44 protein-coding genes and 4 tRNA genes (1 of these 48 running past the window's edge) are annotated in these 57,671 nt (G+C 33.5%); 10 read left to right on the top strand and 38 right to left on the bottom strand.

The genetic code is table 11. The features are described 5' to 3' along the window. The 16 genes from rpoB to B4J88_RS01785 form a co-directional block, all read right to left on the bottom strand. Nucleotides 1–3,410: the 5' portion of a DNA-directed RNA polymerase subunit beta gene (gene rpoB / locus B4J88_RS01860; RefSeq protein ID WP_125349434.1), read on the bottom strand. Its footprint begins 433 nt before the window's first position; only the first 3,410 of its 3,843 coding nucleotides appear in the window; it begins with the start codon at nucleotides 3,408–3,410; its stop codon lies off the left edge, out of view. A gap of 102 nt (nucleotides 3,411–3,512) precedes the next feature. Then, the gene (gene rplL / locus B4J88_RS01855) at nucleotides 3,513–3,881 is read right to left on the bottom strand and encodes a 50S ribosomal protein L7/L12 (RefSeq protein WP_019974307.1); all 369 of its coding nucleotides are present in this window, start codon (nucleotides 3,879–3,881) and stop codon (nucleotides 3,513–3,515) included. Between the two features lie 46 nt (nucleotides 3,882–3,927). After that, nucleotides 3,928–4,440, bottom strand: a complete 513-nt coding sequence (rplJ, locus tag B4J88_RS01850) for a 50S ribosomal protein L10 (RefSeq protein WP_115001950.1) — start codon at nucleotides 4,438–4,440, stop codon at nucleotides 3,928–3,930. Between the two features lie 18 nt (nucleotides 4,441–4,458). Further along, nucleotides 4,459–5,154, bottom strand: a complete 696-nt coding sequence (gene rplA, locus B4J88_RS01845) for a 50S ribosomal protein L1 (RefSeq protein WP_038331070.1) — start codon at nucleotides 5,152–5,154, stop codon at nucleotides 4,459–4,461. A gap of 17 nt (nucleotides 5,155–5,171) precedes the next feature. After that, a complete protein-coding gene (rplK, locus tag B4J88_RS01840) occupies nucleotides 5,172–5,612 on the bottom strand; it encodes a 50S ribosomal protein L11 (protein ID WP_038331069.1) in 441 nt (146 codons plus the stop codon). A 73-nt stretch (nucleotides 5,613–5,685) separates the two neighbouring features. Continuing rightward, on the bottom strand, nucleotides 5,686–6,234 hold the full coding sequence (gene nusG / locus B4J88_RS01835) for a transcription termination/antitermination protein NusG (protein WP_038331068.1): 549 nt from the start codon (nucleotides 6,232–6,234) through the stop codon (nucleotides 5,686–5,688). A 32-nt stretch (nucleotides 6,235–6,266) separates the two neighbouring features. Then, nucleotides 6,267–6,455, bottom strand: a complete 189-nt coding sequence (gene secE, locus B4J88_RS01830) for a preprotein translocase subunit SecE (protein ID WP_038331172.1) — start codon at nucleotides 6,453–6,455, stop codon at nucleotides 6,267–6,269. Nucleotides 6,456–6,470: 15 nt separating this feature from the next. Then, nucleotides 6,471–6,541: transfer RNA gene (locus B4J88_RS01825), tRNA-Trp, on the bottom strand. A 60-nt stretch (nucleotides 6,542–6,601) separates the two neighbouring features. Beyond that, nucleotides 6,602–7,789 (bottom strand): elongation factor Tu, encoded by a 1,188-nt coding sequence (gene tuf, locus B4J88_RS01820; RefSeq protein ID WP_038331067.1) that lies wholly within the window; start codon nucleotides 7,787–7,789, stop codon nucleotides 6,602–6,604. A 185-nt stretch (nucleotides 7,790–7,974) separates the two neighbouring features. Continuing rightward, nucleotides 7,975–8,047, bottom strand: a tRNA-Gly gene (locus B4J88_RS01815). A gap of 73 nt (nucleotides 8,048–8,120) precedes the next feature. Then, nucleotides 8,121–8,201 (bottom strand) — tRNA-Tyr (locus B4J88_RS01810). Nucleotides 8,202–8,235: 34 nt separating this feature from the next. Next, nucleotides 8,236–8,309, bottom strand: a tRNA-Thr gene (locus B4J88_RS01805). A gap of 130 nt (nucleotides 8,310–8,439) precedes the next feature. Beyond that, a complete protein-coding gene (gene hpf / locus B4J88_RS01800) occupies nucleotides 8,440–8,739 on the bottom strand; it encodes a ribosome hibernation-promoting factor, HPF/YfiA family (protein WP_038331066.1) in 300 nt (99 codons plus the stop codon). 2 nt (nucleotides 8,740–8,741) lie between these two features. Next, on the bottom strand, nucleotides 8,742–9,641 hold the full coding sequence (locus tag B4J88_RS01795) for a tyrosine-type recombinase/integrase (RefSeq protein ID WP_291066059.1): 900 nt from the start codon (nucleotides 9,639–9,641) through the stop codon (nucleotides 8,742–8,744). A gap of 82 nt (nucleotides 9,642–9,723) precedes the next feature. Further along, entirely contained in the window at nucleotides 9,724–9,918 is a 195-nt protein-coding gene (gene rpsU, locus B4J88_RS01790) for a 30S ribosomal protein S21 (RefSeq protein WP_038331168.1), read from the bottom strand. Between the two features lie 68 nt (nucleotides 9,919–9,986). Next, nucleotides 9,987–11,129, bottom strand: coding sequence for an acyl-CoA dehydrogenase family protein (locus tag B4J88_RS01785; protein WP_038331167.1), 1,143 nt, complete (start codon nucleotides 11,127–11,129; stop codon nucleotides 9,987–9,989). A gap of 240 nt (nucleotides 11,130–11,369) precedes the next feature. On the opposite strand from B4J88_RS01785, the gene B4J88_RS01780 reads away from it, so the two are divergent. Further along, the gene (locus B4J88_RS01780; protein ID WP_291066057.1) at nucleotides 11,370–12,014 is read left to right on the top strand and encodes an OmpW/AlkL family protein; all 645 of its coding nucleotides are present in this window, start codon (nucleotides 11,370–11,372) and stop codon (nucleotides 12,012–12,014) included. Nucleotides 12,015–12,109: 95 nt separating this feature from the next. On the opposite strand, the gene B4J88_RS01775 is transcribed toward B4J88_RS01780, so the two are convergent. The 5 genes from B4J88_RS01775 to B4J88_RS01755 form a co-directional block, all read right to left on the bottom strand. Further along, complete coding sequence (locus B4J88_RS01775; RefSeq protein ID WP_114998851.1) at nucleotides 12,110–13,039, bottom strand: cation diffusion facilitator family transporter; 930 nt, start codon at nucleotides 13,037–13,039, stop codon at nucleotides 12,110–12,112. Between the two features lie 58 nt (nucleotides 13,040–13,097). After that, entirely contained in the window at nucleotides 13,098–14,726 is a 1,629-nt protein-coding gene (pruA, locus tag B4J88_RS01770) for an L-glutamate gamma-semialdehyde dehydrogenase (protein ID WP_114998849.1), read from the bottom strand. 113 nt (nucleotides 14,727–14,839) lie between these two features. Beyond that, nucleotides 14,840–15,559 (bottom strand): DUF1003 domain-containing protein, encoded by a 720-nt coding sequence (locus B4J88_RS01765; RefSeq protein ID WP_114998848.1) that lies wholly within the window; start codon nucleotides 15,557–15,559, stop codon nucleotides 14,840–14,842. A 66-nt stretch (nucleotides 15,560–15,625) separates the two neighbouring features. Beyond that, nucleotides 15,626–18,190 (bottom strand): hypothetical protein, encoded by a 2,565-nt coding sequence (locus B4J88_RS01760; RefSeq protein ID WP_291066054.1) that lies wholly within the window; start codon nucleotides 18,188–18,190, stop codon nucleotides 15,626–15,628. Then, a complete protein-coding gene (locus tag B4J88_RS01755; RefSeq protein WP_280045498.1) occupies nucleotides 18,187–19,176 on the bottom strand; it encodes a hypothetical protein in 990 nt (329 codons plus the stop codon). The genes B4J88_RS01760 and B4J88_RS01755 overlap by 4 nt, the downstream gene beginning before the upstream one ends. A 100-nt stretch (nucleotides 19,177–19,276) precedes the next feature. Between B4J88_RS01755 and B4J88_RS01750 the strand changes: the two genes are divergently transcribed. Further along, nucleotides 19,277–19,636, top strand: a complete 360-nt coding sequence (locus B4J88_RS01750; protein ID WP_280045497.1) for a DUF2200 domain-containing protein — start codon at nucleotides 19,277–19,279, stop codon at nucleotides 19,634–19,636. 5 nt (nucleotides 19,637–19,641) lie between these two features. Here the strand turns inward: B4J88_RS01750 and B4J88_RS01745 are convergent, their stop codons facing one another. Both B4J88_RS01745 and B4J88_RS01740 read right to left on the bottom strand, forming a co-directional pair. After that, nucleotides 19,642–20,898: a type IX secretion system plug protein domain-containing protein gene (locus tag B4J88_RS01745; protein WP_286495085.1), complete on the bottom strand. Its 1,257-nt coding sequence runs from the start codon at nucleotides 20,896–20,898 to the stop codon at nucleotides 19,642–19,644. A gap of 84 nt (nucleotides 20,899–20,982) precedes the next feature. Continuing rightward, nucleotides 20,983–23,397, bottom strand: a complete 2,415-nt coding sequence (locus B4J88_RS01740; protein ID WP_291047720.1) for an alpha-ketoacid dehydrogenase subunit alpha/beta — start codon at nucleotides 23,395–23,397, stop codon at nucleotides 20,983–20,985. 120 nt (nucleotides 23,398–23,517) lie between these two features. Here B4J88_RS01740 and B4J88_RS01735 point away from each other — a divergent pair, with 120 nt between their 5' ends. Further along, entirely contained in the window at nucleotides 23,518–26,259 is a 2,742-nt protein-coding gene (locus B4J88_RS01735) for a M16 family metallopeptidase (protein ID WP_291066052.1), read from the top strand. A gap of 218 nt (nucleotides 26,260–26,477) precedes the next feature. Then, nucleotides 26,478–27,494: a hypothetical protein gene (locus tag B4J88_RS01730; protein ID WP_291066050.1), complete on the top strand. Its 1,017-nt coding sequence runs from the start codon at nucleotides 26,478–26,480 to the stop codon at nucleotides 27,492–27,494. Nucleotides 27,495–27,568: 74 nt separating this feature from the next. Here B4J88_RS01730 and B4J88_RS01725 read toward each other — a convergent pair whose 3' ends face one another. The 10 genes from B4J88_RS01725 to B4J88_RS01680 all read right to left on the bottom strand — a co-directional run bounded on the left by B4J88_RS01725 (nucleotide 27,569) and on the right by B4J88_RS01680 (nucleotide 43,414). Then, nucleotides 27,569–29,170, bottom strand: coding sequence for a class I SAM-dependent methyltransferase (locus tag B4J88_RS01725; protein WP_291066048.1), 1,602 nt, complete (start codon nucleotides 29,168–29,170; stop codon nucleotides 27,569–27,571). A gap of 129 nt (nucleotides 29,171–29,299) precedes the next feature. Continuing rightward, complete coding sequence (locus B4J88_RS01720; RefSeq protein ID WP_280035334.1) at nucleotides 29,300–29,911, bottom strand: PepSY-like domain-containing protein; 612 nt, start codon at nucleotides 29,909–29,911, stop codon at nucleotides 29,300–29,302. A gap of 79 nt (nucleotides 29,912–29,990) precedes the next feature. Then, nucleotides 29,991–31,379, bottom strand: coding sequence for an alpha-amylase family glycosyl hydrolase (locus B4J88_RS01715; RefSeq protein WP_221853991.1), 1,389 nt, complete (start codon nucleotides 31,377–31,379; stop codon nucleotides 29,991–29,993). A gap of 25 nt (nucleotides 31,380–31,404) precedes the next feature. Continuing rightward, nucleotides 31,405–33,060 (bottom strand): alpha-amylase family glycosyl hydrolase, encoded by a 1,656-nt coding sequence (locus B4J88_RS01710; protein WP_291066045.1) that lies wholly within the window; start codon nucleotides 33,058–33,060, stop codon nucleotides 31,405–31,407. Nucleotides 33,061–33,138: 78 nt separating this feature from the next. Beyond that, the gene (locus B4J88_RS01705) at nucleotides 33,139–35,316 is read right to left on the bottom strand and encodes a glycoside hydrolase family 97 protein (protein ID WP_291066043.1); all 2,178 of its coding nucleotides are present in this window, start codon (nucleotides 35,314–35,316) and stop codon (nucleotides 33,139–33,141) included. A 352-nt stretch (nucleotides 35,317–35,668) separates the two neighbouring features. Continuing rightward, nucleotides 35,669–37,522: a glycoside hydrolase family 13 protein gene (locus B4J88_RS01700; RefSeq protein ID WP_115001942.1), complete on the bottom strand. Its 1,854-nt coding sequence runs from the start codon at nucleotides 37,520–37,522 to the stop codon at nucleotides 35,669–35,671. A 376-nt stretch (nucleotides 37,523–37,898) separates the two neighbouring features. Then, the gene (locus B4J88_RS01695; RefSeq protein WP_291066041.1) at nucleotides 37,899–40,196 is read right to left on the bottom strand and encodes a glycoside hydrolase family 65 protein; all 2,298 of its coding nucleotides are present in this window, start codon (nucleotides 40,194–40,196) and stop codon (nucleotides 37,899–37,901) included. Nucleotides 40,197–40,223: 27 nt separating this feature from the next. Then, nucleotides 40,224–40,880, bottom strand: a complete 657-nt coding sequence (gene pgmB, locus B4J88_RS01690; protein WP_280035343.1) for a beta-phosphoglucomutase — start codon at nucleotides 40,878–40,880, stop codon at nucleotides 40,224–40,226. A 5-nt stretch (nucleotides 40,881–40,885) separates the two neighbouring features. Continuing rightward, a complete protein-coding gene (locus B4J88_RS01685; RefSeq protein WP_114998827.1) occupies nucleotides 40,886–42,232 on the bottom strand; it encodes an MFS transporter in 1,347 nt (448 codons plus the stop codon). Between the two features lie 162 nt (nucleotides 42,233–42,394). Beyond that, a complete protein-coding gene (locus B4J88_RS01680; protein WP_280045491.1) occupies nucleotides 42,395–43,414 on the bottom strand; it encodes a LacI family DNA-binding transcriptional regulator in 1,020 nt (339 codons plus the stop codon). A 224-nt stretch (nucleotides 43,415–43,638) separates the two neighbouring features. Between B4J88_RS01680 and B4J88_RS01675 the strand changes: the two genes are divergently transcribed. From B4J88_RS01675 to B4J88_RS01660, 4 genes are all read left to right on the top strand, one after another. After that, nucleotides 43,639–46,557 carry a SusC/RagA family TonB-linked outer membrane protein gene (locus tag B4J88_RS01675; protein ID WP_291066038.1) on the top strand — a complete coding sequence of 973 codons (2,919 nt, stop codon included), beginning with the start codon at nucleotides 43,639–43,641 and terminating at the stop codon, nucleotides 46,555–46,557. 10 nt (nucleotides 46,558–46,567) lie between these two features. After that, nucleotides 46,568–48,193 carry a RagB/SusD family nutrient uptake outer membrane protein gene (locus B4J88_RS01670; RefSeq protein WP_181816273.1) on the top strand — a complete coding sequence of 542 codons (1,626 nt, stop codon included), beginning with the start codon at nucleotides 46,568–46,570 and terminating at the stop codon, nucleotides 48,191–48,193. A gap of 1 nt (nucleotide 48,194) precedes the next feature. Next, a complete protein-coding gene (locus B4J88_RS01665; protein WP_114998819.1) occupies nucleotides 48,195–49,241 on the top strand; it encodes a SusE domain-containing protein in 1,047 nt (348 codons plus the stop codon). An 89-nt stretch (nucleotides 49,242–49,330) separates the two neighbouring features. Beyond that, entirely contained in the window at nucleotides 49,331–52,138 is a 2,808-nt protein-coding gene (locus B4J88_RS01660) for an alpha-amylase family glycosyl hydrolase (RefSeq protein WP_291066035.1), read from the top strand. Nucleotides 52,139–52,193: 55 nt separating this feature from the next. Here B4J88_RS01660 and B4J88_RS01655 read toward each other — a convergent pair whose 3' ends face one another. The 4 genes from B4J88_RS01655 to B4J88_RS01640 form a co-directional block, all read right to left on the bottom strand. Next, on the bottom strand, nucleotides 52,194–52,910 hold the full coding sequence (locus B4J88_RS01655) for a TIGR00730 family Rossman fold protein (RefSeq protein WP_286479198.1): 717 nt from the start codon (nucleotides 52,908–52,910) through the stop codon (nucleotides 52,194–52,196). A gap of 70 nt (nucleotides 52,911–52,980) precedes the next feature. Next, complete coding sequence (locus tag B4J88_RS01650) at nucleotides 52,981–53,685, bottom strand: Bax inhibitor-1/YccA family protein (RefSeq protein ID WP_052217477.1); 705 nt, start codon at nucleotides 53,683–53,685, stop codon at nucleotides 52,981–52,983. Nucleotides 53,686–53,752: 67 nt separating this feature from the next. Continuing rightward, nucleotides 53,753–54,436, bottom strand: coding sequence for a nicotinamide riboside transporter PnuC (gene pnuC, locus B4J88_RS01645; RefSeq protein WP_280061782.1), 684 nt, complete (start codon nucleotides 54,434–54,436; stop codon nucleotides 53,753–53,755). A gap of 76 nt (nucleotides 54,437–54,512) precedes the next feature. After that, nucleotides 54,513–55,142: a 4'-phosphopantetheinyl transferase family protein gene (locus B4J88_RS01640; protein WP_291066032.1), complete on the bottom strand. Its 630-nt coding sequence runs from the start codon at nucleotides 55,140–55,142 to the stop codon at nucleotides 54,513–54,515. Nucleotides 55,143–55,216: 74 nt separating this feature from the next. Here B4J88_RS01640 and ahcY point away from each other — a divergent pair, with 74 nt between their 5' ends. Then, nucleotides 55,217–56,530 carry an adenosylhomocysteinase gene (gene ahcY / locus B4J88_RS01635; RefSeq protein WP_038331025.1) on the top strand — a complete coding sequence of 438 codons (1,314 nt, stop codon included), beginning with the start codon at nucleotides 55,217–55,219 and terminating at the stop codon, nucleotides 56,528–56,530. Between the two features lie 176 nt (nucleotides 56,531–56,706). Beyond that, nucleotides 56,707–57,282, top strand: coding sequence for a hypothetical protein (locus tag B4J88_RS01630; RefSeq protein ID WP_280045485.1), 576 nt, complete (start codon nucleotides 56,707–56,709; stop codon nucleotides 57,280–57,282). A 21-nt stretch (nucleotides 57,283–57,303) separates the two neighbouring features. On the opposite strand, the gene B4J88_RS01625 is transcribed toward B4J88_RS01630, so the two are convergent. Further along, nucleotides 57,304–57,671: hypothetical protein (locus B4J88_RS01625; RefSeq protein WP_291066029.1), on the bottom strand; the 368-nt coding region annotated here is incomplete at its 5' end.

Below are 57,671 nucleotides of genomic sequence, written 5' to 3'. Positions count from 1 at the left end.
ATGCGATCGATATCAGCGATTTCAGCACCATCGAAGATAGGTGTAGCAAATTTTTGACCCATTTTAAGTCCAGCCCATCCTAATACCGTTTCATAAATCTGACCGATATTCATACGAGATGGTACCCCAAGTGGATTAAGTACGATATTTACTGGCGTTCCGTCTTCTAAGAAAGGCATATCTTCGTCGCGAACGATACGTGCAACAATACCTTTGTTACCGTGACGTCCTGCCATTTTATCCCCTACTCTTAGTTTACGTTTTTTCGCAATGTAGATTTTTGCTAATTTAACGATACCTGCAGGTAACTCGTCTCCAACAGAGATTGTAAATCTTTCGCGGTTAAGTGCTCCTTGTAAATCATTGTACTTAATTTTGTAATTATGTAACAATTCTTTTACTAATTCGTTCTTATCCTCGTCTGTTGTCCAAAGAGATTCTGCTCCAGTTAAATTTAAGAAATCTTCAACATTAGATAAGATTTTTTGTGTGTATTTTACACCTTTCTTGATTACTTCTTCGTTCAAGTCGTTGTAAATACCTTGAGAAGTTTTTCCGTTTAATAAAACGTATAATTTCTCTAATAAAATCTCTCTTAATTCGTTGAATTTAACGTCGTACTCAGCTTCTACACTATCAATAATAGCTTTGTCTTGAGAACGTTTACGTTTATCCTTAATACTACGTGAGAATAATTTTTTGTCGATAACAACACCACGTAATGATGGAGAGGCTTTAAGAGAAGCATCTTTTACATCACCTGCTTTGTCACCAAAGATCGCACGTAATAATTTTTCTTCTGGAGTTGGATCAGATTCTCCTTTTGGAGTAATCTTACCAATCAAGATATCACCAGGTTTTACTTCTGCTCCAATACGGATCATACCGTTTTCGTCTAAGTCTTTTGTAGCCTCTTCTGAAACGTTAGGAATGTCTGAAGTTAATTCTTCCATACCTAATTTTGTATCACGTACATCTAATGAATACTCATCGATGTGGATAGATGTAAACCAGTCTTCGCGAACAGCTTTTTCAGAGATTACAATAGCATCCTCGAAGTTGTACCCCTGCCAAGGCATAAAGGCAACAACCATGTTACGACCAATTGCTAATTCTCCTCCTTCTGTTGCATAACCTTCAGATAAAACTTGTCCTTTCTCTACACGATCACCAACTTTTACAATTGGTTTCAACGTAATTGTAGTTCCTTGATTCGTCTTTCTGAATTTTGTTAAATTATATGTTTTCTCAGCAGTATCGAAGCTTACTAATTCTTCGTCTTCTGAACGATCATATTTAATTGTTATAATGTCAGCATCAACATAAGTTACTGTACCTTCACGTTCTGCATTTACTAAGATTCTTGAATCTTTTGCAACTTGTTTTTCTAATCCAGTACCTACAATTGGTGCTTGAGGTTTTAATAATGGAACTGCCTGACGCATCATGTTCGATCCCATTAACGCACGGTTGGCGTCATCATGCTCCAAGAAAGGAATTAATGATGCTGAGATAGATGCAATCTGGTTAGGTGCAACGTCAATTAAATCAACTTCTGCTGGCGTTACAACAGGGAAATCCCCATCTTCACGAGCAGTTACACGTTCAGTAGCAATAGTACCATCGTCTGTCATGTCGATATTGGCTTGAGCAATTACTTTTGATTCCTCCTCTTCCGCAGTTAAATAGATTGGTGCTGATTCGACGTCCACTTTTCCATCTTCTACTTTTCTGTACGGTGTTTCGATGAACCCTAAGTTATTAACTTTAGCGAATACACATAATGACGAAATCAAACCAATGTTTGGTCCCTCAGGAGTTTCAATTGGACATAAACGTCCGTAATGAGTGTGGTGTACGTCACGTACCTCGAATCCCGCTCTTTCTCTTGATAAACCTCCAGGTCCTAATGCTGATAAACGACGTTTGTGTGTAATCTCTGATAATGGATTTGTTTGGTCCATGAACTGAGATAACTGGTTCGTTCCGAAGAATGAGTTGATAACAGATGATAATGTTTTAGCATTAATCAAATCGATTGGTGTAAACACCTCGTTGTCACGAACATTCATTCTTTCACGGATAGTTCTAGCCATACGAGCTAAACCTACTCCGAATTGGCTAGCCATTTGCTCACCTACCGTTCTTACACGACGGTTAGATAAGTGGTCGATATCATCCACCTCTGCTTTAGAGTTGATTAATTCGATTAAGTATTTAATAATCGAAATGATATCTTCACGAGTCAATACTTGTACGTCCTCGCTAATGCTTAAGCCTAATTTTTTATTTAATCTGTAACGACCTACTTCACCTAATGAATAACGTTGATCAGAGAAGAATAATTTGTCAATAATTCCTCTTGCTGTTTCCTCATCTGGTGGCTCAGCGTTACGTAATTGTCTATAGATGTACTCTACTGCCTCTTTTTCAGTGTTAGTAGGGTCTTTTTGTAAAGTATTATGGATAATTCCATAATCAGCAGAATTGATATCTTCTTTGTGTAATAAGATCGTCTTAACACCAGAATCTACGATTTGATCGATGTGATCTTTCTCTAAGATTGTTTCACGGTCTAAAATAATTTCATTACGCTCGATAGATACAACTTCTCCTGTATCTTCATCTACGAAATCCTCGTGCCATGTATTTAATACACGCGCAGCAAGTTTACGACCTACAACTTTCTTTAAATTAGCTTTATTAACTTTTACTTCTTCAGCTAAGTCGAAAATTTCTAAGATATCTTTATCTCTTTCGTATCCGATAGCACGTAATAAAGTAGTTAATGGTAACTTTTTCTTACGATCGATGTAAGCGTACATTACGCTGTTGATGTCTGTTGCGAACTCAATCCAAGATCCTTTGAAAGGAATGATACGAGATGAGTACAATTTTGTACCATTCGCGTGGAAAGATTGTCCGAAGAATACCCCAGGAGAACGGTGTAATTGAGATACAATAACACGCTCTGCACCATTAATAATGAATGATCCTGAAGGAGACATGTAAGGAATTGTTCCTAAGTATACGTCTTGCACTACAGTTTCGAAATCTTCGTGTTCTTCGTCCGTACAGTACAATTTAAGACGAGCTTTCAATGGTACGCTGTACGTTAATCCTCTTTCGATACACTCATCAATTGTGTAACGTGGTGGATCTACGAAATAATCTAAGAATTCTAAAACAAACTGATTGCGAGTATCCGTAATTGGAAAATTCTCAGCAAATGTTCGGTAAAGACCTTCATTTTTTCGTTGGTCAGGTCTTGTTTCCAACTGGAAAAAATCTTCAAACGATTTGATCTGAATGTCAAGGAAATCTGGGAACTGAGCGACTGCTTTTGCAGAAGAGAAGTTCAATCTTTCTTTTTTCTCAGTCGAGTTGCTTAATGTTGCTTTAGTGGCCAATTTCGAATGAATTTTGGTTTATATAATGACTTTATGCGTAAAAAGGTTTAGACCTAACACGTCCTGTGTTAGGTCCAAACCTATATTTTTGAGTAATAAAAATTACTTCAATTCTACTACTGCACCAGCTTCTTCTAGCTGTTTCTTTAAAGCTTCAGCTTCGTCTTTAGAAACTGCTTCTTTAACTGTTGCTGGAGTTGAATCTACTAAATCTTTAGCTTCTTTTAATCCTTTACCAGTTAATTCTTTAACTAATTTAACAACTGCTAATTTAGATGCACCTGCTTCTTTTAAGATTACGTCGAATTCTGATTGCTCTTCAGCAGCTTCACCTGCTCCACCTGCAGCAACAACTACAGCAGCAGCAGCTGGTTCGATTCCGTACTCATCTTTTAAGATTGTAGATAATTCATTAACTTCTAAAACTGTTAAGTTTACTAACTCTTCAGCTAATTTTTTTAAATCTGCCATTTTAATGCTTTTTGTTTTTTAAACTTTTATTTGATATGAGTGTGTCTTATTCTTCTGAAGCTCCTTCTTCTGCTTTTGCAGCCTCTTTGTTCTCTAATTGAGAAACAACAGTTTTGATTGGAGATTGAAGTAACATGATGATGTCTGCGATTAATTCTTCGCGAGATTTCAATGCTACTAATTGTGGTAATTTGTCATCACCTACGAATGTATTATCTTCAATCCAAGCTCCTTTTAAAATAGGTTTTTCAGATTTTTTTCTGAAAGTATCGATTACTTTAGCTGGTGCATTACCAACTTCAGCAGTCATTAATGCTGTATTTCCTTTTAAAGATCCGTAAAGCTCTTCGAAGTTTTTGTCTTCGATTTGCTCCATAGCTTTCTTTAATAAAGTGTTTTTTACTACGCGTAAAGATACATTGCTTTTGTAGCAAGCTCTTCTTAATTCAGTAGTATTAACAGCGTTTAATCCGTCGATATCTGCTAAGTAGATGATTTTTGCTTCTGCTAATACAGCTTGCAATTCATCTATCATATTTGCTTTATCTTGTTTTGTCATTGCCATAATCTACTAATTTTAAGCGTTTACACTTTTTGGATCTACTGATACACCTACAGATTGAGTTGTAGAAAGCGTGATGCTTTTTACATATGTTCCTTTAGCAGCTGTTGGTTTTAATTTAATTAAAGTTTGAATTAATTCATTCGCATTTTCTTTAATTTTATCAGCATCGAAAGATACTTTACCAACTGCAGCGTGGATGATTCCGTAACGGTCTACTTTGAAGTCGATTTTACCTGCTTTTACTTCAGAAACGGCTTTACCAACTTCTAAAGTTACAGTACCTGATTTTGGGTTAGGCATTAATCCACGAGGTCCTAAAACACGTCCTAATGGTCCTAATTTACCCATAACTGCTGGCATAGTAACGATAACGTCAACATCTGTCCAACCTTCTTTAATTTTTTGTAAGTATTCGTCTAATCCTACATAGTCTGCACCTGCTGCTTTAGCTTCTGCTTCTTTGTCTGGAGTAACTAATGCTAATACTTTTACATCTTTACCTGTTCCGTGTGGTAATGAAACTACACCACGAACCATTTGGTTAGCTTTCTTAGGATCTACACCTAAACGAACTGCTATATCTACAGAAGCATCAAACTTAGCGTAGTTAACTTCCTTTACTAATGATGATGCTTCATCAATAGAGTAAAGTTTGTTTTTTTCTACTTTAGCTAATACCTCTTTTTGTCTTTTTGTTAACTTTGCCATTTCCTAAAATGTTTTAATTATTCTGGAGCTTGCCCACCTTTTACAGTTATACCCATAGAACGTGCAGTTCCAGCAACCATTTTCATAGCAGATTCAACAGTAAAACAGTTCATGTCCGCTAATTTGTCTTCAGCAATAGCTCTAACTTGATCCCAAGTAACAGTACCAACTTTTTGACGGTTTGGTACACCTGATGCTTTTTTCAATTTCGCAGCTTCCATTAACTGAATAGCAGCTGGTGGAGTTTTAATTACGAAATCGAATGATTTGTCTTGATACACAGTAATAACAACTGGTAACACTGCACCTTGTTTTTCTTGTGTACGTCCATTAAATTGTTTACAAAACTCCATGATGTTAACACCTGCAGCACCTAAAGCTGGCCCTACTGGTGGCGAAGGATTTGCTTGTCCTCCTTTAACTTGAAGTTTTACAACTTTTTCAATTTTTTTTGCCATTTTTTTAATTCTTAAAATTAAGCGTTATGTGGAAGCAGCCTAAATTTCTACTTTTAATTTGTTGATAGATTGATTATGCAATCTTTTCAACTTGATTAAAACTTAACTCTAGTGGTGTTTTACGTCCGAAGATTAAAACCATCACTTCAAGTTTACGTTTGTCTTCAATGATTTTCTCAACTGTTCCGTTGAAGCCATTGAATGGTCCATCGATTACTTTTACAGTTTCTCCTACGATGTAAGATATTCCTAAGTTTGTATCGATGTTTTCTGCTAATTCGTCAACTTTACCTAACATTCGGTTAACTTCCGATTGTCTCATTGGTACAGGATCACCTCCTTTCGTTGCACTCAAAAAGCTAATTACACCTGATGTATTCTTTACCATGTGAGGAATCTCCCCTACAAGTTCAGCTTCTATCATGATGTAACCAGGAAAGTGTACTTTTTCCTTTTGATATTTTTTACCGTTACGGATTTGAATCACTTTTTCCATAGGAACAACAATTTGTCCTACATAATCATTCAAATTTTGGTACTGAATTTCTCTTTCAATATAATCCTTAACTTTTAGCTCTTGTCCAGCTACAGTCTTGATTACATACCATTTCTTTTCACTCATGATTCTAATTACTAAACGGGATATTTTACAAACTAAAAAGCGCCGTAGATAAAGTTAAGCACTTGTGTGAATAATGTATCTACCGCATATAAAAATATAGCTAACAAAACTGTAGCTATTGCAACAATAATTGTGTCTCTTTGTAGATCTGAGAATGATGGCCATGTAACATGATCTTTAAATTCTACAAAGGAATCTTTAAAATATTGTACGACTTTCATATCGTTTTCATTTAGCACGGGCACAAGGATTCGAACCCTGATCAACGGTTTTGGAGACCGCTATTCTACCATTGAACTATGCCCGTAGATAAAAAGAGTGGTAATCATGGAAGATTACCACATCTTCTATATTATATTTTGACTAATTAGTCTAAAATTTCAGTTACCTGACCAGCACCAACTGTACGTCCACCTTCACGGATTGCGAAACGTAAACCTTCGTTTAATGCGATTGGTTGTAATAATTCAACTGTAATAGTTAAGTTATCTCCTGGTAAAACCATCTCAACTCCTTCTGGTAAGTTGATTTCCCCTGTTACGTCAGTTGTACGTACGTAGAACTGTGGACGGTAACGGTTGTGGAATGGAGTGTGACGACCACCTTCTTCTTTAGTTAAGATATAAACCTCAGCTTTGAATTTTTTGTGTGGTTTAACAGATCCTTGTTTCGCGATAACCATACCACGACGGATGTCAGTTTTATCAACACCACGTAATAATAAACCTACGTTATCACCAGCTTCCCCTCTATCTAAGATTTTACGGAACATTTCAACACCTGTTACAGTAGAAGTTAATTTTTCTTCTCCCATACCAACGATGTCAACTGGATCCCCAGAGTTGATTACACCAGCCTCGATACGTCCTGTAGCAACAGTACCACGACCTGTAATAGAGAATACATCCTCTACTGGCATTAAGAATGGTTTATCTTGATCACGAACTGGTTGCTCGATCCACTCATCAACATTGTTCATTAAGTTCAATACAGTTTCAACCCATTGAGGCTCACCGTTTAATGCACCTAAAGCAGATCCTTGGATAACTGGAGTGTTATCTCCGTCATATTCGTAAGAAGATAATAAATCTCTTACTTCCATTTCTACTAACTCTAATAACTCAGCATCGTCAACCATATCAACTTTGTTTAAGAAAACAACGATACGAGGAACGTTTACTTGGCGACATAATAAGATGTGCTCACGAGTTTGAGGCATTGGACCATCAGTAGCAGCTACTACTAAGATACCACCATCCATTTGAGCAGCTCCTGTAACCATGTTTTTTACGTAATCCGCGTGACCTGGACAGTCAACGTGTGCGTAGTGACGGTTAGCAGTTTCATACTCTACGTGAGATGTATTAATTGTAATACCACGCTCTTTTTCTTCTGGAGCATTATCGATTTGATCGAAAGCTTTTGCTTCTGAATAACCAGCATCAGCTAATACTTTAGTAATCGCTGCAGTCAAAGTTGTTTTACCGTGGTCAACGTGACCAATAGTACCAATATTTAAGTGCGGCTTATTACGGTTGAAAGTTTCCTTTGCCATTTTACTTTTTATTAATTTCTATTGTTATACTTAAATTAAAAAAATAACTTTAAATTATTTTCAAGTGTAAAAATACACTTTTTGATTTATATAAAGATATTAATTTTTGACTCGCGTTAACCTTGGTTTAAATGAGTTTCAACAACTACTTAAAAGATTAACTATACTGGACGAACCAGAATTTGAGCGGGAAACGGGACTCGAACCCGCAACATTCAGCTTGGAAGGCTGACGCTCTACCAATTGAGCTATTCCCGCATTCACTTCTAAAAAGCTTTGCAAATTTAAAGATTAAATCCTAAACCACAAAAAATTTTAAAAATTAAGTTTGTGGGGAGAGCAGGATTCGAACCTGCGAAGGTTACCCAACGGATTTACAGTCCGTCCTCGTTGGCCGCTTGAGTATCTCCCCGCCTTACTTTTTTTTTGTTCTTCTAAAAACTTTGAGCCGATAGAGGGACTCGAACCCACGACCTGCTGATTACAAATCAGCTGCTCTAGCCAGCTGAGCTACATCGGCATTTTTGTTTTTAAAATCGTTATTTAAAAGAACAGTCCGTTAAATATGTTTGTTTAACGGACTGCAAATTTACGTTGTTTTTTGAATTAACCAAATTTTTAGGTTCTTTTTTTAGTCAATTCGTTATTTTTTATCTTTCGCTAATTTTTTCTTTTTTTCTGATAATTAATTTTTTTAATGTATCTACCGCCAAATCAATACATTCCTCAAAAGACTGCCCTGTTTTACTCACAACAATGTCATCTCCTGGTACTTCTAACTTAATATCAACTGTCTTATTATTTTTTTCTGCAGTATTCTCTAACTTAAAAGAAACATTCGCTGCAATGATTTTGTCTGACAAAGTTTCTAATTTTTCTAATTTTTTCTCTAAATACTCCTCTAAACCTGGTTTAGTATTGAAGTTTACTGCTTGAAAGTTAATTGTCATAATTACTCATTTTTGTTCTCACGCGGGTGAGCTTTGTTAAACACTTTTTTTAAATTTTCTATACTCCCATGTGTATAAATTTGAGTCGATGACAAACTTGAATGCCCTAAGATATCTTTTACCGCATTCAGATCTGCTCCGGAATCTAACATATGGGTCGCGAATGAATGCCTCAACATATGAGGACTTTTTTTATGTTTTACACTTATAAGACTAAGATAGTATTTTACTTTCGAATAAACAAGATTATCGTACAAAGGTTTTCCTTTTTCTGTTACAAAAACATTTGTACATTGTAAGGTAATTTCGTTATGTTTTCTGGTATTATAATTCACCAAATCCTCTAACAGAAAGGTCGAAATAGGAATTATGCGTTCTTTATTTCTTTTTCCAAGAACTTTTATAGAAAGTGTATTCGGATCGATATCATTTTCTTTTAAACCAATTAATTCGGCACGTCGAATTCCTGTTTGATACATTACATCAATCATTAATCGATCACGTAAACCTTCGAATGTGTCAGGGAAAAATTCATCATTATTCAACAAATCATTCAATTCTGCTTCTGTAAAAGGTACTAAAACTTGTTTATTTTGTTTAAGTGAATGAATTTGCTCGATTGGATTAATGGAAAGATGATTTTCTTTGACCAAATATTTATAAAACGTTCGTAAAGCGCTTAATTTGCGATTAACTGTTTTCTCAGACTTTTCTAATTCTGATAAATGCATCACAAATGCACGAATATGATTTTTTGTTGCAAGTTGTATTTCTGACGAATTTTCTTCTTGTTGATAGAACTCAACAAAATCGTCCAAATCTCTTTTGTAGCTAGTAATTGTTAGCGTAGAATAGTTTTTCTCGAGCGCTAAATAATCTAAGAATAGTTGAATAAATTCCATAAAAAAACCTATTCATCAAAGTTACAACTTTAACAAATAGGTCAACAGAAATTAATTTCTTTATATCGTTTAAAACGGCAATTTATGCTTCCTCCTTTTCGATTAAGGCTTGTTTGTAGATTGCTCTACTCATCTTAATTCTATTTGTAACAGAAGGTTTTGTAAATTGTTGACGTGCTCTTAACTGACGTACAACACCTGTTTTATCAAATTTTCTTTTGTATTTTTTTAGAGCTCTTTCGATTGACTCTCCGTCTTTTACTGGTATAATCAACATAATTTTATCTATTTCTTTTTGAGATGGCAAATATACAACTCTTTAGTAATTAAACAAATCGTTTTGTATTAATCTTTCAAAATATTTCTTCCAATCACTAATTTTTGGATCTCAGTTGTTCCTTCACCGATTGTACACAACTTAGAATCACGGTAGAATTTCTCTACTGGAAAATCTTTTGTATATCCGTATCCACCAAATATTTGAACTGCTTCATTCGAGATTTTAACACACGCTTCCGATGCATAATATTTTGCCATTGCACCTTCTGTCGTCATTGGTTTTTTATGATTTTTTAAATAAGATGCTTTACGAATTAATAATTCTGAAGCTTCGATTTCTGTAATCATTTCAGCCAATTTAAAGTTAATTGCTTGGAAATTTGCAATTGCAGTTCCAAATTGATGACGCTCTTGTGCATATTTCAATGCTGCTTTGTATGCTCCTTTCGCAATTCCTAAAGATAAAGCTGCAATCGAGATACGACCACCATCTAAAATCTTAAGCGCTTGCTTGAAACCATCACCTACGTTCCCTAAACGATTTGCATCCGAAACACGTACATTATCGAAGATTAACTCTGCCGTTTCCGAAGCACGCATTCCTAATTTATTTTCTTTTTTACCCGATGTAAAACCTGGCGTTCCTTTTTCGATTACAAAAGCCGTCGCGTTATTTTTCGCTCCTTTCTCTCCTGTTCTTGTCATTACAACCGCAACATCACCAGAAATTGCATGTGTAATAAAATTTTTTGCTCCGTTAATTACCCATTCGTCACCATCTTTTACAGCTGTTGTAGACATTCCTCCTGCATCAGAACCAGTGTTGTGCTCTGTTAATCCCCAAGCACCAATCCATTCTGCTGTTGCTAATTTTGGTAACCAACGTTGTTTTTGCTCTTCGTTTCCGAATTCTAAAATATGATTTGTACAAAGTGAATTATGTGCTGCTACAGATAAACCGATAGAAGGATCAACTTGTGAAATTTCGTCTACAATTGATACATATTCGTCATAAGACAAACCACTTCCTCCGTATTCTTCTGGAACAACAATTCCCATGAATCCCATTTTTCCAAGTTCTTTGAAAACTTCAACTGGAAAAGTTTGAGCTTCATCCCACTCCATAATATTCGGCTGAATGTATTGTTTTGCGAAATCTCTTGCCGATTGCGCGATTAATGATAAATTTTCATTTTCTAAGAAATCCATTTTTTTGAGTTTTTTTGTTTTTTTATGACTTTCCTCCAAAAGTAATAAATTTCTATTAAGTGAAAAGTTTTTCTTTTACGATTATTTTTACTCATTAAAAATAATTGACTATCAGCGTTTTTAAGTTAATAATATCCTAAAAAAAAACAAATGTTTAAAGTCATTTTCGGAAATGATATTTGACATTTTAATTCGGATAAATTAATCCGAGTTTTGTTCTCAGAAATAAAATAAAACATTATGAGAAAAGGACTATTAATAGTAGGAGCAATTTTAGCATCGATAAATTCATTTGGACAAGAAGCAGGTGAATTGCATATGCGTGTAAGAGCAACTGGTGTAGTTCCTATGGAAGATGCTAAAATAGAAGCAATAGGTGGAAATGTCGCAGTGACGAATAACCTTATTCCAGAAATCGACTTTACCTATTATATTACAAAAAATATCGCAGCCGAATTAATTTTAGGGACATCTAAACATGAAGTTGTTGCGGTAAATACTGCATTAGGAAATTTGGATTTGGGACGCGTGATGTTGTTGCCTCCAACTCTTAATGTACAATATCATTTGTATCCAACAAAAAACCTAAAACCTTATGTTGGCGCAGGAATTAATTATACAATCTTCTACGATCAAGGGCAAGGAAAAGGTAGAAACGAAGCTGTAACAAGTGTAGATTACAAAAACAATGTTGGTTTCGGATTTCAATTCGGATTTGATTACAAAATCAACGATAAATTATATTGGAACGTAGATGTCAAAAAATTATACTTGAATACAGATGTTACAGTTGGTGCCGCTTTGGATCAACAAGTTTATGTACCAGCAGATGTAGATCTTAATCCTTGGTTAATCAGTACAGGTATTGGTTTCAAACTATTCTAACTCGACCTTTTATTATATATTATGATTTTTAAACGAAGGGAAAAATCAAAAAGAGAAGCAATTGCTTCTCTTTTTTTATTTAAATTGATTTATTTTTACTCTTCCACTCTCTTATCTTCAATGTGATTTGTTCGAAAATATTCTCGAACCGAAACAAAAGTAGGCTCTATATGCACTAATACATCTTTTACTTGTGGCATTTTAGCTTGTACAGCATCTTTCAGATCATGACTAATTTTATGTCCTTCCACCACCGAAATCGTTCCATCGACTATTGCATGCAAATCCACATAATAATTCATTCCATTTTTGCGCACATTACATTTTTCAGTCGCCATAACACCAGGAACATGTGAAGCGATTTCTCTAATTTGCTCAATTTCATTTTCGTACAATTGCTCATCCATAATTTCTCCTAACGCAGGTCGAAGGATTTTGTACGCATTGTATAAAATAAAACTTGAAGCAAAAAGCGCCGCAACATCATCTGCTGCCTCCCAACCTGGTCCCATTACCAACGAAATCGAAATTCCGATAAACGCCATTAATGATGTAATTGCATCTGAACGATGATGCCAAGCATCTGCTTTTAGAGAAGAACTGTTAGTCTCAACACTTTTTCTCATTACATACTGAAACGATAATTCTTTGAATAAAATAATTCCTCCAAGAACTAATAAGGTAAATGGTTTGGGTTGATGATGCGGTGTAATAATATTGGTAATACTTTCTTTTGCAATGATAATCGCAGAAACAATAAGGAAAGTAACCACTAAAAATGTGATTAACGCTTCTGCTTTTCCATGTCCGTAAGGATGATTTTCATCTGCAGGTTTTGCAGAATACTTTAGTCCAAAGAAAACAAATATAGAAGAAAAAACATCTGCCGAAGACTCGATAGCATCTGCAATAAGCGCGTAAGAATTCCCAAAATAACCAGCCAAAAACTTAATTCCAGCCAAAGATGCGTTTCCTACAATACTAAAAATCGAAGCTTTGATTGCTTTTTCCGAATTATCATTCATACCAAAAAAATAAGCCCTACAAATGTAAGGCTTATTCTAATTTTATATCTCGAAAATATTATTTTTCTAAGAATGGGTATTTATAATCTTTTGCAGGAACAAATGTTTCTTTGATTGTTTGAACAGAAGTCCAACGTAACAAGTTCATTGCAGAACCTGCTTTATCATTTGTACCAGAAGCACGCGCTCCACCAAATGGTTGTTGTCCTACAACTGCACCTGTTGGTTTGTCGTTGATGTAGAAATTTCCACAAGCATTTTTCAATGCTTTAGCAGCTAATTCTACAGCAGCACGCTCTTTCGCGAAAATTGATCCTGTTAATGCGTAAGCAGAAGTTTCGTCAACTAATTTTAAAGTTGCTTCGAATTCATTTTCATCATAAACATAAACTGATAATACAGGCCCGAAGATTTCTTCTACCATTGATTCATATTTAGGATTCGTTGCTTTGATAACTGTTGGTTGAACAAAATATCCAACTGAATCATCATAAGTACCACCAATTACAACTTCAGCTTCAGAAGATGCTTGTGCACGATCGATATATGCTTTAGATTTTTCGAAAGAGTTTTTATCAATAACCGCTGTCATGAAATTAGAGAAATCCTCTGGAGATCCTAATGTAACAGTTGCTAACATTTCTTTCATTTGTTTCTCAACTTCGTTCCATAAGTTAGATGGAATGTAAGCACGAGAAGCAGCAGAACATTTTTGTCCTTGGTATTCGAATGCTCCACGAACTAATCCTACAGCAACTTCTGTTGGACAAGCTGATTTGTGAACCATTACGAAATCTTTTCCTCCTGTTTCTCCAACGATACGTGGATAAGTTCTGTAATTGTTGATGTTATCTCCAATTTGTTTCCATAAAGTATTGAAAACTTTTGTAGAACCTGTGAAGTGTAAACCTGCAAAATCTTTGTGTTCTAAAACTGTTTTTGCAGTTTCTGCTCCATCAGTTAAGATCATGTTGATTACACCATCTGGTAAACCAGCTTTTTTGAACACTTCCATTGTTACTTTAGCAGCTAAAGTTTGTTTATCAGAAGGTTTCCAAACTACAACGTTCCCCATCAAAGCCATACAAGATGGTAAATTACCAGCGATTGCAGTAAAGTTGAATGGAGTAATTGCGAAAGTAAATCCTTCTAATGGACGATAATCTACACGATTCCAAATCCCTGGAGAAGAAATTGGTTGATCTGCATAAATTTCTGTCATGTATTGTACATTGAAACGTAAAAAGTCAATTAACTCACAAGCTGAATCAATTTCTGCTTGCATTGCATTTTTAGATTGACCAATCATTGTTGCAGCATTCATTTTTGCACGGTAAGGACCAGCAATCAAATCTGCAGCTTTTAAGAAAATTGCCGCTCTATCTTCCCAAGGCATTGCAACCCAAGCTTCTTTCGCTGCCAAAGCTGTATCAATAGCTTTTACAACATCTGCTTGCGTACCTTCGTGGAAATAACCAACAACTTTTTGGTGGTCATGTGGAGGACGAATTTCTTTTTTATTTCCTGAAAAAATTTCTTCAGAACCAATGTATTGAGGAACTTCAGTTACCTCGTTAAACATTTTTTTGTATGCGTCTAATAATTGCGCACGCTCTGGCGTTCCAGGAGCATATGATTTTACCTCTTCGTTAACAGCGTGAGGAATTTGAGCAAATGATTTTGACATTTTGATTATTTTGTTTGTTTATACTTTTCAAAGTTCAAATTTAAGAAAAATAAATGGAAATGTTTCAGTTCAGATAATTAAGTCTTTTATCACTTTAAACATAAAATCATCCATTATTCTTCCTTTTTATTTTCTTTTTTATCTTTTGTATGAAGAATTTGATTTTCGATATTTTCTAAATATTGAATCTGCATTTCCTGTATTTCTAATAATTTCTTATTCTGATGAACCAATAAATGATCTATTTTTTCGCTTAATAATTTTATTTCCAGTTCGGCTTTCAAATTAATTTTATAATCATGTTCGGCTCTATCACGGTCTTTATCTTCTTGACGATTTTGACTCATCATAATAATTGGAGCTTGTATTGCTGCTAAACAAGACAAAATCAAATTGAGTAAAATAAATGGATAGGGATCAAAACCTTTGTTGTGCAACATCCAGAAATTAAGAAACATCCAAGCCAATAAGAAAATAAAAAACGAAATAATAAATGTCCAACTTCCTCCGAAAGACGCTACTTTATCTGCAATTCTATCGCCTGTTGTCAATGGCTTTGATGTATTTTCTTTTATATTTTCGGAAAGAATAGAATTATCACGAATTGCTTCTACTACATCTTGATCCAATTTTTCCATTTCACCTTTTTCTTGCGAAATCAAATTTGCAAAAAATTGACGACGATATTTGTTCAATATTTTTATCGAAACATAATCTTCTTCGGTAATTGCTGGATAATCTTGCTCAATCAATTTAAAAATCTCTTGCTGAATTTCTTTTCCTTTTACAGCTTCGTAGCGATTAATTGGTTCTTGAGTTACAAAACATTTCATAATAATCTATTTTAGTCAAAAATCACATTACAAAAAACGCTCCTAAAATTAGAAGCGTTTTAATTATTAAAAGTTATTTGTGTAATAATCGAAATATTTACAATTTGATTTTATTTCTTGATATGTTTTCGTGTCCGAATATTGTTTCAAATTTTTAAAATTAGAACGATAATTTGCCACTTTAAACCCTAAAATTTTATCTTCGTTATCATATTGATTTTCGTACAAACGTTTCAACACAGGGTCTTTTGCATTATAAAATCTTCCTTGTTCATTCTTCGACAATGCAAACAATATTTGCGCTTTCATTTCTTTGTCTTTTGTCGAATCAAATGCTTTTTTCAAATAATTTTCTGAAGGCGTAAAATTATCTACGTAATTTCCACCCCAACCAAAACTTTTGTAAAAGAAGTTGCTTGTTGCTTCATACTGATCGCCATAATTATTAAATTTTGGTCCATTATCATTGTTTCGATCAAATGTCAACAAATAACGATAATAGCCCAAAGTCGTCGTATTATAAAAGAAATTTCCCAACAAATAATTTGCTTTCGCAGCTTCTTCGGTATTTTTCTTTGCTATTTTATTCAATTCAATCATCGCATTTGTCAATTCTAATTTTGACATTTTTGGTTTGATAAATTTGAATTCATTCAAATATGGTGTTGCGATCACTTGATTTTCGTCACAATTAAAACATTCGATTTTATTGTAACCAAAAATTTTATTCGGAATATTATGATAGCCATCAAACTGATTTTCTACCCAAGTTTTGCTCTCTTTTTCTGTTGTATAATCGTAATCATAAACAAAATAAGCACTTTCTGACGTATGATATTTTTGATCAATCTTTTCAAATTCTTTCTTCGCCAAATCAAATTTCATTTCACCTAAATACAATGTTCCTTTGAAATCGGCTAAATAATCAGATAATTTAAACTGAATATCTGTCGATTTTTCTGTTCTCCAATCCCATGAACTCGATTTTACTTTTGCATTAATCAAATATTTTTCGAAAGCTGTTTTATTCGATTTTTTATCCAATTTATCCAAATCATTGATAATCGCCCAATCCGGATTTGAACCTAATTGTGTAATTTCATTATGAATCAAAAATGCTTTTCCTTTATCACCTTGCAGAAAATATCGATTTCCCAAAACATCTAAAATCACATTTTTCAAGTTCATTTTTTGATCATCTTCATCTGAATAATCATAAACATCTTCTGGTAATTTTGGATATTCATAATTTAAAATCGACGCATATTTTTGCATCAATTGATTCTCGAAACTATCTGAAATTTTCTTTTGTTCGAAAATCTCTAATAAAATTTCAATCACTTTTTTCTGTTGTTGAAATTCTTTCGATGTTGAATTTACTTTTGCTAAATACGTTTTTGTTTCCGAAAAATTTTTGTTCAATAAATTAAGATATGCCACCGATAAATTCCAATATTCTTTGTTATTAGCTTTTGTTGCTTGCGATTTTGCCAAAGAAATTAATTCATTAATCTGAATTTCATCTTTCGAATTTTCATCAGAACTTCCATAATAATTGTTATTCGTTTTTACAGGTAAATATAAATCCGTATACTTTTTTCGCTCTTGAGACGAATCCCAATAATAATCTTCAGGATTTTGTTGCAAATATTCGCGCTCAATTAAATTGATAGAACGTGCAAATAATATTCTCGCTTGTGGAGCATTCACATCATTCGCAATAATTTTTTTTGCAGGCGCCAACGGATTCGAAAAATCGTTGTAACCTATTAACAAATACAAATCATTTTTTTCTTGAATCGTTTTGGCATTGGCTAACATTTTCTCATAATTCAAATCTTCTGTCACGCGCATCGATTGATAAGCACTCATTTTTCGATCATTTGAATGAGAAAAAACTTCGAAAAAGTCATAATTCGCCTGAATATAATTTCCAAGTGCACGTTCTGCTCCACCTTTTTGATCTAATGCATAATAGTACATCGAATTTTTAAGTCCTTGCGACGCCACATACATGTTAAAATAATTGATGGCATCTTTATATTCATGGAAATAATGGGCAAAACGCACCAATTGATAACCATAACGAGTTTTTAATTCTTTGTCCGTTTCCGCATTCCAACTTTTCTTTAGAACCTCAAGAACTTTTTTATAATTTAGATTATTGACATTTTTCTCTGGACGATCGACATACGACCATTCTCCATTATCGATGTAATAAAAAGCCATGTAAGGTTCTAGGTACTTAGCATACGACAGATAAAGTAAACTTTGTTTATTCTTTTTTACCCAATCTGTTGTCGCAAAATTATAGTTCGCATTGGATGATTTTCCATTCTTTATCATCAAATCAATTTCTTGTTTCGATGCTTTAAAAACCAACTCAAATGCTTGCTGATAGTTAATTCCTAACGTTTTTTGCCAATCCAAAATATTTTCATTCTTTTGATTTGCATCCATCGTATAATATGGATTATCCAACGTCATCAAAAATGGCTGATATTGCGGTGCTTCGCTTAATGTTTGCGAAAAAAGATTGTAGTAATAATAATCTTCTCCACCTCCATCAGCACACGCAAATGCTTTGGTCAAACCAAAAGTTAGGCATAAAGTAAGTACTATTTTTTTCATAATTGTGTTGGTATTGTTTTCAAAAATTTTGAGTCTAAATGATAATAAATCAAGCGATAATTGTAAGATAATTTTGTATCGATAAATGATTTTGTTTCAACTAATAATTCGGGAAAAATCGTTTCAACTTTTATTGTAAAACCTTTGCTCACATAAAAATTTCGAACAAAAAAATCATCTTCCACTTCATAAAATCCATTTCTGATTTTCTTTACAGGTTTTCCTATCAAATCTTGCTCCGAAAAGGAATTGATTAATTTTATTCTTCCTTGATGATTTGTCAAAATTGCCCATGAATAAATTGGCAAAGCAACATCTAATTTGATTGGATAATCGTTTAAATTCTTCAAATAATCTTTCGCTATTTTCAAATCTAAAATCGAATTATTTTCAGATTGATCGGTTGGATTTTCGGTTGCATAACACATCAAAACCATTTTATCCAAAGGCGGAATACCTTCTTGATCTTTAAATTTAACTTGATGCAAACGCAAAGTTGCCGAAAGTTTTTTGCCCGAAATATGTTTCAATTCTGACAAAAACGTAAAATAATTTTCGCGAGTAGATTTCGTCCAATCACAATCTATCTGAATTTCATTGAAGTTTTTCATATTTCCTCTTTCAGCCGTTTCACTCAAAAAATTATACACATCTTTTGCTAAAATTTTGACTTGATCTTTGGATGTATTCAGAAAAGTTTGATTGGTAATAAAAATCGTCGGAATATAATTAACATTGAGTTTTGTTGCATCAAAATTCTGAATAATTCCAACCGGAGAAATTTTATTCAGTTTTTTATCTACATCAAAAAATCGAACGTAAACATTTTCCACTTTCAACGAATCAACCGCTTTTTTTTCTGTTTCGTTCACCAAATAATTACTTCGCCAATAATAAAAATCAATCGGCGACTTTTTGGTTTTGGAAGTACATCCAACCAAACTAATTATCGTAAATAGTATTAAAAATCTGAATAAAAATTTCATACTCAAATTTAACTCAAAATCTACAAAGCACAATCGATGAAAATAGTGAGATTTTATCAAATTAATTGTCGAAATTTATCCTTCATAATATTCTTGAAAAATGAATGATAAAAATTTTCAGCGTGTAATCGAAATGTCTTTTGCGAGTGTTTATCCACACTATATAACTAAAGCAGAAAAGAAAAACCGAACAAAAACGGAAGTTGACGAAATTATTTTTTGGTTGACGGGTTATACTGAAAAAGATTTGGAAGAAATTTTAACGAATAAAACCAACTTTCAAGATTTTTTTGAAAATGCACCAAATTTTAATCCAAATGCAACTAAAATAAAAGGTGTGATTTGCGGTTATCGTGTGGAAGAAATTGAAAATCCATTGATGCAAAAAATTCGATATTTAGATAAATTAATCGATGAATTAGCCAAAGGAAAAACGATGGAAAAGATTTTGAGAAGTTAAGCTACTTATCTCCTCGAATTTCCAGTTCCATATCCCATCAACACATCGTATCGTTGTCCCCAAGGGCGATAGTAAAACAATGCTTGATATTGATTTTCGGTTTGCCAAAAACTTCCGCTCACATAACTTGGATCGATTTTGCCTGTTTTGGTATTTTTTACGACATATTGATAATTGTAATAACCTTGTTTCAAGAATAATTCGGTTACCCAAAATCCTGCATCGTCTTTTTCTAATTTCGAATTTTCATCAATTTCCCAATTATTAAAAGCACCTACAACATACGGAACGTATAATCCATTTTGATCTTCGAAAGCATCTAAGGCAAAATAAACCCATGAATAATCTGCTTCAGAATTTGCTGCATATTCGTTTCCATAACGGTTATTTCGGATATAAAAATTACCATTAATGTCTGGATAATCATCATAAGGTAAATTATATTTCGGAATATCTGCACGCAAAACAGTGTGATAAACACTATCTTTTCTGAATGTTTTTTCTGTTGTTAAACTCGGAACTTCTAAATTTTTGTTATCAAACCAATTGTATTCTGCACCACCGTCAAACAAAATATTAGTATCATTATATGTTAATTGATTTGGACGAGAAAAAGATGGTCGATTGACAAAATAACCTTCGTTCCAATTGTTATTTTTCATCAAAAATAATCTTGCACCATCAGGAACTTCAGTTAAATTTTGTGTTCCACTCGAAACTTGAACTTGCAAACGCTGATTCAATTCTTTTACGGTTGGATTATTGTAACGAGAAACCATCACTCCAACATCCGCAATTGGTTGATAAACGGCAAAACGTTTCGTGAAAATTGGGTTTGAATCATTTTCTAAATACACTTTTAACACATAATTTCCAGGTAATTTTACATTCATTTGATCATTCGGAAATTGAATTTGATAATTGGTATATTTTTGATACGTATTGAATGAATTCTTATATGTTCGCGCATAATCAGCATTAACACCATTTAAAAATTCGGTTTGAAAAATATTCGATTCTGACCAATCTGCATTTCTGTGTTCAATAGAATATTGATAACGCTTATAACCTGCACTGATATCATCAAAAAGAAAAATTAATCTTTCGCTAGAACCTAACTTGATAACGGGTGTATTATCGTTTGTTTGCGGATTAAAAACTTGAACCGTCTTGATATTCTTTGGAGGAATTACATCTTGAAATTGCCCAAAAAGAATTGAAGTCAATAGACAAAGTATAATCGAATAGAATTTCATTTTCATTATAATTTTGATTGTTAAAAATACAAAAAAAGCGCATGCCTTTTTGAAAAAGACATACGCTTATATAACTCTAAAATTTATTTTTTAGTACAAAGCAGGAAACTCGTTTGGTTTCGCTTCGCGCATTAGTTCATAGACTTGTTCTGTAATATCATCAACAGAAGGTTTTGAAAAATAATCTCCATCAGTCGCATACGCAGGACGGTGAGCTTTCGCTGTAATCGTCAATGGTGCGCTATCTAATGTAAAATATCCACCTTGTTTCTCGATAATTTCTTGTAACAAGAATGCACTTGCTCCACCTGGAACATCTTCGTCAACAATAACTAAACGATTCGTTTTGTTCAAACTTTTTGCAACATCTGCATTGATATCGAAAGGCAATAAAGATTGTGCATCAATTACTTCAACAGAAATACCTAGTTGCTCCAATTCTTTCGCAGCATCCATCACAATTCTCCAAGTAGAACCGTATGTTAATAACGTTACATCTTTTCCTTCTTTTGTAATTTCTACTTCACCTATTGGCGTTGTAAATTCTCCAATATTAGTTGGTGCAGGTTCTTTCAAACGATAACCATTCAAACTTTCTACAACAATTGCAGGCTCATCTGCTTGCATCAATGTATTGTAAAAACCTGCGGCTTTTGTTAAATCACGTGGAACTAAAACATTCACGCCACGAACCAAATTCAAAATTCCTCCCATTGGCGAACCTGAATGCCAAACACCTTCTAAACGGTGACCACGCGTTCTGATAATCACAGGCGCTTTTTGACCTCCATTCGAACGATAAAGCACAGTTGCCAAATCATCAGAAATTCCTTGTAAACAATAAAGGATATAATCTAAATATTGAATTTCTGCAATTGGACGTAAACCACGCATCGCTAATCCAATTCCTTGACCAAGAATTGTTGCTTCGCGAATACCTGTATCCGAAATACGATCGATACCATATTTTGCTTGAAGACCTTCTAAACCTTGGTTTACATCACCAATATTTCCAGCATCTTCACCAAAAACTAATGCCTTTGGATATTTTTCGAAAATTTTATCAAAGTTATCACGAACAATTACACGACCATCTTCTAACGCTGGATTTTCTCCAAACTCAGGTTTTACTTGTGGTACTTGAGTTGCCGTTCCTGAAACTAATTTAGTCGAATAGATTTCTTCTTCGCGCTTCATTTTGGCATCTAACCAAGAAATTAATTCAGCTTTTGTAACTAAATTTTCTGAACGTATTAAACGAATTACTTTACGAACAGCTCCATAAACATCACGTTTGAAAGGACTTTTCTTTGATTTTAGATTACTAATTTCAATGTTGATAAAAGCACCGTTTGCACTTTCTAAAGCAATTTTCGTTAATAATTCTAACGCTTCATTTTTCAAATCCAAAATTGGATTCAAATAATCGTCCCAACATTGTTTTTGAGAAGCTTTTACTTCAGCTTTTACTTCAGCTTCTAATTGATCCAACTCTTCCGCAGAAATAATTGCTTCTGAATGATCTGCAAATGCTAAAATATATTCACGGAATTTTGAGATTCCATCAAAATCTTTTTCCCATGTCAAACGCTCCTCTGATTTATAACGCTCGTGCGAACCAGAAGTCGAGTGACCTTGTGGTTGCGTACATTCTTGCACGTGTACAATACACGGAATGTGATGCTCACGCGCAAATCTTTCTGCACGTGTATACGCTTCAATCAAAGCAGGATAATCCCACGCTTTTACAGTAATAATTTCGTAACCTCTTTCCTCTTCCGTTCTTCCGAAACCTGATAATAATTCAGAAAGATTCGATTTTGTGCGTTGAAATTTAGCTGGTACAGAAATTCCGTAACCATCGTCCCAAATAGAAACAACCATTGGCACTTGCAAAACTCCACCTGCATTTATCGTTTCCCAAAAATGACCTTCAGAAGTACTTGCGTCACCAATTGTTCCGAAAGCAATTTCATTTCCGTTTACAGAAAATTGTTGATCTTCGTCTGATTGAGGAACATTTCTAAAATATTTTGAAGCTTGTGCTAAGCCTAACAAACGTGGCATTTGACCAGCTGTTGGCGAAATATCAGCACTCGAATTTTTTTGTTCTGTTAATTTTTTCCAAGAACCATCTTCATTTAAAGAACGTGTTCCGAAATGAGATGTCATTTGACGACCTCCTGATGAAGGTTCTTTCTCTAAATCTGTTAAAGCGTATAATTGTGCAAAAAATTGTTCAACAGTTAATTGACCAATTGCGAACATAAATGTTTGATCGCGATAGTATCCAGAACGGAAATCTCCATTTTTGAATACTTTTGCCATTGCAATTTGTGGTAATTCTTTTCCATCACCAAAAATCCCAAATTTTGCTTTCCCAGTAAGTACTTCTCTTCTTCCTAAAAGACTTGCTTCACGAGACATAAAAGCCGTCTTGTAATCATTAATGATTTGACTTTTAAACTCTTCGAAAGTAATTTTATTTACCTCTTTTGTTTCCATTTCTTTTGTTTGTTGCATCACAAATTTAACAAAAGATTTGTAACTTACACCATACAATTTGCGTCTAACGAATAGATTATAGAATTGTATCATCCAATTAATAACTATAAAAATAAATACATGAAAAAAACTTTACTGAGTATATGTCTGGTTTTTGCCTTTGCAAATTCACCATACTTAATGGCTCAAACGAAATCTGGAAACGCAACTTTTGTGACGCAAGTAGAAGGAATTAAGGAATACAAACTACCAAATGGATTACAAGTTTTATTAGTCTCTGATCAATCGCAAAGTAATGTTGTAGTAAATATTGTTTACAATGTTGGTTCTAAACACGAAGGTTACGGTGAAAAAGGAATGGCGCATTTGTTAGAACATATGTTGTTTAAATCAACAAAAAACTTAGGTGATATCAAGAAAATGTTATCTGACAAAGGTGGACGTGCAAATGGAACGACATATTATGATCGTACAAATTATTACGAAGTTTTCCCATCAAGCGACGAAAATTTACGTTGGAGTTTGGAAATGGAAGCTGATCGTATGATTAATGCAACCATTAAACAAGAAGATTTGGACAAAGAATTTTCGGTTGTACGTAATGAATTTGAAATTGGTGAAAATGATCCGTCAAGTGTTTTAATGGAACGCGTTATTTCTGCTGGCTATTTATGGCACAATTACGGAAAATCTACAATTGGATCTAAAGAAGATATTGAGCGTGTAAAAACACCACAGTTGCGCAAATTCTACGAAAAATATTATCAACCAGATAATGCAACCTTAATTATTGCTGGAAAATTTGACGAGAAAAAAACGATGGAATATGTGAATCAGTATTTTGCTTCGATTCCAAAACCAACTCGTGTTTTAGACGAAATTTTAACAGTTGAGCCAGCGCAAGATGGTGAAAAATTTGTTGAAGTAAAACGTGCAGGAGATTCCCAATCTGTTGGTGTAATGTATCACGTTGCAGCATATAGCGATAAAGATTATGCAGCAATTGATGTTTTAAATAATATTTTAACTTCAGATCCTTCGGGATATTTGTACAAATCTTTAGTTGACACACACAAAATTGCTTCAATTTGGGCGTATAGTCCAGAAGTTCGCGATGCGAGTTTCTTCTACATCGGAACTGAAATTCCAAAAGAGAAAAATATCGAGCAAACTAAAAATGATATTCGTTCAGAATTAGACAAAGTTGCTACAATTAATTATACTGATCAAGATGTGCAACGTGCGAAAGCAAGTATTGTGAAAAACATCGAAAATCAAAAAAATAATACGATTAATTATGCCATTGGTTTAACAGAAATTGTTGGTGCTGGTGATTATCGTTTAGGTTTCTTGTACCGCGATAATATCGAGAAAGTAACCAAAGAAGATGTAAAACGTGTTGCTGAAAAATATTTTAGAGCGAATAATAGAACAGTTGGAACTTTTATTCCGACGAAAGATGAAATTCGTGTAAAACCGACTGAATTAACGAATAAACAAATCTCAGATTTAGTTTCGAACTACAAAGGTCGTGCAGTTGAGAAAGAAGCAAAACCATTTGAAGCTTCGATCAAAAATTTGAAAGCTCATTATGCAGAAGGAAAATTGAACAATGGTCTAAAATACGGAATCATCGATAAAGAAATTAAAGGTGAAAAAGTAATTCTTTCGTTTAATTTGCCAGTTTCTAATGAAAAAGATTTGGCAAATAAAGGAATGATTGGTCAACTAACAGCTGAATTGTTAATGTCTGGAACGAAGAATCTAACAAAAGAACAAATCAAAGATCAATTAGATGCTTTAAAATCTTCGGTTGGATTTAGATTTAGTGGACAAAATTTATCTGTAACAATCAATACGTACAAAAATTCATTAGACAAAACTATGGATATCGTACGTCAAATCATTACAGAACCTACTTTCCCAGATGCTGAATTAGCGAAATCTGTAAATGAATATGTAACATATTTGGATGCAAATACAAACGATCCGCAAGCATTAGCCTTCAACGAAATTAGTCGTTTAACATCTAATTATCCTAAATCTTCTATTTTCTACACAGCTTCTTTTGCTGAAACGAAAGATGATTTGAAGAAAATCAAACAAGCTGATTTAGTTGATTTTTATAAAAATATTTTAGGTGCGCAAAATGGTGTTGTTTCTATTGTTGGAACAAATGACAAAGCAAAAGTTGAAAAATTATTGAATGATACTTTTGGTAAATGGAACAGCAAATCGAAGTACGAAAAGGCGTATCCAACTTTTACAGCAACGAAGAAAGAGGATAAACTTTACAACATTCCAGACAAAGAAAATGCTGCTGCAGTTGGATCAATTAACTTCAAAATGAATCGTGAAAGTGCTGATTACGCCGCAATGGTTATGGCAAATGAAATGATTGGAAGTGGAGGATTTTTATCTGCTCGTATTCCAATGCGATTAAGAGAAAAAGAAGGAATCAGCTACGGTGCAGGTTCATTTGTTTCGATTCCAAGCGATCCTAAAAACGATGTTTCTTCTTGGGGATATTATGCATTCTTGAATCCAACAAAACGTGAAGCGGTAGAAAAAGCATTGAAAGAAGAAGTTGCAAAAGCATTGAAAGATGGTTTCACAGCGGACGAATTGAAAACAAATATTGTAAGTTGGAAAAACGGTCGTACGACTTCTTTGGGAACTGACGGAACTTTATTAGGTTTATCGAATGGTTATTTATTGAACGGAATTACGTTTGATGAATTTGATAATTTAGAGAAAAAGGTAGATGCATTGAATATAAACCAAGTAAACGAGGTTTTCAAAAAGTACATTTCTTTGGATAAATTGACTTCTGTTTACACAGGAACTTTTGATAAAAAGTAAATACAATTCATCAAAATAGAAAGAAAGCTTCAGATTATTCTGGAGCTTTTTTTATGATTTATTTAGAATAAAATTCTGTATGATTATTCATTTTCGGTCTAAAATGTGAAAAAATTTGTTAAAAAACCCTCATTTTAACATCATCATAAGTTTTTGGCATCATAATTTCTTAACACTAGAAACAATAAAAAAACAATTAACCTTAAATAATAATTCATATGCAAGGATTAGAAGAAAACAATCAACCAACAAACAAAGGAAAAAACGGTTTAGTAGTTCCTTTGGCATTAGTCGGAATCTTATTAGCAGGAAGTGTAGGATATAATATTTATCAAGCAAACCAAATCGGGAATCTTGAAAAAAATGAATCTTTAAATTCTCAAATCCTTAAAAACGAAACGGGTCAAAAAGATCAAATTCGTAAACAATATGATTCGATTTTAAACGACTATACACAATATAAAGCTCGCATCGAAGATCGTAACAATTTATTGGGCGATAAAGAAAATATGATTCAGTTAAAGAATCAAGATATTCAAGAAATTCTAGATAAAGACAATCCTACTGCAGAAGAAATGAATCGTGCTCGTAAAATGATCAACGATTTAGAAGGAAGTGTAAAAAATTACAAATCTGAAGTTGCGCGTTTACAAAAAGAAAATGCAATTCTTGTACGTAGTGTTGACGAATTAAATAATAAAAATTCTGCTTTAACAACAGATAACAACAATTTAAGAGAAAACAATAAAGAGTTAACATATAACTACGAAACAGAAAAAAGTGTTCGTCAAAAAGACAATGCAATTTCGAAAGGAAAGATTAATGAATTAAGTTCAACTTTATCTGTTTCTAGTCAACAAATCAAAGGAATTCGTGTAAGAAATAGCGGAAAAGAAGTTGAAAAAACACGTGCAAAACGTATTGATAAAATTCGTGTTTCTTTTGATGTAGATCGTAATTCGAGAACAGAATCTGGAGAGAAAAAATTATATGTTGCTATCTATAATCCTGATGGAACTTTAGGAAGATATGGAAATGCACAAGGTGGACAAATTGAATTGAGATCTGGAGATACAGTTAATTTCTCTGATGCAATCAACTTTAATTACACAAACGGACAAACAAAAAATATTACGTTTGATTGGGAAAACGAGGAATTCCAAAAAGGAGTTTATACGTTCAATGTTTACGAAAATGGATTTAAGATTAGTCAAGCAAAAATAACCCTAAACTAATTATTGATACAAGACTAACCAAGAAAGCTCAGCAATTGCTGAGCTTTTTTTTGATTTAATATATTTTTTAAATATTATCGTTTCAAAAGATTAATACTAACAGTTGCCAATTCGTTGTTTGGATATTTTTTGAACAATGTTTTATCTGGAACCAAACCAGTTTCTTGACAAATACGATGAAAAACATCTACTTCCACAATATATTGATCCGAGAATCCATGCGTCGCATCATACGCTGTTGCAGGCGTATTTCCTAAATTCTTCGCCGTTAAATCTGGAGAAATCGTATGTAATTCGATCAACAACAATCCAAATTTATCTACATAAGGCGCCCATTTTTTAAGATGGTTCAATAAGTTTTGTTCCACATCATTGTTTGATAATCGTTTTCCTCTAAACGCAAAAGCTCCTGTAGAAGCACTAATTCGATTTGTTTTGACATCTTTTACATCTTCCCAAATTCGATTATGATCTAAAAATGTTCGGATATTTAATAAATCACTCAACTCTATTGAATAATCATTTTTCAAATCTGTTGCCAAACGATCTGGATCGCCAATGTCACCCCAAATCACTTTTGCCCAAATATCATTTTTAATTAAATTGGCACGCGTTACTTTCAATGCTGCTTGATTATAATCTGCACCAACCAAGAAAAGTGGATATTCGTCTAGATGTTTTCCGCGTAAGGTTTGACGTTCTATGACATCATACAAATGTTGCAAAAGCGCTCCATTTCCACATCCCATATCCAAAATTCCTTTCGGTTGCTCTTCTATTGGACGATTAAAAATATCAACAATAAACTCATCAATCACTTTGAAATAAGTAGAATGCGCTCCTCCACTACCCCAAACATTCATTTCGCGATTTACGTGTTGCTCATCTTCACCTTCGGTAATTTCGCGTAATTTTGTTGGCGAACCGAAAAGTAAATCATTCAACTTTGCAAACATTGGCAAATAAGAAACTGTAACGCCATACGATGTTGCACGACGCGCAAAAAACAACCCTATTTCGGTGAATTTATAGTTTTTTTCGTGTTTTGTAAACCAACCTAATTCGGTTAATCGTTCCAAAATTTTCTCGAAAGTTTGTGGATTTTTGTGAAATTCATCTGGATTGAAAGAAGCTTCCATAAAGTATTTATGAAACAAACCGCTCATTCCCATTCGCACAATAATTGGTCCAACTAAAACGCCTTCGATATGTTTGGTAATTTGATAATGCAAAGGTTTTTCAAGAAACTCTTCGTCGTCAGCAGTCATCAAATAAGTTTTATATTTATCAAATAATTTAATCCATTTTTTACAAAATTCATCCGAAAAATCATGTTGATTAATTACTTCATTTTCTGCCAAAAAAACAGCTAAATCATGGTAAATATCAACATTAGTAAATGCGCGATCTGAATATTTATTGGTTTGAATCTCGACGCTATTTTCTGCATTATTCACTGAATATTCTAACATATTCTGCGAAGCCAACACACGCAAAGCAACATTTAGATAACCTTCGTTTGCCTGAAATTCGTTTGTCAATTCTTCTAACTGTATAGTTTTACGCTCGACGATATAATGCAAAGCTCCTTTTTTAGCCAAAGCACTTAATACCGGAGCCGTTACCAAACCATCGAGATGTCTAAAAATTAACGATCTCAAATATTTTTTATCCATTTTGGGCGATTTTTTCTACTATAAATATATTGAAAATTGCGAAAAGTTGATGTGAAGGTTATTGTAAAATTTTAAAAATTAGAAATTAAAAAAAACCTCATCTATTGACAAGGTTTTTGATGTATTTGATTAATCAATTTTGATAAAATTACCATTCAAATCAAATTTCAAATCGACATTATTTTGTAACAATTCTACTTTTATTTCTTTGTCTTTTGTATCCATTTCAATTGATTTCGCATCGATTTTAGGATATTTTGATTGAAGATATTTTTGAATATTATCTGGGAAAAATTTAATCGGAATCGCTTTTCCTAAACCATTTTTCACCTCCTTCCAATCACCATTATCTGTAAATTCTATTTTTGTTCCGTCTTTCAACTGAATATTATATGTTGTGATATTGCGTTCAACTTCTTTTATCGCATTCACAAACTCCATATTACCAAAGTTTTTCGAAACAAAATTTTGTGCATTAACAGGTAAACTATTTGCTGAAATCACCGTTTCATTCGGATCAATATTTACCGTTTTTTGTTGACCATTATCTTGTAAAACCACATAAGTATTTTGTGAAGTCAATGACTCTGGATGATTCGCAATATCACTTTCCGAAACAATTGGTTGTTCTGCAACTTCAGATTTACTTGTGATAACTTCTGAGTTTTCTGTTTTCTTCGATTCGCACGAAGAGAAAACTAAGCTTAAAATGACGGCTGTTGATAAAATTACTTTTCTCATGATTTGGATTTTAAACGTTTATCAACAAGCATTATACCATAAAAAAAGCTGATTAAAAATTTAACCAGCTTTTAAGAGTTTATTTTTTCTTCTGAACTAAAATCAGGTATTCCCAAGGTTTTAATTTCAGTTTTGTTGTAGCATCAAATGTCACATCTTCGTTGTTCATAAAATTTTTGTACACACCATTAATTGGAACTGTAATTTCTTTATTTGCTTTCGTAAAATTCGCAATAAAATAAGCTTCTGTCGTATTTTTTTGACGTTTGAACGCTAAGATAGATTTATCATCAGATGTTTTCAAACGTTCGTAAGAAGCCGCTTTTTTCGCTCCATTAAACGCTTCATTTGTGATTTTTAATTCTCCTAACTTTTCGTAAACGCCACGCATTTTTGCTGTTGAATTACGATCAATAGAATCTTTGACAAAGAATTTTAAACGACGATTAAAATCTTCTTCTTGTCCATTATAAATCAAAGGAATTCCTGGTAAAGTATACGTTAATGCAGCAAATGTTTCGACCGCATCACCCATTCTTTCGTACTCAGTTCCAGCCCAAGAATTTTCGTCATGATTTGATGTGAATAATAATTTATAATCATCCGCTTGCCATTTTTTCGGAATCGAATCCATGTACGCATCAATCGCAGAAACATTCTTTTTACCTTTTGCAATGTCATTCATGATATGATGAATTTCCCAACCATAAGCGGCATCGAACGCATTATTTGCTAATAAATCTGGCTTCTCTGTTTCACCTAACATAAAAATTTCGCGACCTTTTGCCAATTGTGGTTTTGCTTCGTTCCAAAAATCTGTTGGAACTTCGTGCGCCATATCACAACGGAAACCATCAATTTTGAAATCATCTAACCAATATTTCATATCGGCAATCATCTGTTTGCGCATTTCTTTGTTATCGAAATTTAATGCCACAACATCCGACCAATCGTAAGGAGAATGCATTTTTCCGTTCTTATCTTGTTCGTACCAATCGGGATGTTGTTTTACCCAAGGATGATCCCAAGCCGTGTGATTCGCAACCCAATCCAAAATCACATAGATTCCGTTTTTGTGCGCTTCATCAACTAATTTCTTAAAATCTTCGGCATTTCCAAATTCTGGATTGATTCCTCTATAATCTTTGATCGAATAATACGAACCTAAACCTTCTTTTCGATTTTCTTCTCCAATTGGATAAATAGGCATAATCCAAAGGATTTTAACACCTAATTTTTTGATATTCGAAATCTCATTTGTTACCGCAGCAAAAGTTCCTTCTGGCGAAAATTGACGAACATTCACTTCATAAATCACAGAAGTTTCCGCCATATCAGCCGTAAAAGGCAAAATACTTTGTTCTTTCCTTTCTTTTTTAACGTCTTCTGACTTTGTTTCCTTTTTGCTTTCACAACTTGTCAAAAACAAAGTTGTTATCAAGGTTAAACCAACTATTTTTTTTATCATTTTTCTTCTATTACTTCTCAAAAAATTAATTCACTTTTTCCAATAATACAATATCAGAAGTCGTATTCAATTCTAAATTTCCGTTCACAACTTTTCCTGAAAAACCTGAATAAGCATCGCGAATTTTAGTACCATCTTTCCAGATAGAACTTACATTAATTGTTTTTTTACCAATTGGCATTTCCAATCCAATCACCACTTCGTCTGTTTTATATTTTCTTGTAAAAATATACGGAGAATTTTGCAAATCTGTTTGATTTCCTGCTCCAACCGCTGGATGATCTCGTCTAAATTGTCCTAATTTTTGGTAATGATTCAATAATGATTCCGTTTCTGAATTTGGTTTGATATCTTCCCAATTCATATTCGAACGAAGATTTGCATCTCCATCAACACCTTCAACCTCTAACGGACGAGCCGTTTCGTCTCCATAATAAATTTGCGAAATCCCTGGCGCCAACAACAATCGAGTTCCTGCGTCCCAAGGATTTTGACGATCTTTATCAAAAGGCGAACCATCATCGTGCGATGTAATGTAGCTCATTACAGACTTTCCTTTCATCTTGTTTTGAAGAATATCATTGTATCGATCAAAAACAGTTTGATTAGATTCTTTTTGAGTTGAACGTAAATCAAAATTGATTAATGCATCAAATCCATTCTCGAAATAATTAACCGTTTTATCAGGGAAATTATATTGTTGACCATCATTAATCGAATATCCATAAACTTCTCCTAACAAGAAAAACTTATTATGATCCAATATTTTTGTAGGATTATTCGCTTTATATTCAGCAAACGCATCTTGACAAATTTCTTCGAATTTCTTCCAAACATTTTCTTCTGTATGTTTCACCGTATCGACACGATAACCATCAATTCCGTACTTACGAATATAATCTGAAAGCCATTTCATAATGTAATATTTCGGTGCTTTTGGAAGATTATATTTCGCGAAAAAAGCATTCAATTCAGCAACTTCTTTGTCCAAACGACCTTCTTGCGACCATTTTGCTAACAATTGCGGTGGCAACATCACATCATTTTCTGATTCTGTTAAAATGTCTGGAAGATTTTTCACCAACGTACATTCTATCGTCGTTTTGTAAGATTCATAGGTACATTGTGGCGAAACACGAACCCAATCAGCAGGAAAAACGCCGTCCGAATTTGTGACTGGACCTGTGTGATTAATCACCGCATCCAACATAATACGAATGCCTTTCGCATGGGCTTTGTCTACCAATTCTTGCAACTCTTTTTCAGTTCCCCAGTTTTTATCAATCGACGTCCAATCTTTTGTCCAATAACCGTGAAATCCATATGTTTTTCCTTGTCCTTCGTCTACAAAACCGTGAATTTGCTCCACAATCGGTGTCATCCAAATCGCATTAACTCCTAAATCTGAAAAATAATTATCTTCTATTTTATTGATTACTCCACGAAAATCTCCACCTTCAAAACCTCTTAATTTAGAAGTTTCAGCAGTTCTCCCATAGTTGACATCATTCTTTTTATCTCCATTCGCGAAACGATCGGTCAACAAAAAATAAATATTTGCACCATTCCAAACAAATGGTTGTTTTTCTGAATGATTTGTTTGCGTAGCTTGTGTTGTTGTTTTTGAACAAGAGCTTAAAAACAATGACGCTATTCCTAATGTGAAAAGTATTTTTTTCATAATACGTTGTATGTTTTAAGTTCTACGTTTTAAGTGAAATATTTCTCAACTTATAACGTAGAACTTGTAACTTAAGACTTATTTAATCTCTTTAATGCTAATTGCAAAACCTCCACCAGCTTGAGATGTTAAATCTAAAACAGATTTTGAATCAACCTTTTTTGTTTCGATTTTATAGGCTTGAGGATTTGTTTTATAATGCGCATCTTTTGCATCAGCATAGATTTTCGCTTCGTATTTTTTTCCTTTATCTAAGAAATCTAATTTGATTTTCGTTGAACGTGGCGTTTCACCATTTACATTTCCAACAAACCAATTATTTGAGTTTTTGTCTTTACGTGCAATTGTTAAATATCTTCCTGGTTCAGCTTCTAAATAGTTAGAATCTTGCCAATCTACAGGTACATCTTTGATGAATTGAAATGCATCAGAAAATTGTTTGTAATGCTCAATAATATCAGCAGCCATTTGCAAAGGCGAATACATTGTCACGTATAAAGCCAACTGATTTGCAATCGTAGAATTGACGTGAGAATGGTTGTTTGGATTTAATTTTTTCACATCCATTTCGAAAATACCAGGCGTGTAATCCATTGGTCCACCTAAAAGACGCGTGAAAGGTAAAACCGTTACGTGATTTGGTTTAGAACCACCGAAAGCTTGGTATTCTGTTCCACGTGCAGATTCGTTTCCAATTAAATTTGGCCATGTACGCGCAACTCCTGTAGGACGAACCGCTTCGTGTGCATTAACCATTATTTTATAATCAGCCGCTTTTTCGATTGCATATTGATAATGATTAATTGTATTTTGGCTGTAATGATAATCTCCACGAGGAACAATATCACCAACATATCCACTTTTTACTGATGTATAACCATTATCGTTCATGAATTTATATGCTTTATCCAAATGTCTTTCGTAATTACGAATTGATCCCGAAGTTTCGTGATGCATCATAATTTTTACACCTTTTGATTTTGCGTAAGCATTTAACATTTTCACATCAAAATCTGGATAAGGCGTTACAAAATCGAACACGTAATCTTTATGATTACCAAACCAATCTTCCCAACCTTCGTTCCATCCTTCTACTAAAACAGCATCGAAACCATGTTTTGCAGCAAAATCAATGTATTCTTTTACACGCTCGTTATTTGCACCATGTTTTCCGTTTGGTTTCGCATTTTTATAATCGGTTATACCTAATTGTACTGTGGGGAAATCGTCTGTATAAGCCCAAGAGCTTTTTCCTGTAATCATTTCCCACCAAACTCCAACGTATTTTACAGGTTTGATCCAAGAAGTATCTTTAATTTTTGAAGGTTCATTTAAATTATAAATTATTTGCGGCCCTTTAAATGCAACTTCTCTTGCATCATCGCTCGCAATAATTGTACGCCAAGGCGTATTAAAAGGTGCTTGTAGATATCCTTTATCGCCCAAAGCATCAGGAGTCAACCACGATTCGAATGTTAATGTTTTATCATCTAAATTCAAACTCATTGCAGGATAGTTAATCAACGCTGCTTCGTGTAAATTGATGTAAAGTCCATTTGTTGCTTTCATCATCAAAGATGTTTGTACTCCTGTTTTTGAGAAAGCTTGTTGAGATGCATTTCCAATATAAGCTTTATCAAATAATCCTCTAATTTCTGATAATTTAGATTCTGTGTAATCGTATTCTTGCGTATCGTAATCACCAGGAATCCAAAAAGCAGTATGATCTCCTGCCATTGCGAATTGTGAATGCTCTTCTTTGATCACAAAATATTTCAAATTCTTTTGTTCTGGGAATTCGTAACGGAAACCTAATCCTTCATTAAACAAACGAAAACGAATAATCATTTGTCTATCTGTATTTGGTTGAGAAACCGTCACCGCTAATTCGTTGAAATTATTTCTGATTTTGTCTACTTCTCCCCAAACCGGTTTCCAAGTTTCATCAAAAGTTGATGTTTTAGTATCAATAATTTTGAAACCTGATAAGAAGTTTGCAATGTCTTTTGCACGCTCATCTTCTACTCGATCTTGCACTGCAAAATCCATTTCTTTATGCTTCGTTTTAAACTCAAATCCTAAATGACTTGGTTTAACCACATCTTTTCCTTTGTATTTTAACTGATAAGTAGGTTTTCCATCTTTAGACAACGAAAAATCCATTACAAAATTTCCGTTTGGAGATTTCAATTCTTGTCCATAAACCATATTCATCATCGCGATTCCTAACCCCAGTATAAACTTAAAGTTTTTCATATTTCTTGTTTTTGTTTTATTGTCTGTTTTATGCTTTACGCCTAATGCGTAAAGCAATAAATTTCTTGTCAAGCTGAACTTGTTTCAGCTTCTCATTCTCTACTTTATGTGATCCTGAAATGAATTCAGGATGACTTTTATATTTCATTCATTTTTGTCTTGACACAAAAACGAATCAAAAAAGTCAAGGCGGTAAATCTATTTGACTAAAAATTTAAACCGTTTCGAGAATGATTTAAAAATTCGCTATCGCTCATTAAATCATTTTTACTCTTCACTTTTTAAATTTTATTTACGTCATATATTTAATGCCATTTTTTATAATACGTTTTCAGAATAAACGTGAAACCTACTACTTTCCAAGTTCAATAATCATCGAAGATTTACCATCAATTGTGATTTCTCCGTTTGTATTGATTGGTAAAACTTTGTCCGAAATAATATCTTTTCCAGAAGTAAATCCGTTTAATGATTCTGCAAAACGATCTAATTTGAACGTTTGTTTTTCTGGATTTGCATTCAAAATAATCATTACAGATTCGTTTTCATTGTATCTAAAATAAACGTAAACATTATTTTGTGGCATGTAATGTTTTGTTTTTCCTGAATGAATAACTTCTTTATTTTTTCGCCAATTGAAAAGTTTTGCTGTAAAATCGTGAAACGTTTTTTGCTCCGAAGTTCTTCCTTCATTTGTAAAAGCCGATTGTTTATCTGACTTCCAACCTCCAGGAAAATCTTGTCGAATTGCTGCATCACCTTTACTTTTATCTCCTCGCATCCCAATTTCAGACCCGTAATATACTTGAGGAATTCCGCGAACAGTCGAAATTAATGACAAACCAAGTTTATAATCATTCACATCTCCATTCATAATTTCGTTCCAACGTTCTGTATCGTGATTTTCCATAAACACAAACATATTGTTGATATCTGGATATAGAAAATCATTGGTGAACGAATTATACAATTTAATCATTCCTTTATCCCACGATTCCTCTTCCTTGATTGCTTTTGGCAATTCTGAAAACAATGGAAAATCCATTACAGAAGGTAAATACGAATTATAATTATCGATTTCAGCAATTTTAGAATCTTTTTGCCAATACGAAATATGCGCAGACGAATACATCCAAGCTTCTCCAACTACATTGAAATTTGGATATTCTGTCGTAATTGCTTTCACCCATTTCGCCATTCCTTCTTTGTCATTGTACGGATATGTATCAACACGCATTCCTCCTAATTCTGCATATTCTATCCACCAAATTGCATTTTGCGTCAAGTAATTTAGCACTAACGGATTTGATTGATTCATATCTGGCATTGTATAATCAAACCAACCATTCAACGCTTCTTTTTTGTCTACTTCTGCAGCGTTTTTATCAAATTGAGTTGTTGTACGATAATTGGAACGACGGAAACCATCTTTTCCTCCAGGAAATTTGTGAATCCAATCTTGCGAAGGCAAATCCTGAATCATCCAATGCGAAATTCCCCAATGATTTGTCACATAATCTTGAATCAACATCATTCCACGTTGATTTAATTTCTGCGATAATTCGCGATAATCTTCATTGCTTCCGTAACGTCCATCAATCTTATACAAATCAGTTTGTGCATAGCCATGATAGGAATGTTGTTTCTCGTTATCTTCATTAACAGGCGTTAACCAAACCGCTGTTGCACCAAGATTTTGTAAATAATCTAAATTGTTGATAATTCCTCGCAAATCCCCACCATGACGACCATCTGGAATAGAACGATTGGCTTTATCTGTTAATTCTTTCTTCGAATCGTTGCTTTCATCACCATTTGCGAAACGATCTGGCATAATCAAATACACCATATCTTTTGATGTAAAAGATGTTCGATTTGCAGAATTTGGTTGACGATCTTTTAATTCATATGTATACGAATCAACAATTTTATTTTTGTTTTTGATGTTAATTTTGAATGATGATTTGTTTACTTCATTCGTATTAATCGTTACAAAAACATAATTTGGATTTTCAGTTTTCTGTAAATTTTGAATTTTAACATTATCTGATAATTCAATATTGTATTTACTAATATCTTTTCCATAAACTAGAATTTGAACTTCTGGATTTTTCATTCCTTTCCACCAAAACATTGGCTCAACTTTTTGGATTTGAGCAAACGCAAATGTTGATAGGAAAGATGATAATAATAGTATTTTTTTCATGTGTTTTGTTTTTTTAGATTCCTCCATTCGTCGGAATGACATTTACTTTACTACATTAATGAAATTGTCATTCTAAGTTTATCGAAGAATCTTATTATTATTCATTTTTGTCTTGACACAAAAACGAATCAAAAAAGTCAAGGCGGTAAATCTATTTGACTAAAAATTTAAACCGTTTCGAGAATGATTTAAAAATTCGCTATCGCTCATTAAATCATTTTTACTCTTCACTTATTAAATTTTATTTACGTCATAGATTTAATGCCATTTTTAAAATACGTTTTCAGAATAAACTTAGAACGTAGAACTTAAAACCTATTACTTTAAATAAAAATACCCTGAAAACCGAAGCCTTCAAGGTATTAGATTCCCTTTATTAAATCGAAGGCTGAACAACTACTTTCTGGTCGAAAACATAAACCTCTAATGGTTCTGTTCCTTCCAATTCAAATGTTGTTTCTCCTTTATTTACAATAACTTTTAGGATTTGATGACGGAAATTTACTTTAAATGTAAAACCTTCCCATTGTTCTGGTAAACGTGGCTCAAAATACAATTGATCGTTTTTCACACGCATTCCACCAAATCCTTCTACAATCGACATCCAAGTTCCAGCCATAGATGTGATGTGCAATCCTTCGTGAACTTCTTTGTTATAATCGTCTAAATCTAAACGAGAAGTTCTCAAATAAAATGTATATGCTTGCTCCATTCTCCCCAACGTTGCCGCTTGAATAGAGTGAACACAAGGCGATAATGATGATTCGTGAACCGTTAATGGTTCGTAAAAATCAAAATGTTTTTCTAATTGATCTTTCGAAAATTGATCTTCGAAATAATAGAACGATTGTAAAACGTCTGCTTGTTTGATATAAGCTGAACGTAAAATTCTATCCCAAGACCATTTTTGATTAATCGGACGTTCTTCTTTTGGTAATTCAGAAACAGGTGTTAAATCTTTATCCAAGAAACCATCTTGCTGTAAATAGATTCCTAATTCTTCGCTGAATGGAAAATAAATATTCGCCGCAACTTCTTTCATCTCTGCTAATTCTGCATCAGTAATACTTCTTTTTGCAGCGATACGAGCGAAATCTTGAGGATAATTAGTTTTGACGTTTTCAACTTGTTCCAACAAATAATTCATACACCATTGCGCACAATAATTTGAATGGAAATTGTTGTTAACGTTATTTTCGTATTCGTTAGGACCTGTAACACCTAACATCACATATTGTTTTTTGTCGTTTGACCAATTTACACGCTGTTTCCAAAAACGCGCAATTCCTAATAAAACCTCTAAACCAGCTTCTGGAATATACGTTTGATCTCCCGTAAAACGAACGTAATTGTAAATCGCAAATGCAATCGCTCCATTTCGGTGAATTTCCTCGAATGTAATTTCCCATTCATTGTGGCATTCTTCACCATTCATCGTAACCATCGGATACAAAGCTGCACCTTTGTTGAAACCTAATTTCTCACCATTTTCAATTGCTTTATCCAATTGATTAAAACGGTACATTAATAAGTTTCGCGCAACTTCTTGATTTTTTGTCACCATATAAAATGGCAAACAATATGCTTCTGTATCCCAATATGTAGAACCTCCGTATTTCTCTCCTGTAAAGCCTTTTGGACCGATATTTAAACGTGCATCTTTTCCAGAATACGTTTGATTTAATTGAAAAATATTAAAACGAATACCTTGTTGCGCTTTCGTATCACCTTCTATCGTGATATCAGCCATTTCCCAAATCTTTGCCCAAGCTTCTTTTTGGTTTATTAACAATTGTTCATAACCTTGTTCATTTGCTTGAGATAATACATTTTCGGCAGCGTTAATTAATTCATTTTTAGGATGATTTGTCGAAACTACATAACCTCCAAATTTCTCAATTGTCGCTGTATCATTTGCTTTTACCTCAACTTCGTATGTGAATTCTACTTTTGTTTCAGTTTTAACAGCATTTGTTGGCACGATTTGTTGATAACTTCCATTTACTAAGATTTTATTCTGCATAAATGTTACGACTTCAAAATGAGTTTTGAACGTACGCGCTTGAACGAAACCTTGTTCACCTTTAATTTCAGAAGAAATTGGTTCCCAAAAAATCTCTTCCCAGTTCGCATCTTCGTTTTTTACAGCTGCATCAACATAAGGTTTGAAGACAATTTTCGCATCTCCATTGATTGGTTTGATGTCATATTTAATTGCTCCTAATTCATCTAAATCAGCAGAAAGAAAACGTCGAACAAAAACCGCAATTTCTAATCCAGAAGGTAAAACCGCAATAAATGAACGATCTAATAAACCTTCTTTCATGTTCAATTCGCGACGGAAATTTTTGACTTCTTTACAAGTGTTTAAATCAAATTTTTCACCGTTAATTTCGATGTCAATTCCAATCCAAACTGACGCATTTAATACTTTTGCAAAATATTCTGGATAACCGTTTTTCCACCATCCCACTTTTGTTTTGTCAGGATAATAAACGCCGGCAATATAGCTTCCTTGAAATGTATCACCTGAATAAAATTCTTCGAAATTAGCACGTTGTCCCATTGCTCCATTTCCTATAGAAAATAAACTTTCAGACGATTTTACACGATCTTTTTCAAACCCTTCTTCGATAATTGACCACGCATTCGGGATGATATAATCTTGATTCATTTTGTTTGTTGTATGTAGTTTGTATAATTATTGATTGATTAATTCGACCAAGAAATCTGTTGAGATTTCAGTAAAATTATTAAAGTTGTATTTTGCTTCATTCAAAACCGAAGCTTCTCCAATTCCGATGCTTGTCATTCCTGCAACATTTGCAGCTTCAATTCCTGCAACAGAATCTTCAAATACAATTGAATTTTCGTTTGTTTGATTTGCTTTTTTCGCTCCAACGATAAAAACTTCTGGATCTGGTTTTGCGTTAGAAACATCGTTTCCGTCCACGATATCATCGAAGTAGTTTAAAATATTAACTTTCTCCAAAATTGGACGCGCATTTTTAGAAGCCGATCCCAAAATAATTGGTTGATTGTTTTCTTTTAGAAAGTTTAAAACGTCCATTACACCTGGTAAAATTTCAGAATCGTCCATCTTATCGATGTATTCTAAATATTCTTTGTTCTTCTGAACTAACCATTCGTTTTTCTGCTCATCAGAAGCTTCAACATTTCCCAATCCGAGAATAATTTCTAATGATCGCACACGAGAAACACCTTTCAATAATTCGTTATGTTCATGCGTAAAATCGATATTTAGATTATTCGCTAATTTTTTCCATGCTAAATAATGGTACTTTGCAGTGTCAACGATGACACCATCTAAATCAAAAATAAATACTTTAGTTTTCAAAATGATTATGCTTTGATTGGTTCATCCACATCTTTTACGCGCGTTACAAAAAGTGCTGCAATAATTAGCGCAACACCGCTGGTAACAATGGCGTAGATTGGATTATCGTGATATAAATATTTTACAATTGGACCGCCCAAAAGAGCGTTAATGATTTGAGGCATACAAATGAAGAAATTAAAAATCCCCATGTAAACACCCATTTTTTTAGCTGGAATTGCTCCTGCTAAAATTGCATAAGGCATCGATAAGATACTTGCCCAAGCAATTCCTACTCCGATCATGGAAAGGATTAATAATTTTGGATCGTGAATAAAATAGATTGAAATTAATCCTAATCCTCCACAAATTAATGAAATAGCGTGTGTTGTTTTTCGACCAAATTTTAAGGCGATTGCAGGTAAAAAGAAGGCGAAAATTGCAGAAATTCCGTTGTAAACACCGAAGATAATTCCAACCCAATCTCCTGCTTTTTGATATGTTTCTGAATGTGTATCACTCAAAGACAAACCGTACACATGATGAGCGATTGCTGGTGTAGCGAATACCCACATTCCGAATAATGCAAACCACGTAAAAAATTGCACCAAGCCTAATTGTTTCATCGTTTTTGGCATATTTCCAAAATCGGTAAAAATCTGTGTTAAGCTTGCTTTTTCTTCAACAATTGGTTCTCTACCTTCTGCTTTTTCGAAAGCGTCTAATTCTTCTGGCGAATATTCTTTTGTTGTAAAAATGGTGATTAAAACGGTTACAATAATTGCGATTGCTCCAATAATGAATGATAAAATTAAGTGAAACGGAACTTCTCCTTCCGCTGCAACACTTGAAACACCAAACCAGTTGCTCAAAATATAAGGTAACCACGAACCTACAACAGCCCCTAAACCAATAATTACAGTTTGAATTGAATATCCTAATGTACGTTGATCCGAAGGCAACATATCAGCTACAAATGCGCGCATCGGTTCCATGGCGATATTGAATGAAGCATCCATTATCATCAAGAATCCAGCGCCCATCCATAATGCAGGCATCAATGCCGTAAATGCACCTGCTTGTGGCATTAAGATTAATCCGAAAGAAGCCAATAAAGCTCCTACTAAAAAGTATGGTTTTCTTCGTCCAAATTTGGACCAAGTATTATCTGAATAATGACCAATAATAGGCTGAACAATCAATCCCATTAACGGTGCAACAATCCAAAACCAAGACAATTCGTGCACATCAGCACCAAATGAACTTAGAATACGGCTCGCATTTGCGTTTTGCAAGGCGAAACCCATTTGAACTCCTAAATATCCGAAACTTAAATTCCAGATTTCAAGAAATCCTAATCTACGCTTTCCCATTATCGTAATTTTTTTATGTATTTTACGATAAGCGTTTTATGCTTATCAAAACTATATTTTTGTAATTTGAGAAGTAAAAATATGTTTTGATTTGTTTACAATGTTAAAACTTTTTTTTGGGATTATTGCAACTGTAACAATTATTTAACCAAAAAAAACTTACTAAATCGTTGTAGTTTCTCGGTGTAATAATTCAGTTCCGACAACTTCGGTAATGTAATGTTCGTGCTCGTTTTCTGACTCTAATTTTTGAATCAATAAACGCGCAGCAATCTCACCCATTTTGAATGCATTTTGTTTGACTGTAGAAATGCTTGGAATTGAGTTCTTGGAAATTACACCATCTGTAAAAGCAATTAAATGTAACTCTTCTGGCACTTTAATTCCTTTTTTCAATGCAGCTCTCAAAACTTTTACGGCATATAATTCATTTACTGCCATTACTGCGTCAAATTTATTTTTTTCGAAAAATTCATCAATCATAGTGTCCAACTGACTCTCGTCTTCTACACGCAAAATCAAGTTTTCGTCAATTTCAATTCCATTCGCTTCCAACGTTCTTTTATATCCTTCGGTTCTTAAGCGTCCGACACTTATATAATCTGGCGTCGTAATAAAGCCGATTTTCTTGCGTCCTTTACTTATAAAATATTGAATTGCTTCTTGTGTCGCAAGTACATCATCAATAATAACTTTATCGGTATAAACCTCACGTGTTACACGATCGAACATCACAACTGGCATTCCTTGGTTGATGATTTCTTTGATATGATGATAATCTTTTTTGGCTTGAGTTTCTTTTGAAAGAGAAATTACAAATCCATCTATACTACCCGCCGCAAGCATCTCCATATTAATAACTTCGCGTTCGTACGATTCATTTGACAAACAAATTAATACATTATAACCATATTGATTTGCTAAATTTTCGATCCCACTAATTACCATCGCGAAAAAATCGTGAACGATTTCGGGAATAATCACAGCAATTGTTTTCGTTTTTCGATTCTTTAGACTTAATGCAATATTATTCGGTTTGTAGTTGTATAATTTTGCAAATGCTTGAATCTTTTGTTTCGTTGCAGCACTAATCTCTTCGCTATTTTTCAACGCTTTAGAAACCGTTGATATCGAAACATCTAACTCTTTTGCAATCTGTTTTAATGTCAAATTCTTTTTCATAATCTTCTTTCTACCTTAACCATCAATCTTATTCTACTAATTTCCGTCTTTTTTATTAAAAATTAACAAGCGCTAACAATTAATTTAATTATTTATTAACACGAAAACGTTTTCGTTTAGTTAGTCGGTGTATTACATACACAATCAATCAATTAAACGACTTACATTTGGTAATGAGAAGTAAAAATATAAATTAATAATTAACGAAACAAAACGAAAAATATATGAGGATTTTAAAACAATCTCTTCTAGCATTAGTTTTATCAAGCCCTGCTATTTTATCTGCACAAACTGCGATAAAAGGAACAGTACAAGATAGCGCTAATAACACGGTTTTAGCTGGTGCAGATGTTTCGAACATTACAACAGGAGAATCGACAGTTTCTGATGAAAAAGGAAATTTTACATTAGAAGCGAACGATGGTGATATAATTGTTATCAGTTTTTTTGGTTATGACGATCAAGAAATAACTTTTGCGGGACAAACACAATTACAACTTCGTATGTCTAAAACGACAGAAAACTTGAAAGAAGTTGTTGTAATTGGATATGGTACAGCAAAAAAAGAAGATGTTACAGGTTCTGTAAATCAATTAAATTCAGAAGATTTCAATAAAGGATCAATCACTTCTGCACAAGAATTAGTGACTGGAAAAATCGCTGGTGTTGTGGTAACATCTGCTGGTGGAGCTCCTGGTGATGGACAAAACATTATCATTCGTGGTAATAGTTCGTTATCATTAAACTCTCAACCATTATATGTGGTAGATGGCGTTCCTTTATCTGAAGTAAATATTGGAGGTTCTCGAAATCCTTTGGATTTCTTAAATCCTAACGACATCGAAACGATGACTATTCTGAAAGATGCTTCGGCAACTGCTATTTATGGTTCTCGTGCTGCGAATGGTGTTGTAATGGTTACAACTAAAAAAGGTAAAGGGAAAAAATTCCGTTTTAACTATAATTCAGTTACATCAATTTATCAACCAGAAGGTTATATTGACGTAATGAATGCAGATCAATTCCGTGAATTGGTAAAATCTGTAGGAACAGCTGACGAAATTGCTCGTTTAGGTAATGCAAATACAGATTGGCAAAAAGAAATTTATAAAACTGCTGTAGGTTTTGATCACAATTTTAGTGCAACAGGAAATATTGGAGGTAAAATGCCTTCTCGTTTTTCTATTTCTAATACAGATCAAGATGGTATTTTGAAAGGAGATAACATCAATCGTACAACAGCTTCTATGAACTTGAGTCCATCTTTCTTAGATGATCACTTAAAATTTGAATTGAATGCTCGTGGTTCTTATATCGAAAATCAATTTGCAAACAGAGGTGCTATTGGAGCTGCTTTAGAGTACGACCCAACTCAACCAGTTTATTCTGGAGCAAATGTATTTGGAGGTTACCACACTTGGATGGATGGAGCTGTAAAACACAATTTAGCACCAACTAACCCAGTTGCATTAATCAATGAAAACAGAGATACATCTGAAGTTCGCCGTTTTGTAGGAAATGCAAAAATGGATTATAAATTACATTTCTTACCATCTGTTACTGCAACGGTAAATGTAGGTTATGATATTTCTAATGCAAACGGACGCAATGTAACGACTGCAAATATGCCAAGTTCTTCTTTGACTTGGGATGGTTCTAAAACAACTTTTAGTGCGCAGTTCTACAACAAATTATTTGATGCATATTTAACATTCAACAAAGATTTTGGACAACATGGATTAACTGTTGTTGGAGGTTACAGTTATCAGTACTTTAACACATACAACACCAATTACGATAGTGAATTAGAACAACAAGGTTCTGATCAATTTCGTTTTGTAGACCGTGATCAATATTCTTTATTATCATACTTCGGACGTTTAAACTATAATTTTGATAATCGTTACATCTTAACAGCGACTATGCGTGCAGATGCTTCTTCAAAATTAAGCCACGACAACCAATGGGGTTATTTCCCTTCTGCAGCTATTGCATGGAATATTTCTAAAGAAGAATTCTTAAAAGGAAGTTCTGTTGTAAATGATTTGAAATTACGCGTAGGTTATGGTAAAGTTGGTAATGTAAACGGATTAGGAAACTTCCAATTCTTAACGCGTTATCAAGGATCAGAATCAACTGCTTATTATCAATTTGGTTCAACATTCTATCAAACTTATCGTCCTCAACCATTTAATGGTGATTTGAAATGGGAAATTTCGAGTACATTAAATGCTGGTATTGATTACTCTTTATTCAAAAATAGAATCTATGGTACATTAGACGTTTACAAGAAAAAGACAAGTGATTTAATTGCGAGTGTTTATGTAGATCCATTTACAAACTTTGGAAATATGATCGATAAAAATATCGGTGATATGGAAAACAAAGGAATCGAATTTAGCATCAACGCTGATATCGTAAAAACAAAAGATTTTGATTGGTCTTTTGGATACAACATCGCTTTCAATGATAATAAAATTGTCAACTTACCTACTGATAACTTAACAGGTGGTATCGATGGAGGAACTGGTAACAATATTCAAATTCAACGTGAAGGAGAAGAACCATTTAGTTTCTATGTATACAAGCAGATTTATGATGCAAACGGAAAACCAATCGAAGGAGCTTACGAAGATTTGAACAACGACGGAATCATCAACGAAAAAGACCGTTATATTCACAAAAGTCCTTTCGCAAAAGTAACAATGGGATTCAATACATTCTTCCGTTACAAAAATTGGGATTTAAGTGCAACTGCTCGTGCTAACATCGGAAACTATGCTTACAACAACATGGCTTCGTCTAAAGGTTACAGCAAAAAAGCGACAGGAAATGGTCAAAACTATTTATCTAATGTGCTTTCAAGCTACTACAACACTGGTTTCACAAGTATCACAGAAACTAATTTGTTAAGTGACCACTTTATAGAAGATGCATCTTTCTTCCGTATTGATAACATTACATTAGGTTACAACCTAAAACAAGCGATCAAAGGATTGGATATTCGTCTTTATGGAGCGGTTCAAAACGTAGCTGTATTCACAAATTACAGCGGTTTAGATCCTGAAATTTACCGCGGAATTGATAATAGTTTTTATCCAAGACCGAGAACGTATGTATTTGGTTTAAATGTTAATTTCTAAGAAAACTACAATGAAAAAGATTAAAATTTCAACATATATTTTAGCTGCGGCATTGGCTTTCTCTGTTTCTTCATGTCATGATGATTTAGATTTAATGCCAAATGATCCAGATACTTATACACAATTTGATGTATTCAAAGATGCTGCTACAGCAAAATCTGCTTTAGCAAAAGTATACGCTTCTTTAGCGCTTACGGGACAAAAAGGACCTGCGGGAAGTGGAGATATTCAAGGTATTGACGAAGGTGCTTCTCAATATACTCGTTTAATGTTCAACTTAAATGTATTGACAACAGACGAATCTATTGTTGGTTGGGGAGACCCAGGTTTACCAAACTTGCATGAGATTTCTTGGGGAGCAAGTAACAGTTTTGTTGAAGCAATGTATTATCGTTTAGCACAAACCGTTTCTTTCTCTAATTCGTTTATTGCAAATGCTGAAGCTTTATCTAGTACAACTCCAGAAGTGAAAGAATATGTAGCTGAAGCGCGTTTCATTAGAGCATATGCTTATTATAGCTTAATGGATTTATATGCGAATGTTCCGTTAGTAACAGAAGTTTCTTCTGAATTACCAAAACAAAGCAATCGTAAAGAGATTTTCACTTTCGTTGAGAGCGAATTAAAAGCAATCGAAGCTGAATTAAAAGCTGGTCGCGCAAACGAATACGGACGTGTAGACAAAGCAGCTGCCGAAGCATTATTATCTCGTTTATATCTAAATGCAGAAACTTGGATTGGTCAAGCAAAATATACAGAAGCTATTACTTATTCTAAATTAGCTATGCAAGCTGGATATACGCTTAACACAACTGATGGAAATAAAAATGGTTCTGCTTATGACGAATTATTTTTAGCTGATAATAATACGAATGGCGCGCAAAACGAAGCTATTTTCGTTTTAAACTTTGATGGAAATAATTCTCGTACCTACGGAGGTTCCACTTTCTTAGTAAAAGCTGCAATTGGTGGAAAAATGGTTGCTGCTGATTACGGTGTAAATGGTGGATGGGGAGGTCCTCGTTCTACAAAAGCATTGGTGAATCAATTTACAGATGCTGTTACAACAAAAGACAGTAACGGAAATCCAACTGCATGGAAAGATAAACGTGCGATGTTCTTTACAGATGGACAAACTTTTGAAATTAACAACATAGGTACATTTGGAGAAGGTTATGCTGTTTACAAATGGTCTAACAAACGTTCAGACGGAAAAAGTGCAAACGATGCAACAGGAGAATATGTTGACACAGACGTTCCAGTAATTCGTTTAGCAGAAGTTTATTTAAACTATGCCGAAGCTGTTTTACGTGGAGGAATTGGTGGAGATCGCGCTACTGCATTAAACTTAATCAACGAATTAAGAACTCGTGCATATGGAAATACTTCAGGTAATATTACTGACGGACAATTAAACTTAGATTTCATTTTAGCTGAAAGATCAAGAGAATTGTACTGGGAAGGAACGCGTAGAACTGATTTAATTCGTTTCAGTAAATATACTAACAATTACAATTGGCCTTGGAAAGGTGGCGTTCAAAATGGAACTTCTGTAGATGCAACAAAAGTTATCTTCCCAATTCCAAACAATATTATTGTCATTAATCCAAACTTAACTCAAAATCCAGGTTATTAAGATGAAAAATTTTATAAAATATATTTCGTTAGCTTGTGCGAGTATTTTTGCCTTAAGCGCATGTAACGACGATGAAGATATCATCAAATTAGATCCTTCAACTTTTGTTGCACCGAAAGTAGAAACGCCTGCTTCATCAACAATTGAATTGTTAGAAGAAAATGCTGCAAATACAGCAATAACGTTTAATTGGAGTGCTGCAAATTATGGAACAAATACTCCTCCTAAATATGAATTACAAATTGATATCAAAGGAGATAATTTTAAAAATCATCAAATTCTTTCTTCAACTTCAACATTAACTGCTGATGTTACCGTAAAAGAATTGAATTTAGCAGTTATTGCTTTAGGATTAGAACCTTTTAAAGAAGGAGAGATAGAATATCGTATTGTTTCTTCAATCGGTACACCTAGTTCTCAACAATTAATCTCTAATGTCAATACATTAAAAATAACACCATATCCAACAGATTTATCTACAAATTGGGGTGTTGTTGGAGATTTTACAAATTGGGGAGGAAAGCCTGATGTACAGTTTTGGAAAACTGATGAGACTAATATATTAGTCGCTTACATTGACATTACTGAATTTAACGATAAAGGTGTTACTGAAATTAAATTCCGTCAAGACAACAAATGGGAATTAGATTATGGTGACAATGATCCATCAGATAACAAATTGGACAAAGGAGGAAAAAATATCAATATTCCTAAACTTGGTTCTTACAAAATAACATTTGATGTAACTAATCTTACATATAAAATCGAAGAATTCACTTGGGGATTAGTAGGTGATGCAACTCCAAACGGTTGGGGAGGTCCAGATACTAAATTATCATACGATGGAACAATTGATTCATGGACAACTATTCTTACAATGAAAGATGGAGAATATAAGTTTAGATTGAATAACGATTGGGACAAAGGTAATTACGGTGGTGCTGATGGTGCTCTTGTTGAGAAAGGAGACAACATCAAAATAAAAGCTGGAAAATATAAAATCACAGCTAATTTCACAAAGAAAACTTATACAGTAGAAGCTCAATAAAATTTTTTCTCATCAACAATTAATTTTTTAAAAGCCATTAAAATTCAATTACGTTTTTTAATGGCTTTTTTTCTAAAACCACACAAAACATGAAAAACATTCTATCTATTTTGATGCTTTTAATGGTAATATCTTTTACTAAAGCACAAATTACAACAGATCCTTCTCCACCCGAAGCAAACCAAGCAGTTGTAATAAACTTCGATAAAACAGGAACAGGTCTAGCCAATTATTCAGGAGATATTTATGCGCATACAGGCGTAACTATCGATGGAAAACAATGGGAAAATGTAATTGGAAGTTGGGGAAATAATACTACTCAACCCAAATTAACTTTCGTTTCTGGATCAACCTACAAATTAGAAATCCCGAATTCTATTTATCAATTCTATGGAGTTGATACTTCTAAAAATATTACTGCAATAAATATTGTTTTTAGAAATGCAGATGGAAAACAACAAACTACGGATCTTTCTATTTCGGTAGGTTCTTTCAAATTTACTTTAGCTAATCCGCTAGAAAATTCGATTACAAATGTTTCTTTAGGATCAAATTTTAACATCAAAGCGACAGCTACAAAATCTGCTAATTGGACATTATCAGCCAACGGAACTCAAATTGATGCATTAAGTAATTCAACAACTTTTGATAAAAATTATACCATTTCTCAAAATCAGAATTATACATTAAATGCAACTTTTAATGGTCAAACGATAAGTAAATCATTTTCTGTTAATATCAAACCAACAGTGAAAGATGTGGCAATTCCGACCAATTTACATGAAGGAATTAATTACTTGGATAATGATTCTTCAAAAGCATATTTGGTTTTATACGCACCACAAAAAGAGTTTATTCATGTGATTGGAAGTTTCAATAATTGGCAACTTTCTGATCAATATGTAATGAATCGTGATACAACAAACAAAGATTTATATTGGATTGAATTATCTAATCTTAAAGCTAATGAAATTTATACATTTCAATACCGTACAAGTGATGGAATCAAAACTGCAGATCCTTATTCAACATTAGTCTTATCGCCTTATGACGATCCGTATATTACCGCAGCTACGTATCCAAATATGCCTGTTTATCCTACTGGACAACAATTTGAAGTTTCGGTTTTACAAACGAATCAAACAAAATATAATTGGAAAGTTTCAAATTTCAATCGCCCAAATAAAGAGAATTTGATGATTTACGAATTATTAATTCGTGATTTCAATTCGACAAAAACATGGCAATCTTTAATTGATGATTTTGATTATTTCAAAAAATTAAACATCAACGCAATCGAAGTTATGCCCGTAATGGAGTTTGAAGGAAATATCTCTTGGGGTTATAATACCGCTTATCATCTTGCTTTGGATAAAGCTTATGGACCAGCAGATAAAATGAAAGAATTCATTGATTTGTGTCATCAAAATGGAATTTCAATCATTTTAGATGTTGCTTTAAATCACGTTTATGGACGATCTCCGTTGGTTAGAATGTGGATGAATGATCCTGATGGAGATGGTTATGGAGAACCAACCGCTACAAATCCTTACGTTAATCAAACTGCAAAACATAGTTACAACGTTGGTTACGACTTGAATCATCAACTAACACCAACTCAAAATTATGTGCAACGTACATTAAAACATTGGATTGAAGAGTTTAAAATTGATGGATTTAGATGGGATTTAACAAAAGGATTTACACAAAATTGTACGCCTTCTGATGAAACTTGTACAAACGGATATCAAGCTGATCGTGTAGCAATTTTAAAGAAATATGCTGATATGCAATGGACAATTGATCCAAATTCTTACATCATTTTTGAGCATTTAGGAAATAACGGATCAGCGCAAGAAGAAACAGAATGGGCGAATTATCGCATTAACGAAGGCAAAGGAATTATGCTTTGGGGAAAAGCGACAAACAATTTCAATCAGAATACAATGGGATATGCTTCAGATAGTAACTTTGATTGGTTGAAACATACTGTAAAAGGTTTTACGAAAAAACATTTGGTTGCCTACGCAGAAAGTCATGATGAGGAAAGAATGATGTACAAGAATTTACAATATGGTGCATCTTCAGGAACTTATAATGTAAAAGATTTAAAAACTTCTTTAGAAAGACAAAAAGCTCTTGGTGCAGTTTTATTTACAATTCCTGGTCCTAAAATGTTGTGGCAATTCGGAGAATTAGGATATGATTATTCGGTTAATCATTGCGAAGATGGGACAAATAGTGACGGATGTCGCACCAATCCAAAACCAATTCCAAACGAAATTGGTTATTTAACAAATACTGATAGAAAATCTGTTTATGATGTTTGGGCAAAAATTATTGGACTTAAATTAAACAACAAAGTTTTCGAAACTGATAATTATACGATTACATCTGGAGACTTAAAACCTCGTATTCAGATTACAAATAATTTATTATCGTCATCTGATTTATATGAAGTTATTGTGATTGCAAACTTCACTACAAGTACTCAAGCAATTGCGCCACTTTTTCCATTTGTAGGAAATTGGTACAATTTAATGGACGAAACAACGCTGAATGTAACCAATACAAATTCATCGTTTACAATTAATCTAAATCCAGGTGAATTCAGAATTTTCGGAAATGCAAAAGCAAATTTATCAACAGATAATATTGAGGTTAATTCAGAAAAAATTTCTGTCACTCCAAATCCAGTTTCTTCTTCTTTTTCATTAAATATTAATTCAGAAAAAGTAAAAATTTATGATTTAACAGGAAAACTGATCAAAGAATTTTCAGGAAAATTTTCAGCAGTACATCAATTTAACATCAAGGAACTACCAAAAGGAATTTATATCCTTGATATTGAAGCTAAAAATGGAAAAATTGGAACGTCTAAATTAATTAAACAATAATTATCATTCTTTATGAAATAAAAAAATCTCATCAAATGATGAGGTTTTTTTGAACTTAAAAATTAAGCTTAATATTATATTTTTCGTAGAAATTCTCGATGTGAGCAACTGCTTCTTCCGCTGTATCAACCAAACGGAAAAGATCCAAATCTTTCTCAGAAATATAACCTTCTCTCAAAACTGTTTCTTTGATCCAATCAATCAAACCTGACCAATATTCAGTTCCAACTAACACAATTGGGAAACGTCCTGTTTTCTTCGTTTGTACCAATGTCATCGACTCAAATAATTCATCTAACGTTCCGAAACCTCCTGGCATTCCGATAAATCCTTGCGAATATTTCACAAACATTACTTTTCGTGCAAAGAAATAATCAAAATTGATTTCATATTCGCGGTCGATATATTTGTTCAATTCTGTTTCAAAAGGCAACGTAATTCCCAATCCAACAGAAGTTCCTCCACCCTTTTGCGCTCCTTTATTAGCCGCTTCCATAATTGCAGGACCTCCACCAGTAATTACACCAAAACCAATCTGTGTTAATCGGTATGCAATATCTTCTGCTAATTCATAATATGGATGATCTGGAGAAGTACGTGCCGAACCAAAAATAGACACACAAGGTCCTATTTTAGACATTACTTCGTAACCATTTACAAATTCTGCCATAATCTTGAACAACGCCCAAGAATCATTTATTCTAATCTCGTTCCAATCTTTTGGTCGAAACGGAGATTGTATTCTATCGTCTTCCTTTTCTTTATCTGTCATAGTATTTTAAATAAAAAAACCGCAACAAAAATGCTACGGTTCAATATACAAATTTATTGTTTCTTAATGATTAATCTCTACTCATAAAAATTCTCAAAATATACCAAAACAATAACATTAATGAAGCAAATAACGACAATGCCGCTGCAACATATTGTTGTGTTCCGAACTCATATTTTAATTGGTGAGTGTTGTACAAAATTGCTCCACCAGCTAAGGCGCACATTCCAACTGAGAACCATAATCCTAAATCGAACCCGAATAACATTCCTGCAATAATCAATCCAATTGCTAAGAAAAATCCTATAGTTAATGCTCCTCGTAGAATAGAAAAATCTGCTTTTGTTAAAAATACAATAGCTGATAATCCTACAAATAATCCACCTGTTACAACGGCCGCTTGTTTTATCACATAAGTTCCACCATAATATAATGCAATGTAAAGCATTGGCACAAAGATTAAAGCTTCTGCAACTATGTATAAAAAGTAGCCTAAATATTGTTTAGATTTTGAAATCGATCCGTACGCCATTTTTTGAGCAACCCATGTAATTCCCATGAAACCTGCTAATAAAATAAGCCAAAGATATCCAGAAGTTAAACTTAACATAAAGCTGACTAATGCTTCTGATTTTAACATCAAAGATTCGATTAAAACAAATACCAAAACTCCTCCAGCAACGTGTCCGTAAGTATGTTTATAGAAATTTGCCCTTTCTACGCTTGTTGCCTCTGCAACCAATTGGTTTTGTTGATATACGTGTTGATTTTCCATATTCGTAATTTTTATAGGTTTTTCAAATTCAATTTATAAGGCTAAAATACTAATTTTAAATTATTTCTTAACTCACTATTTTCTGTGAATTTTTGACTGATTTTATCCAATCGATTAATCCAATAAATGATAAAATCAACAAGACAATATATTGCACCGAAGTGATGACTGCTCCTTTGTAAATCATTAATGGAATCATGATTAAATCGCCGATAATCCAGAAATACCAGTTGTCAATTTTTCGTCTCGCCATCATCCACATTCCAATCAAAAAAATAGCAGTCGTCGATGCGTCTATAAAATCAATTTTGGTATAATGTAATTTACATTGATTGATAAAACTGAAATCAAACCCGTTTTGAATGACTGGACGGAAATAATAAATCGTCAAAATAAAGAGAAAACTCAACGCGAAAAGTAACGTTGCGTACAGATATTCTTTCTTCGTTGCCCATGATACGTCAACATGTTTATGATCGGCTTCGAGATTTTTTTGCCACAAAATCCAACCATAAATCGCCATCGAAGTATAGTAAACATTAATAATCGTCTCACCATATAATCCCCAATTAAAAAATAAATAAATGAAAATAAACGTCGAAATAATTGTAGTTGGATAAACCCAAATATTGCGTTTGTAGGTATAATAAACTGAAATAATTCCGAACAACGTTGCTATCGTTTCTAGCAAGATATTCAGCGTAGAATAAGTTTTGTAAGGCGCAAGGATGTAATCAATAAAATCGTTCATTGTTAAGTTGTGAGTTAAAAATAATTCATTCTAAATCGTAAATCAAAAATCTAAATTCGTAATTTCTAACTTCGATCTATTCATAATCCAACACCCAAACCAAATAATATTCACCAATCATTTTATAGAATGCATGATATTTTCGAGATTTTACATCATCCGAAATCCAACAAATAAATTGTTTATTTTCTATTAATTCAAATTCTTCTGCACGATAATGATTCAGAAAATTCCAAAGATTTCCACCATTCAATTTGTACAAACCTTCTTTCATTCCCCAAATTATATGCAGATATTCAGTCTCGTGCTCATGAGGAATCCAAGCTATTTCATCTGGACGCGCAAACTTATGTTTGATGTTCAAAATTTTTCTTGGTCGAGCCAATTCAATATCAATTCCAATATTATATTCGCTCACGCCAACAGAAACCAATCCATAGGAATGTGTAATGGAAATTTCTTTATTTGTAGGTAAAAAAGGTTTTCCACGTTCGTCATAATTTACATCATAATCCAAGTCCAATTTCTTTAGACAAGCGCGCAAACCAAGATATTCTCTGGCCTGTTTAGGTCGAAGATTATTATATTTTTCTATCCTATAATCCTCTAAATGAAGATATTCTAATAATTCTTCATTCGATTCTGTTACATTCCACGTGATAATGCGGGTATGTTTAAAATCGTTAATATAATCGATAACGGGCATTTTATTAATCGAAATTTGTTTGTAAATTTGTTCCTTATAAACTTTAAAAAAAAGTTAGTTAAATATATCAATTGATGGATACAAAAACGCAATACATTCCATACAAAGTTAAAGATATTTCTTTAGCTGAGTGGGGAAGAAAGGAAATTACGTTGGCTGAGGCAGAAATGCCTGGGTTGATGGCTATCCGTGAAGAGTACAAAGCTGCTCAACCTTTGAAAGGTGCTCGCATTGCAGGTTGTCTACACATGACAATCCAAACTGCAGTATTAATCGAAACGTTGGTTGCTTTAGGAGCTGATGTTACATGGTCGTCATGTAATATTTTCTCTACACAAGATCACGCTGCTGCTGCAATAGCTGCTGCTGGGATTCCTGTGTATGCTTGGAAAGGGATGAACGAAGAGGAATTCGATTGGTGTATCGAGCAAACATTATTCTTCGGAGAAGATCGTAAACCATTAAACATGATTTTGGATGATGGTGGAGACTTAACGAATATGGTGATTGATCGTTACCCAGAATTGGTTGCTGAGATCAAAGGATTATCAGAAGAAACAACTACGGGTGTACACCGTCTTTACGAAAGAATGGAGAAAGGTACATTGCCTATGCCTGCAATTAACGTAAATGACTCTGTAACAAAATCTAAATTCGACAACAAATACGGATGTCGTGAATCTGCAGTAGATGCTATCAAACGTGCTACTGACTTGATGATCGCTGGTAAACGTGTTGTAGTTTGTGGATTTGGTGATGTTGGGAAAGGTACAGCGGCTTCTTTCCGCGGTGCTGGAGCAATTGTTACAGTAACAGAAATCGACCCTATTTGTGCTTTACAAGCATCTATGGAAGGTTACGAAGTAAAAAAATTAGATACAGTGGTTGCAAACGCTGATATCGTAATTACGACTACTGGTAACTTTGGAATTGTACGTGCAGAGCATTTCGAGAAAATGAAAGACAAAGTAGTTGTGTGTAACATTGGTCACTTCGATAACGAAATCGATATGGCTTGGTTAAACGGAAACTACGGAAACACGAAAGAAGAAATTAAACCACAAGTTGACAAATACAACATCAACGGAAATGACATCATCATTTTGGCTGAAGGACGTTTAGTTAACTTAGGTTGTGCAACAGGACACCCTTCTTTTGTGATGTCAAACTCTTTCTCTAACCAAACTTTAGCTCAAATCGAATTGTGGACAAATTCATCAGCTTACAAAAATGAAGTATATACTTTACCTAAGCATTTAGATGAAAAAGTTGCAGAATTGCATTTAGCTAAATTAGGAGTAGAATTAGAAGTTTTATCTCAAGAACAAGCAGAATACATTGGTGTAACGGTTGAAGGACCATTTAAACCAGAATATTATAGATATTAATTAATTTTAATTCAGAATTTTTATTTGAAAAAAGAAAAAAGCACTTAACTATATGCCCTCGCCCTGAACAAGCGAGGGCTTTTTTGTTAGTCTTTATTTCCAAATAGACAAACAACGCTTAATCATTTTTAAAACATTATCTTTAAATCATTATTGAATAATTTTCATTACTGATTATGATTAAAAAATGTTTACAACTTGGATTCGTTTTAATTGGTTGTTCTTCACTTTTTGCACAAACCGAAAAACCTTCAGAAATATTCTGGAAAAATCTCGAAAAACATTGCGGTAAAGCTTACGAAGGCAAATTGCCTGAACATATTACGCGCGATGATTTTGCGGGTAAAAAATTAACCATGCATGTAAAAAGTTGTTCTACAAACGAAATTAAAATTCCGTTCAATGTTGGTGATAATTATTCGAGAACGTGGATTTTGACTAAAAAAGATGGAATCATCACGCTAAAACACGATCATCGTCACGAAAATGGAACTTCGGAAACAATTACATTTTATGGAGGAACAAATACAAATTATGGTTTCAAAGATTTCCAGATGTTTCCTGCTGATCAAGAAACTGCAAGGTTAATAGATTATGCTTCGACAAATATTTGGTGGATTACCTTGGATGATAAAACGTTTAGTTACAATTTGCAAAAAGCAGGTTCTAAAATACCTTTCAACGTCTATTTTGACTTGACAAAAGAAATTGAAACTCCGCCAGCACCTTGGGGTTGGGGAACACCTCGATAATAAAAGAGCTTTTCAGCTCTTTTATCTTTTTATCAATAAATCAGCATTTATAGATGGTTTTGCTCCCAAAGGATTTTTCTCAAAACCTCCATTTGTCGTTAAGTTTCTTGTAAATCCATTCGACAAAATAACACCACTTAAACAAACAAATTCATCAACCAATCTTTTTGTTATCAAAACACTTATATAAAATTCATCATTATAACTAATATTATCATCGGTTAAATCAAGTTTGTACGATTGATTTACAATATCACTTGGAGAAATCTCAATATTATTCTTTTCAAAAAATACATTATCAACAGGAGTATTTTTAGACGATTTATATAGTTTTAAATTTAATTTAAAACTTTCTTCTTTTGGAGGATTGTAAGCTTCCCCAAAATTAG

The sequence above is a fragment of the Empedobacter sp. UBA5036 genome (assembly GCF_002415215.1).
Lineage (GTDB): Bacteria > Bacteroidota > Bacteroidia > Flavobacteriales > Weeksellaceae > Empedobacter > Empedobacter falsenii_B.
Note: the sequence above shows the minus strand (reverse complement) of the source record. Positions and strands in the feature narration are given on the sequence as shown.

What these genes read in the sequence shown, in the direction of transcription:
- B4J88_RS01640 (WP_291066032.1), bottom strand. Translation starts at nt 55,142, where the DNA reads ATGCCCGTTATCGATTATATTAACGATTTTAAACATACCCGCATTATC.
- B4J88_RS01705 (WP_291066043.1), bottom strand. Translation starts at nt 35,316, where the DNA reads ATGAAAAACTTTAAGTTTATACTGGGGTTAGGAATCGCGATGATGAAT.
- B4J88_RS01720 (WP_280035334.1), bottom strand. Translation starts at nt 29,911, where the DNA reads ATGAGAAAAGTAATTTTATCAACAGCCGTCATTTTAAGCTTAGTTTTC.
- B4J88_RS01735 (WP_291066052.1), top strand. Translation starts at nt 23,518, where the DNA reads ATGAAAAAAACTTTACTGAGTATATGTCTGGTTTTTGCCTTTGCAAAT.
- ahcY (WP_038331025.1), top strand. Translation starts at nt 55,217, where the DNA reads ATGGATACAAAAACGCAATACATTCCATACAAAGTTAAAGATATTTCT.
- B4J88_RS01755 (WP_280045498.1), bottom strand. Translation starts at nt 19,176, where the DNA reads ATGAAATTTTTATTCAGATTTTTAATACTATTTACGATAATTAGTTTG.
- B4J88_RS01780 (WP_291066057.1), top strand. Translation starts at nt 11,370, where the DNA reads ATGAGAAAAGGACTATTAATAGTAGGAGCAATTTTAGCATCGATAAAT.
- B4J88_RS01665 (WP_114998819.1), top strand. Translation starts at nt 48,195, where the DNA reads ATGAAAAATTTTATAAAATATATTTCGTTAGCTTGTGCGAGTATTTTT.
- B4J88_RS01670 (WP_181816273.1), top strand. Translation starts at nt 46,568, where the DNA reads ATGAAAAAGATTAAAATTTCAACATATATTTTAGCTGCGGCATTGGCT.
- rplJ (WP_115001950.1), bottom strand. Translation starts at nt 4,440, where the DNA reads ATGACAAAACAAGATAAAGCAAATATGATAGATGAATTGCAAGCTGTA.
- rpsU (WP_038331168.1), bottom strand. Translation starts at nt 9,918, where the DNA reads ATGTTGATTATACCAGTAAAAGACGGAGAGTCAATCGAAAGAGCTCTA.
- hpf (WP_038331066.1), bottom strand. Translation starts at nt 8,739, where the DNA reads ATGACAATTAACTTTCAAGCAGTAAACTTCAATACTAAACCAGGTTTA.
- B4J88_RS01785 (WP_038331167.1), bottom strand. Translation starts at nt 11,129, where the DNA reads ATGGATTTCTTAGAAAATGAAAATTTATCATTAATCGCGCAATCGGCA.
- B4J88_RS01760 (WP_291066054.1), bottom strand. Translation starts at nt 18,190, where the DNA reads ATGAAAAAAATAGTACTTACTTTATGCCTAACTTTTGGTTTGACCAAA.
- B4J88_RS01730 (WP_291066050.1), top strand. Translation starts at nt 26,478, where the DNA reads ATGCAAGGATTAGAAGAAAACAATCAACCAACAAACAAAGGAAAAAAC.
- B4J88_RS01660 (WP_291066035.1), top strand. Translation starts at nt 49,331, where the DNA reads ATGAAAAACATTCTATCTATTTTGATGCTTTTAATGGTAATATCTTTT.
- B4J88_RS01655 (WP_286479198.1), bottom strand. Translation starts at nt 52,910, where the DNA reads ATGACAGATAAAGAAAAGGAAGACGATAGAATACAATCTCCGTTTCGA.
- B4J88_RS01700 (WP_115001942.1), bottom strand. Translation starts at nt 37,522, where the DNA reads ATGAAAAAAATACTATTATTATCATCTTTCCTATCAACATTTGCGTTT.
- rplA (WP_038331070.1), bottom strand. Translation starts at nt 5,154, where the DNA reads ATGGCAAAGTTAACAAAAAGACAAAAAGAGGTATTAGCTAAAGTAGAA.
- tuf (WP_038331067.1), bottom strand. Translation starts at nt 7,789, where the DNA reads ATGGCAAAGGAAACTTTCAACCGTAATAAGCCGCACTTAAATATTGGT.
- B4J88_RS01630 (WP_280045485.1), top strand. Translation starts at nt 56,707, where the DNA reads ATGATTAAAAAATGTTTACAACTTGGATTCGTTTTAATTGGTTGTTCT.
- B4J88_RS01715 (WP_221853991.1), bottom strand. Translation starts at nt 31,379, where the DNA reads ATGATAAAAAAAATAGTTGGTTTAACCTTGATAACAACTTTGTTTTTG.
- B4J88_RS01795 (WP_291066059.1), bottom strand. Translation starts at nt 9,641, where the DNA reads ATGGAATTTATTCAACTATTCTTAGATTATTTAGCGCTCGAGAAAAAC.
- pruA (WP_114998849.1), bottom strand. Translation starts at nt 14,726, where the DNA reads ATGTCAAAATCATTTGCTCAAATTCCTCACGCTGTTAACGAAGAGGTA.
- B4J88_RS01745 (WP_286495085.1), bottom strand. Translation starts at nt 20,898, where the DNA reads ATGAAAATGAAATTCTATTCGATTATACTTTGTCTATTGACTTCAATT.
- B4J88_RS01775 (WP_114998851.1), bottom strand. Translation starts at nt 13,039, where the DNA reads ATGAATGATAATTCGGAAAAAGCAATCAAAGCTTCGATTTTTAGTATT.
- B4J88_RS01695 (WP_291066041.1), bottom strand. Translation starts at nt 40,196, where the DNA reads ATGAATCAAGATTATATCATCCCGAATGCGTGGTCAATTATCGAAGAA.
- B4J88_RS01680 (WP_280045491.1), bottom strand. Translation starts at nt 43,414, where the DNA reads ATGAAAAAGAATTTGACATTAAAACAGATTGCAAAAGAGTTAGATGTT.
- rplL (WP_019974307.1), bottom strand. Translation starts at nt 3,881, where the DNA reads ATGGCAGATTTAAAAAAATTAGCTGAAGAGTTAGTAAACTTAACAGTT.
- rplK (WP_038331069.1), bottom strand. Translation starts at nt 5,612, where the DNA reads ATGGCAAAAAAAATTGAAAAAGTTGTAAAACTTCAAGTTAAAGGAGGA.
- B4J88_RS01710 (WP_291066045.1), bottom strand. Translation starts at nt 33,060, where the DNA reads ATGAAAAAAATACTTTTCACATTAGGAATAGCGTCATTGTTTTTAAGC.
- B4J88_RS01650 (WP_052217477.1), bottom strand. Translation starts at nt 53,685, where the DNA reads ATGGAAAATCAACACGTATATCAACAAAACCAATTGGTTGCAGAGGCA.
- B4J88_RS01750 (WP_280045497.1), top strand. Translation starts at nt 19,277, where the DNA reads ATGAATGATAAAAATTTTCAGCGTGTAATCGAAATGTCTTTTGCGAGT.
- nusG (WP_038331068.1), bottom strand. Translation starts at nt 6,234, where the DNA reads ATGAGTGAAAAGAAATGGTATGTAATCAAGACTGTAGCTGGACAAGAG.
- B4J88_RS01685 (WP_114998827.1), bottom strand. Translation starts at nt 42,232, where the DNA reads ATGGGAAAGCGTAGATTAGGATTTCTTGAAATCTGGAATTTAAGTTTC.
- B4J88_RS01740 (WP_291047720.1), bottom strand. Translation starts at nt 23,397, where the DNA reads ATGGAAACAAAAGAGGTAAATAAAATTACTTTCGAAGAGTTTAAAAGT.
- secE (WP_038331172.1), bottom strand. Translation starts at nt 6,455, where the DNA reads ATGAAAGTCGTACAATATTTTAAAGATTCCTTTGTAGAATTTAAAGAT.
- B4J88_RS01675 (WP_291066038.1), top strand. Translation starts at nt 43,639, where the DNA reads ATGAGGATTTTAAAACAATCTCTTCTAGCATTAGTTTTATCAAGCCCT.
- pnuC (WP_280061782.1), bottom strand. Translation starts at nt 54,436, where the DNA reads ATGAACGATTTTATTGATTACATCCTTGCGCCTTACAAAACTTATTCT.
- B4J88_RS01725 (WP_291066048.1), bottom strand. Translation starts at nt 29,170, where the DNA reads ATGGATAAAAAATATTTGAGATCGTTAATTTTTAGACATCTCGATGGT.
- B4J88_RS01765 (WP_114998848.1), bottom strand. Translation starts at nt 15,559, where the DNA reads ATGAAATGTTTTGTAACTCAAGAACCAATTAATCGCTACGAAGCTGTA.